Origin of the sequence: Phyllobacterium sp. SL163 (assembly GCF_049896885.1) — a bacterium.
In the GTDB taxonomy this organism is placed as follows: domain Bacteria; phylum Pseudomonadota; class Alphaproteobacteria; order Rhizobiales; family Rhizobiaceae; genus Phyllobacterium; species Phyllobacterium calauticae.
The window spans coordinates 57,063-106,170 of sequence record NZ_JAFCVE010000013.1 but is presented as its reverse complement, the minus strand read 5'-3'; the positions used below and the strand labels follow the sequence as shown (position 1 = coordinate 106,170).

Annotated in this window: 42 protein-coding genes; 31 read left to right on the top strand and 11 right to left on the bottom strand. The window is 58.4% G+C overall.

What is annotated here, in order from left to right; genetic code table 11:
• Positions 1-576: 576 nt before the first annotated feature.
• On the bottom strand, positions 577-2,358 hold the full coding sequence (locus ACP7B1_RS23770) for an ATP-dependent helicase (RefSeq protein WP_426137369.1): 1,782 nt from the start codon (positions 2,356-2,358) through the stop codon (positions 577-579).
• Complete coding sequence (locus ACP7B1_RS23765; protein ID WP_426137368.1) at positions 2,351-4,138, bottom strand: ATP-dependent nuclease; 1,788 nt, start codon at positions 4,136-4,138, stop codon at positions 2,351-2,353. Before ACP7B1_RS23765 ends, ACP7B1_RS23770 begins: the two co-directional genes overlap by 8 nt.
• A 103-nt stretch (positions 4,139-4,241) precedes the next feature.
• On the opposite strand from ACP7B1_RS23765, the gene ACP7B1_RS23760 reads away from it, so the two are divergent.
• The 3 genes from ACP7B1_RS23760 to ACP7B1_RS23750 are packed head-to-tail and all read left to right on the top strand — an operon-like array spanning position 4,242 to position 11,192.
• Positions 4,242-6,893: a PD-(D/E)XK nuclease family protein gene (locus ACP7B1_RS23760; protein ID WP_426137367.1), complete on the top strand. Its 2,652-nt coding sequence runs from the start codon at positions 4,242-4,244 to the stop codon at positions 6,891-6,893.
• Positions 6,890-10,303, top strand: a complete 3,414-nt coding sequence (locus ACP7B1_RS23755) for a UvrD-helicase domain-containing protein (RefSeq protein WP_426137366.1) — start codon at positions 6,890-6,892, stop codon at positions 10,301-10,303. Before ACP7B1_RS23760 ends, ACP7B1_RS23755 begins: the two co-directional genes overlap by 4 nt.
• Positions 10,293-11,192, top strand: a complete 900-nt coding sequence (locus tag ACP7B1_RS23750; RefSeq protein WP_426137365.1) for an abortive infection family protein — start codon at positions 10,293-10,295, stop codon at positions 11,190-11,192. Before ACP7B1_RS23755 ends, ACP7B1_RS23750 begins: the two co-directional genes overlap by 11 nt.
• Before the next feature lie 54 nt (positions 11,193-11,246).
• On the opposite strand, the gene ACP7B1_RS23745 is transcribed toward ACP7B1_RS23750, so the two are convergent.
• The 3 genes from ACP7B1_RS23745 to ACP7B1_RS23735 all read right to left on the bottom strand — a co-directional run bounded on the left by ACP7B1_RS23745 (position 11,247) and on the right by ACP7B1_RS23735 (position 14,050).
• Positions 11,247-12,152 carry a DUF4238 domain-containing protein gene (locus tag ACP7B1_RS23745; RefSeq protein WP_426137364.1) on the bottom strand — a complete coding sequence of 302 codons (906 nt, stop codon included), beginning with the start codon at positions 12,150-12,152 and terminating at the stop codon, positions 11,247-11,249.
• A gap of 8 nt (positions 12,153-12,160) precedes the next feature.
• Positions 12,161-12,802 (bottom strand): hypothetical protein, encoded by a 642-nt coding sequence (locus ACP7B1_RS23740; RefSeq protein WP_426137363.1) that lies wholly within the window; start codon positions 12,800-12,802, stop codon positions 12,161-12,163.
• Between the two features lie 96 nt (positions 12,803-12,898).
• Positions 12,899-14,050 carry an RHE_PE00001 family protein gene (locus tag ACP7B1_RS23735; RefSeq protein ID WP_426137375.1) on the bottom strand — a complete coding sequence of 384 codons (1,152 nt, stop codon included), beginning with the start codon at positions 14,048-14,050 and terminating at the stop codon, positions 12,899-12,901.
• Between the two features lie 275 nt (positions 14,051-14,325).
• On the opposite strand from ACP7B1_RS23735, the gene ACP7B1_RS23730 reads away from it, so the two are divergent.
• Positions 14,326-15,252: a recombinase family protein gene (locus ACP7B1_RS23730; RefSeq protein WP_426137362.1), complete on the top strand. Its 927-nt coding sequence runs from the start codon at positions 14,326-14,328 to the stop codon at positions 15,250-15,252.
• Positions 15,253-15,723: 471 nt separating this feature from the next.
• Here ACP7B1_RS23730 and repC read toward each other — a convergent pair whose 3' ends face one another.
• The 3 genes from repC to repA form a co-directional block, all read right to left on the bottom strand.
• Positions 15,724-16,968 carry a plasmid replication protein RepC gene (gene repC / locus ACP7B1_RS23725; RefSeq protein ID WP_426137361.1) on the bottom strand — a complete coding sequence of 415 codons (1,245 nt, stop codon included), beginning with the start codon at positions 16,966-16,968 and terminating at the stop codon, positions 15,724-15,726.
• A 156-nt stretch (positions 16,969-17,124) separates the two neighbouring features.
• Positions 17,125-18,120, bottom strand: a complete 996-nt coding sequence (repB, locus tag ACP7B1_RS23720; RefSeq protein ID WP_426137360.1) for a plasmid partitioning protein RepB — start codon at positions 18,118-18,120, stop codon at positions 17,125-17,127.
• 84 nt (positions 18,121-18,204) lie between these two features.
• Positions 18,205-19,395: a plasmid partitioning protein RepA gene (gene repA, locus ACP7B1_RS23715; protein ID WP_426137359.1), complete on the bottom strand. Its 1,191-nt coding sequence runs from the start codon at positions 19,393-19,395 to the stop codon at positions 18,205-18,207.
• A gap of 365 nt (positions 19,396-19,760) precedes the next feature.
• Here repA and traI point away from each other — a divergent pair, with 365 nt between their 5' ends.
• From traI to ACP7B1_RS23600, 23 genes are all read left to right on the top strand, one after another.
• Positions 19,761-20,399 (top strand): acyl-homoserine-lactone synthase TraI, encoded by a 639-nt coding sequence (gene traI / locus ACP7B1_RS23710; RefSeq protein WP_426137358.1) that lies wholly within the window; start codon positions 19,761-19,763, stop codon positions 20,397-20,399.
• Positions 20,396-21,367, top strand: coding sequence for a P-type conjugative transfer ATPase TrbB (trbB, locus tag ACP7B1_RS23705; RefSeq protein ID WP_426137357.1), 972 nt, complete (start codon positions 20,396-20,398; stop codon positions 21,365-21,367). The genes traI and trbB overlap by 4 nt, the downstream gene beginning before the upstream one ends.
• The gene (locus tag ACP7B1_RS23700; RefSeq protein WP_426137356.1) at positions 21,357-21,761 is read left to right on the top strand and encodes a TrbC/VirB2 family protein; all 405 of its coding nucleotides are present in this window, start codon (positions 21,357-21,359) and stop codon (positions 21,759-21,761) included. Before trbB ends, ACP7B1_RS23700 begins: the two co-directional genes overlap by 11 nt.
• Entirely contained in the window at positions 21,754-22,053 is a 300-nt protein-coding gene (locus ACP7B1_RS23695) for a conjugal transfer protein TrbD (RefSeq protein WP_426137355.1), read from the top strand. The genes ACP7B1_RS23700 and ACP7B1_RS23695 overlap by 8 nt, the downstream gene beginning before the upstream one ends.
• 10 nt (positions 22,054-22,063) lie before the next feature.
• Positions 22,064-24,532, top strand: a complete 2,469-nt coding sequence (locus ACP7B1_RS23690; protein ID WP_426137354.1) for a conjugal transfer protein TrbE — start codon at positions 22,064-22,066, stop codon at positions 24,530-24,532.
• Positions 24,533-24,572: 40 nt separating this feature from the next.
• On the top strand, positions 24,573-25,313 hold the full coding sequence (gene trbJ, locus ACP7B1_RS23685; RefSeq protein WP_426137374.1) for a P-type conjugative transfer protein TrbJ: 741 nt from the start codon (positions 24,573-24,575) through the stop codon (positions 25,311-25,313).
• Positions 25,310-25,531 carry an entry exclusion protein TrbK gene (gene trbK, locus ACP7B1_RS23680; RefSeq protein ID WP_426137353.1) on the top strand — a complete coding sequence of 74 codons (222 nt, stop codon included), beginning with the start codon at positions 25,310-25,312 and terminating at the stop codon, positions 25,529-25,531. Before trbJ ends, trbK begins: the two co-directional genes overlap by 4 nt.
• Positions 25,525-26,715, top strand: a complete 1,191-nt coding sequence (trbL, locus tag ACP7B1_RS23675) for a P-type conjugative transfer protein TrbL (RefSeq protein WP_426137352.1) — start codon at positions 25,525-25,527, stop codon at positions 26,713-26,715. Before trbK ends, trbL begins: the two co-directional genes overlap by 7 nt.
• A 14-nt stretch (positions 26,716-26,729) precedes the next feature.
• On the top strand, positions 26,730-27,392 hold the full coding sequence (locus tag ACP7B1_RS23670; protein ID WP_426137351.1) for a conjugal transfer protein TrbF: 663 nt from the start codon (positions 26,730-26,732) through the stop codon (positions 27,390-27,392).
• A 16-nt stretch (positions 27,393-27,408) separates the two neighbouring features.
• Positions 27,409-28,266 carry a P-type conjugative transfer protein TrbG gene (gene trbG / locus ACP7B1_RS23665; protein WP_426137350.1) on the top strand — a complete coding sequence of 286 codons (858 nt, stop codon included), beginning with the start codon at positions 27,409-27,411 and terminating at the stop codon, positions 28,264-28,266.
• On the top strand, positions 28,266-28,721 hold the full coding sequence (gene trbH, locus ACP7B1_RS23660; RefSeq protein WP_426137349.1) for a conjugal transfer protein TrbH: 456 nt from the start codon (positions 28,266-28,268) through the stop codon (positions 28,719-28,721). Before trbG ends, trbH begins: the two co-directional genes overlap by 1 nt.
• A 12-nt stretch (positions 28,722-28,733) precedes the next feature.
• Entirely contained in the window at positions 28,734-30,035 is a 1,302-nt protein-coding gene (trbI, locus tag ACP7B1_RS23655) for an IncP-type conjugal transfer protein TrbI (protein WP_426137348.1), read from the top strand.
• A gap of 960 nt (positions 30,036-30,995) precedes the next feature.
• A complete protein-coding gene (locus tag ACP7B1_RS23650) occupies positions 30,996-32,543 on the top strand; it encodes an aldehyde dehydrogenase family protein (protein WP_426137347.1) in 1,548 nt (515 codons plus the stop codon).
• A 52-nt stretch (positions 32,544-32,595) separates the two neighbouring features.
• Positions 32,596-33,915, top strand: a complete 1,320-nt coding sequence (locus ACP7B1_RS23645; RefSeq protein ID WP_426137346.1) for an aspartate aminotransferase family protein — start codon at positions 32,596-32,598, stop codon at positions 33,913-33,915.
• A 36-nt stretch (positions 33,916-33,951) separates the two neighbouring features.
• Entirely contained in the window at positions 33,952-35,100 is a 1,149-nt protein-coding gene (locus ACP7B1_RS23640) for an NAD(P)/FAD-dependent oxidoreductase (RefSeq protein ID WP_426137345.1), read from the top strand.
• A gap of 84 nt (positions 35,101-35,184) precedes the next feature.
• Entirely contained in the window at positions 35,185-35,946 is a 762-nt protein-coding gene (locus ACP7B1_RS23635) for an amino acid ABC transporter ATP-binding protein (protein WP_426137344.1), read from the top strand.
• Complete coding sequence (locus tag ACP7B1_RS23630) at positions 35,946-36,587, top strand: amino acid ABC transporter permease (RefSeq protein WP_426137343.1); 642 nt, start codon at positions 35,946-35,948, stop codon at positions 36,585-36,587. The genes ACP7B1_RS23635 and ACP7B1_RS23630 overlap by 1 nt, the downstream gene beginning before the upstream one ends.
• Entirely contained in the window at positions 36,584-37,243 is a 660-nt protein-coding gene (locus tag ACP7B1_RS23625; RefSeq protein ID WP_426137342.1) for an amino acid ABC transporter permease, read from the top strand. The genes ACP7B1_RS23630 and ACP7B1_RS23625 overlap by 4 nt, the downstream gene beginning before the upstream one ends.
• 50 nt (positions 37,244-37,293) lie before the next feature.
• Positions 37,294-38,109: a substrate-binding periplasmic protein gene (locus ACP7B1_RS23620; RefSeq protein ID WP_426137341.1), complete on the top strand. Its 816-nt coding sequence runs from the start codon at positions 37,294-37,296 to the stop codon at positions 38,107-38,109.
• Positions 38,110-38,173: 64 nt separating this feature from the next.
• On the top strand, positions 38,174-38,920 hold the full coding sequence (locus tag ACP7B1_RS23615; protein WP_426137340.1) for an electron transfer flavoprotein subunit beta/FixA family protein: 747 nt from the start codon (positions 38,174-38,176) through the stop codon (positions 38,918-38,920).
• Between the two features lie 23 nt (positions 38,921-38,943).
• Positions 38,944-39,876 (top strand): electron transfer flavoprotein subunit alpha/FixB family protein, encoded by a 933-nt coding sequence (locus tag ACP7B1_RS23610; RefSeq protein ID WP_426137339.1) that lies wholly within the window; start codon positions 38,944-38,946, stop codon positions 39,874-39,876.
• 195 nt (positions 39,877-40,071) lie between these two features.
• Positions 40,072-41,424, top strand: coding sequence for a Glu/Leu/Phe/Val family dehydrogenase (locus ACP7B1_RS23605; protein ID WP_426137373.1), 1,353 nt, complete (start codon positions 40,072-40,074; stop codon positions 41,422-41,424).
• Between the two features lie 31 nt (positions 41,425-41,455).
• Positions 41,456-43,117, top strand: a complete 1,662-nt coding sequence (locus ACP7B1_RS23600; protein WP_426137338.1) for an electron transfer flavoprotein-ubiquinone oxidoreductase — start codon at positions 41,456-41,458, stop codon at positions 43,115-43,117.
• A gap of 176 nt (positions 43,118-43,293) precedes the next feature.
• Here the strand turns inward: ACP7B1_RS23600 and ACP7B1_RS23595 are convergent, their stop codons facing one another.
• A complete protein-coding gene (locus tag ACP7B1_RS23595) occupies positions 43,294-44,091 on the bottom strand; it encodes an IclR family transcriptional regulator (RefSeq protein ID WP_426137337.1) in 798 nt (265 codons plus the stop codon).
• Between the two features lie 76 nt (positions 44,092-44,167).
• Positions 44,168-44,929, bottom strand: coding sequence for an IclR family transcriptional regulator domain-containing protein (locus tag ACP7B1_RS23590; protein ID WP_426137372.1), 762 nt, complete (start codon positions 44,927-44,929; stop codon positions 44,168-44,170).
• Between the two features lie 133 nt (positions 44,930-45,062).
• Between ACP7B1_RS23590 and ACP7B1_RS23585 the strand changes: the two genes are divergently transcribed.
• The 4 genes from ACP7B1_RS23585 to traR all read left to right on the top strand — a co-directional run bounded on the left by ACP7B1_RS23585 (position 45,063) and on the right by traR (position 48,780).
• Positions 45,063-45,794, top strand: coding sequence for a 3-oxoacid CoA-transferase subunit A (locus ACP7B1_RS23585; RefSeq protein WP_426137336.1), 732 nt, complete (start codon positions 45,063-45,065; stop codon positions 45,792-45,794).
• On the top strand, positions 45,791-46,480 hold the full coding sequence (locus ACP7B1_RS23580; protein ID WP_426137335.1) for a CoA transferase subunit B: 690 nt from the start codon (positions 45,791-45,793) through the stop codon (positions 46,478-46,480). Before ACP7B1_RS23585 ends, ACP7B1_RS23580 begins: the two co-directional genes overlap by 4 nt.
• A gap of 10 nt (positions 46,481-46,490) precedes the next feature.
• The gene (gene pcaF / locus ACP7B1_RS23575) at positions 46,491-47,696 is read left to right on the top strand and encodes a 3-oxoadipyl-CoA thiolase (protein WP_426137334.1); all 1,206 of its coding nucleotides are present in this window, start codon (positions 46,491-46,493) and stop codon (positions 47,694-47,696) included.
• A 379-nt stretch (positions 47,697-48,075) separates the two neighbouring features.
• Positions 48,076-48,780, top strand: a complete 705-nt coding sequence (gene traR / locus ACP7B1_RS23570; RefSeq protein WP_426137333.1) for an autoinducer-binding transcriptional regulator TraR — start codon at positions 48,076-48,078, stop codon at positions 48,778-48,780.
• A gap of 3 nt (positions 48,781-48,783) precedes the next feature.
• Here traR and ACP7B1_RS23565 read toward each other — a convergent pair whose 3' ends face one another.
• A complete protein-coding gene (locus ACP7B1_RS23565; RefSeq protein WP_426137332.1) occupies positions 48,784-49,092 on the bottom strand; it encodes a transcriptional repressor TraM in 309 nt (102 codons plus the stop codon).
• Positions 49,093-49,108: the final 16 nt, after the last annotated feature.

Here is a 49,108-nt window from a genome sequence, read left to right as displayed (position 1 = left end):
TCTGGAACGAAATTGACCGACCCCTCGAACGCTTCAGGCCAATCCGGGCTAACCGCTTCAATCCAAACAACTTCAAATTCCCTTAGCGTGTATTAATGTAGAAATGCCCACGGAGCCCCAGGATCTATAGCCGCGACGTCGAGCTAACTGATCCGAAGGATCGCAAGCTCGCCCAGGTCTTCCTGTTTCATGGCGAATGGAAAGTGGAGGGACCAATTGCGCTCATGGAAGGTGACCAGATTTCCGGCGTCGAGTTCGTCGCAAACCCGGTCGAGCCGACGCATCAGGGCTGGGAAGGGATCGGCATGGCGAGCCGATTTTCAGCACCTATTACGCCGAGCAGACAATCGACGGCGACCAGGTCATCCAGCTCGACGGGGAACCGGCGCCGGACTGGTTTGCCCCGCTTGCGAAGTGGGATTTCAAGAACAGCAGGCTGCCGTTGCTACTCGGCGTTATTCAACCTTCGCACGGAACGTAGGCGTGCGGGCTTTCGCGGTGCTTGGCGATAATGCCTTCCAGTCCAGGATTGTCAGAACCAAATTCATTTGGCGATTATGAATAATATGCGGCCTGCTACTGTTTCTGGCTCCTTTGGTACAGTTCGAGGACCCACGGGGAGAAGTGCTGCTCCTGAAAGACCAGGCTGAGGTGTTTTTTCGGCCGTGTCACGCCGACATAGAACAAGCGCCTTGCTTCTCGAAGCCCGGCCGGTGTGCGTTTATCCCGATCGCTCGGGAAATCTGTATTGTTGACCCCGTACATGATGACGGCATCGAACTCCCTGCCCTTGGCGCTATGCAGTGTACTGAGGTTAACGCGCCCTGCTCCTTCGATACGCCCCGCGAAGTGCGCCAGCGAAAGATCAAGATCGCACGTCGGATCCGTATTGGCGATCATTTCGTCGCAGACTTGCCATTCTTGTTCGGAATTTCGGGCAACGTCACTCCATGGCGTGATGAGCTCCCGCGATAACCGCTGCAGCCACGCATTCGTAGTCTCCGCGGTCTCGATTGAGGCATTGAGGAACGCCATGAGTTGTGCGGACAGATCTTGCTCTTCGCGCTCGCTGGCGTGACGCCCGAACACGAGCGTGATCGCCTGCGACAAAAGCCGCGCATAGGGGGGATCGGCATCTCGCCATCCGCCAGTTGCCCAGCGCGCGCACTCTTCGATGAAACGCGCAAAGCGCGAGCTTCGCTTGACGAGGGCGTTGGTGTCGGTTCGGACGAAAGGAATGTCGGCATCTTTTAGGGCGACTGCTACCTTGTTGCCGAGCTTCGCAGTTCGATAGAGGACAGCGATCTGCCCGGGCTCGAATCCTTGCTCGAGAAGCTTTGGGATGATCGTGTCGGCAATGACTTCCGCCTGCGAGTCAAGGCCATAGGGCGCCTCCCAGAAGCTCAGATCTCCCTCGGGCGCGCCATCGACGCCACGGTAGTCGCGTTCTTCGCCAAGTGCGCCCAAAGACGCGCGAATAATTTTGCCGCCGGAACGATAGTTGAACCGCAGTTTGATGGTCCGCACATCCGTGCGGCGCGTCAGGCTCGCGAGGAGTTCGGGATTGGCGCCGGCAAAGGCATAGATCGACTGGTCAGCATCGCCAACGGCGAAAAGCCGGGTTCCTCCCTCAAAGCACAAGAGCAGGACGAGTTCATGTAGTGCGTGACCGAGATCCTGATACTCGTCGACGAACAACACCGGAAAACGCGCGCGAAGTGCCTCACGGATCCAGACGTTTTCCTTGATCATGCGATAGGCCAGAAGCGGCATGTCATCGAAATCGAGCAGACCCTGTCGCCGCAGTTCCGCCTCATAGGTCTCGATGAAAGCGGCCAGTTCGGGATTGCGCCGAAGCCATTCAGGACGCGAACGATCGACGTCGCGCTTGCGCTTCTCGGATGCGAACTCCCAACGCTGGTGCGGATTGTCGGTGCCGTTGATGACGTTCCTGTACGCGACCTCCACCGCAGCTCTCGTTTCCAATCGCGTCGCAACCCTGAAGTTCGCAGGAAGGCCGATTGGCACACAGCGGGCATAGGGGCCGATCACTTGGCTCAGCGCAAAGCCGTGCACGGTGCCGATAAAGGCGCGATCTCCAGGAACAACGCCAAGGCGGGCGAGACGGGTTTCGAGTTCGATCGCACACTCGTTATTATAGGTGATGCAGGCGACCCCTCGCGGCTCGATGACGTCCTGCGCCAAAACGCGCGCCATGGCCGTGGTCAAGGTTTTGGTCTTCCCACTTCCGGGACCGGCCAGCACGATGCAATGTCTGGTTTCGGCGACAGCGGCCGACTGTTCCGGGTTCGCCTTAAGCTCGGCTAGGGCCTGAAGAAGCGCGCGCTCGCTAGACATGAGCGACCAATCCAACGACTGCGTTGATTGCACCTTCGATATAGGAAGGCGGCTTGAGGCCTACTGTCTTCTTCGACAGGCGCGCGCCGAGCCGGCCCTTGCCAATGCTTGCGATCATGGCAAGCAATTGTGCGGCATCGACGGCTGCACCGGCCCTCCAGGCGGAGATGCGTCCCGTTCGCACCGATCCAAAGTCCTGCTCGCTCAGGACATCGAGGAGCGGCTGCAGAAGACCGGGTGTATTAGCCACGGACACTTCGAAGGTCTGGTCGTTGAGAAAAACGCCGGATTTTGCTGCGTTCACGCTGAATGCGGCATGGTCCATCGGATCCCACGTTGCCAGTTGCGCAGGCGTCAGGAGTGGCTGGCCACGTACCGCAAGCATATCCTGCCAAAGATCGAGCGTCCGCTTCTTTCCCAGAGGAGGCTTCGTGCCATCGAGGGGATCCCAGTCGGTGATCACGCTGTAGGGAAGCTTCAATGCTTCAGCGAGCTTCACATAAGGGCGGAAGTTGACCCCGCCGACATTGCAGACCGTTATCCCAAGCTCATCCAGCGAATGACCGAGCGAGGAAGCGAAGATGGGCAGGAGTGCCTCCTCCGCGTCGCCTTCGATAAAAATGACGCCTTGGGCGAACAGCAGCTCGGCGCGTGTCGCATTGAGGTAGGTTTCAAGATCGTCGATCTCGTCCGAAGTTACCGGCAGGTTCGCCAGCGAGAATGCCTGGGTCGCCCCCGCCCGCTTCTTCAACTGGACGATTGAGCGCAACGGGGTGACTGCGGCCAAAGTGGGCGAATGGCTGGTGACGATCATCGCCTGCGAAGCATCGACATTGCCAAGCAGCTTCTTGAAGACGGACCGCTGAAGTTGCGGGTGAAGATGTGCCTCGGGCTCCTCAATGCAAAGGAGCGAGAAGTTTCGTTCGTTCTTCTTTCGGCGCCATGAGAATTCGGCGAGTTTCAAGGCCAACAACGCCACGTTGGCGGAGCCAAGACTGGCATCTCCAATCCCACGCTTCCCATTGTCGATGAACATAGCAATCGCTCTAAACACGCGCAGCGGGTCCGTCGGCGCGAATCTCAGTCGAGCATCAATGTCGTGCGTTTTTCCAGAAAGATGGACGATGCCCGCCCGCAACTCGTCTTCCAGTGCCTTGATCGTCGGAAAGGTTTCGAGCGTCTTGGTGGCCTTGTCGAGTTCTGCAGCCACCGCGTCGATGTCCGTGCGGCTGATCCCGGAAACGGCATCCTCGAGCAGAGGACGCAATGGCGAACTGCGCCAGTTCCCCAACTGCCCTTCGGCGTCGCGCAAAGCGTCAAGCAGTTCGATCGCGATGCGTCGGCGGACCCTGCTTGGGAGCGAACGGGTTTCATCGCCACCGCCGAAAACGAGAAACTCACAATCGGCGCTCGACTGTGGAGCGCCAGTGACCTCGACCTTCTTGCGAAAGACGTAGCTGAGTTGCGCGATCATCGGATCGTGAGACGCGCGGAAATCGGTTAGGACCGCGTTCAGGGCCATGTCCGTCGCGAAATCCGAGAGCTCCAAATGCACTTCAATAGGGGCACTGAAATCGGCCGGCCCACCATCCCAGAAGTCGGTCAGCTTCAGCTGTCGGGCCGAGTCAGGTAGGGTTGGATCGAGTATCAGCTGGATTGCGAACAGAAGATTGCTTTTTCCGACTCTATTCTGCCCGAGAAGCACGACATTGCCAGATAGCGGAATATCGATAGATTGAAAGTTCCTAAAATTTCTTATGCTCAACTTGCTTAACCGCATTGCGCCCCCCAGCACCTCAGGCCTTTATCAGCCCGATATTTCAATAGATCGAGAGTCCGGGCAATCATCGAGACTCGGTCGAACAATAGCGTAAAGTATCCAGATGATCACTCGCTCCACCCACGTCGTCGATGGTTTGCTAGCTTTGCGCAGTGCTCGCGCCGCAGCCGCCATGAGTGGTGCCATCGGCCGCGAAATCCTGACGCTTCCCCTTCTCGCCAGTCGTATTGTCGGGGGGTTTACGACGCCCGCGGGGACAGACGTGCTTTACCCGGCGATTCAAGCGGCACTCGCCGCTGGCGGGTTTCAGGATGTTGACGCCATTGCAGATTTGCCAGGCATGCCACGGGCGGTCCTTCAATCGCTCGATTCGGTCTGGCGGACGGACTTGGATTTGGCCTCGCTCGCGCAAGACGCAGCGCGATTCCATGACCTTGCCCTGATTGAGGCGCGAATCCGTAAGAGCTTACCGGCCACCCATCTGCTGCCGCGCGACCTGCGCGACGCGGCCGTCAAACGTGCCGATCACGCCGGCCACCTACTGGGGTCCGTCACGCTTGCGGGAATCGTCGAGGTTGATCCTGTTTGGCGTCCGCTCCTCATTGCGATCACCCCCGTTACCGACCTGTCCTGGGATTTGCCGGAGGGTGTTGAGCAGCCATGGTTTGGCGGCGCGATACGAAAAAGCGCGGCCCCTGGCCCCGCACAGATTTCCGCCGAAGCGAGCGCCGATCCGAAGTCAGAGGTCGTGGAGGCGCTGAGGTGGGCTCGGCGGCTGCTGTCGACGGGCGAGGTCAGGGCACAGGACATCGCAATCGCCGCGACGTCGACGCAAGACTGGGACGACCACTTTCTTGCCTATGCGAGAAGTGCGGCGCTGCCGGTCCATTTTTCGCATGGCGTTCCGGCACTGAGCACAGCGGACGGTCAGACCTGCGCTGCCCTCGCAGATGTCCTTGGCAACGGTCTCACCCAGGAACGCGTCTGGCGTCTAATCCGGCGCCTTCCGGCGCGGCCGTTTTCCAGCTCGATTCCCGAGGACTGGTTCGCTGGCATTCCGAGAGGGGCTGCTCTACGAACGCTCGATCAATGGGGCGAGGCGATGACCGCCGCCAGGCCACGGCGGGCTGCTGCCGAACTCGCCGAGCAAATTCTTCTGCCGATCCTCGAGCTCCTTGCCCGAGGACCAGATGCTGGGAGCGAAGCTGGCAGGCGGCTATTGGGCGGTGCCAGTCTGACGATGTGGGAAGAGGCGTTGCGAAGCGCTCCACCGCACGCAATTGCGCTGTCGCTGCAGTCTTTACGCGTCGCAGATCAACGCGAACCAGCCAACAGCGTTGTGTGGTGTCCGGCATCCCAGTTGGTGTCGTGTCCGCGACCGTTCACACGTCTGCTCGGCTTCACCAGCCGCTCCTGGCCACGTGCGGATCATGACGACCCGCTAATCCCGCATCATATGCTTGATCGCCGCAAGCTGCATCCGGTCAGCACCGCCGAGCGAGATCGCCTTCATTTCGAGATCATAAGAGCACAGACACGCGAGCAACTCGTCTTGTCGCGCGCCCAGAGGAACGCCCGAGGCGGCCAGCTTTCCCCAAGCGTTCTATGGCCCGGCGATTCGGTCGTTCACAAACGCGACCGCGTGCCAGAGCACGCCTTCAGTGCAGCCGACAGGCTGCTGGCGCGCGCACGCGACGCCGGGCAGCTCCCCCATGTGCGGCAGGCTCAGCTCTGTTGGCGGAGTTGGCAGTGGCGGGCGGATCTCACCGCACATGACGGGCTGTCGAATGCCAATCATCCCGCCATCGAGGCGGCACTGGCGCGGGTCCAGTCGACGACCTCGTTGCAGCGCCTGCTGCGCGATCCACTCGGATTTGTTTGGCGATATGCCTTGGGCTGGCGCTCTCCTCGACAAGAATCAGAACCCTTGCAACTTGACCCAACGTCGTTCGGCGAGCTCGTGCACGAGTTAATCAGTGATGCGATCGCAGCGCTCGAACCCGCGCCGGGCTTTGCGCGTGCAAGCGCCGAAGAAATCGAGGCAGCCATCGAAGGCGCTTCAGCTGCTGTCCTCACAGCATGGCCGTTGCAACGGTCCGTTCCGCCGTCGATCCTCTGGCACCATACCGTGAAGGAAGCAGCGCGCAGGACGGCCAGGGGCCTTGCTTCGGACGACCTGGTGCGCTCCGACACGCGAAGCTGGACCGAGGTGCCATTCGGCCAGGTCAATCCACTCGCGAAACAGGCGCCGTGGAACGCCACGCTCGTAGTCCCGATCGAGCCGACCGGCTTGGTCTTCGGCGGCCGGATCGATCGCCTGGATATTCGCGCGACCGGCGATGCCGCGCGGATTACAGACTATAAGAGCATCAAGCCGCCGCCAAAGACCCAACGCATCACGCTTGGACAAGGACGCGAGTTGCAGCGCGTGCTTTACGCGATTGCAGTGCGGGCGCTGCTGCCAGAGGTGAGAGCAGTGGTTGCACGTCTGATTTATCTGGCGGATGAGCCGACAACGTTCGAGCTCAAGGGCGACGATCTCGATGACGCGATCACTCATGCCACAGACTACCTCTCGGCTGCGATGGTAATTTTGCGCAGCGGACGGATCACACCCCGTTGGGAAAAAGACGCTTTCTATGATGACATGCGCCTTGCGCTTCCAGCGGACCGCGAGAGCTATCTTCGTCGGAAAGCCTCCGAATTTCGCGCGGCCAACCAGCAGCTCAACAAGCTCTGGGGGGCCTCAACATGACGCTCGTTGATCAGGACAATCGTTGCCGGGCGATGACAGACTTCGCTTCCATCCTGCTTGTGGAGGCGGCTGCGGGAACTGGAAAGACATCGCTTATGGCAGGGCGCGTCGCGATGATGCTTGCCGCGGGTCATCGACCGGGTGAGATCGCCGCAATCACCTTCACCGAACTGGCGGCAAGCCAACTTGCCTCGCGCATCAAAGAAACGGTAGACGTCCTGCTGGCGGGCGAAGTTCCGGCTTTCTTAAAGGCCGTCATCCCTCTGGGCCTCTCCGAACAACAGCGAAGCGCGCTTGCGATCGCATCGACGCAACTCGACGAGTTGACCGCGACGACCATCCACGGTTTCTGTCAGGCGATCATTCGCAGCCACGGCGTCCAGGCTGGCCTTGATCCCGGCGCTCGCATCGCGGATGCGACCATCGCCGACAATTTGTTTAGGGCAGAATTATCGGCATGGTTCACACGCCGGCTCTCGATTGACGCCTCAGAAGACGATCCGATCGTCGTCTTGGCAGAGCAAATCCCGTTGCAGGTGGTCGACCTCATCCGCGAACTTGCAGGCCTCCGGCGCAAGCATCCGGATGCTCAGCCGATTCCCCCTCCCCGAGACTTGCGGCCAGATATCGACTTCGTCCAGGCGGTGGATGACTTCGAACGATGGAGAGCAAATGTAGAAGGAGGGGCCTGGGCCCAGGAGATTGTACAGGAGCTCGGCAAGCTGGCAACGCGCTACCAAGGCTGTATCGCAGGCGATCCGCATTTCCGGTCCCTTTGGCAGCTTTGCGATCCAGGATCGGGGCGGTTATTTGGACGGAAGGGATTGCAGCTCAAGACATATGATGAGGCCGCCCGGGGCTTTGGCGCTCAAAAGAATGATGTTGGCAACGATACAGGGCGGGCGCTGTACGATGCGGTCAACAACGCCTGGAGCCAGCTCATTGGCTACATCGCGAGCACGCTCGTCTGTTCGCTATCCGGCTCGCTTGACCAACTCCTGGACAGCTACAGCGCCCGCAAGCGCGCCGCTGCAATCTTGGATTTCGACGATCTGATCGTCCACGTTCAGTCCCTGCTGCTCTCACACGAAGAGGTTCGGCAGGCGGTCGGGCGGCGCTATCAGTATATTCTGGTCGACGAATTTCAGGACACAGACCGCGTCCAAAGTGAGATCCTGTTCTTGATCGCTGCGACCGCCGAGCGCCCGACGCACTGGGAGGCCGCGCGGCTGCGTCCCGGAGCGCTTTTCCTTGTCGGCGATCCCAAGCAGGCGATATACGGCTTCCGCGGAGCCGATATAGAAGCCTACGAGCTTTGTAGCCGTCTGGTCCAGGGCCAGGATGGCGGAGTAGTCATCGAGGTGACGGCCAATTTCCGATCGCTTGGCCCGATCATCCATCACGTCAATGCATGCTTCGAGCCGGTCTTTGAGAAGCCTTCGCAGCCCCGATATGTCGCCCTTGCTCCAACACTATCCGATGCGTCCCAGCTACTGCCCTGCGTGGCACGTTCGACGATCGAGATCCCCACCGCCGAGCGCATCTACGCGGAGATGTTTCGGGAAGCCGAAGCGGAGAGGGTCGCGGATATCTGCGCGGCGTTGGTCGGAAACCTGCCCGTTCTGCGGGCCGGCAACAAGCGCACGCCTTTGAAGGCCGGTGACATCGCACTTCTATCACCCGGTCACACGGAGCTCTGGCGTTATGAACGGTCCCTCGAACAGAGAGGCCTCGCGGTCTCATCGCAAGCCGGCCAAACCTTGATGCGACGGCAGGAAACGCAGGATGTCCTGGCACTTGTGAGGGTGCTTGCAGATTCTTCGGATACGTTCGCCTTCGGCGCTTTTATGCGCGGTCCACTGGTTGGGTTGAGCGATCAGGAACTGCTCGACATTACGACTGCCCTCTCTGTCGATGGGACAGGTCAAACCTTCTTCACTGTGCGCACAGATCCAGACTTGGTACAGCATCCGCTGGCCCGGGAAATTCTCATGTTGCTGCAAAGCTTGCGGCGCAAAGCGCCAGTTGCCACTCCGAGCCAGATCCTTGCTGAAGCCATCGAGCGGCTGAACGCCCGCGTCATAATCGCGGCGCGCCATGGCAACCGGAACGCACGGGCTCTCGCCAACCTCGATGCACTCATCGAGAAAGCGCGCAGCTATGGCGTTTCCGGGCTACGCGCCTTCGTTCGGGATCTCCAATCTGACTGGGACCAAAAAGCGAGAGCACCGGAGGGTCGCATCGATCCGACCGAGCATGCGGTCGAGATTGTCACGATCCATAGCGCAAAAGGGCTTGAATGGCCGGTGGTCATTCCGATCAATTCAACGACAGAACTCTATCGGCCGGACCAGTTCGTTCACAGACAATCCGACAATAGCCTGCATTGGATGATCGGTGGTGTCGCGCCCCCGGAACTTGCTGCGGCTCGCGCGGCGGAGAGCCTTGAGGATGCCAATCAGCGCGAGCGAATTTGGTACGTGGCGTGTACGCGGGCTCGCAATCTCCTGATCCTTCCGCATATTCCCCAGGCGTCAAAGGATTCGTGGTTCAGTTCCGTCGACCTGCGTCAGCTTGAAGTCCCAGAGCTGGATCTTTCATCGTTCACACCACTGACCAACCGCGCGGGCGCCTCGCAACCGAATGAACAATCGGCCGAAATCTTTGCGACGGAACAGCGTTTCGTCGAAGATAGCTCGCCGCCTCTTGTGTGGCGCCGACCGAGCGAACATGACGGCGACCGTCTTGGCGATTCTCTTGACGGGGTAGTAACCTTGGACAGCCAGGGGGAGCGTCTCGAAATTGCGGGCGCCGGCGCCCTACGCGGCGTAATCCTACATAAGCTCATGGAGGAGCTCCTCACCGGCGAGCTCTCCGATGATCTGGCAACGAGTACCGCACGCGCTCGCCTCCTGCTCGAGCAGCTTACGCACGACACCGATGATGATCGAATGCGGCCCGATCCTAACGAAATGGCAGCAGCTGCGCTTCGCACGCTTTCCTTGCCTGCAATTGCTGATCTGCGGCCTCGTCTGGTGCCTGAGATACCGGTCTGGTCGGTTGACGGGCACATTCTTCTCGCCGGTCGCGCCGATGCCCTGGCTATCAGCGATCAAGGTATCGACACCGCAATCGACTGGAAATCGGACGTGAACCCAACGTCCGCCGTACGCAAGGCGCACGTTCAACAGCTACGCGACTACATTACGGCGACCCAGGCCAATGGGGGTGCCGTCGTTTACCTCACCAGCGGCGAAATTGTCTGGGTCGAAAATATAAACAGAGAGGTTCTGTCGCCGGAGCCGAGCCACGACCTCAGCCCTCGAATCGAGCAAAGAGCGGAAGCTTCCCAGCCACCAGAACCTCAGGATGGTCGAGATCATATGGTAAGATTCGACAATGCGAATTGATTTATCCGAGCAATCCATCGATGCCCTTGCTGAGATCATTTCTGGGGGATCAGCGAACGGGGCTGAGCCGTCCATCGGTATTTATCGACAGGCCTGGCGGCTTGAAGCTTGGTTCAAAAACTATGGCATCTCGTTCGGAATTGCAGGCGAGAGTCGGCTCCCGGCGACCAAGACCGCGATCCGGGAGGCCAGCTTTATAGACAACGAGGACTTGCTCCGGCGGATTATTGAGGGTGCCGCAGATCCTCGGGATTTTATCAACGACCCCGGTCGCCACGCTGCAGTCGTTGAGCATCTAAACAAGCACCTGTTCTTTGACGGTTTCAAACTTGACCCGACGGGAAGGACGATGCGCCTTATCGCAATAGCCGAGACTGCTGCAGTTACAGGCGAGCTATCCGCCATGGCCGCTGGCATCGACTTCGATACAGTAAGTCGTGATCTTGACCGCGCCTTGCGAGCGGCCGCCACAGATCCCGAGATCGCAGTGACGGCGGCTTGTGCTGTGGTCGAAAGCGTCTGTAGATCGATCCTCGTCGAACTGGACATCGAATTTCCTACGAAGCAGGATATCTCGGGACTCTATCGAGCAGTGCGCGATCCGCTAGGTCTCGACCCCACAAAAGAAGGCGTAGCCGCCGGGATAGTAAATGATGTTAAGGCCGTGCTTTCTGGCCTGGTAACGTCAGTCCAAGGCATAGGTTCTCTTCGCACCCATGTCGGGGGTGCTCATGGCAAAGAAAGGGGGTTTCGTCGCATCGATCCCCGCATTGCAAAGCTTGCAATACATTCGGCGTCCGCAATTGCACTATTCGTCATAGAGACATGGCAGCTGCGGTATCCCGGACGAAAACTTCCTCTGAGTGACGTGTCGGCCGGAACTAGATAGCTGAGCGCTAGCTCCCGGCGACAATGAGCAAGCCAGCCGAAAGTCTGCCGTTTGTCACCCTCTGGCTCTTCGTCTATGGCGTAGCAGATATTGAAAAAGGGTCGTTCGTGGCCGGCTGCCAAAATGCTGGTCTACAAATTCCATCTGCCGATCATCGGTGGCGAACACGAATTTCTTGGCCGCTCCAGCAACACACTTATTGATGTTGGTGACCCACTCTTCCGCTGGCTGCCTCTCGATACGTCCCTGAGTTTCCACATTGTTGACGGCGACGAACACTCGCTTTGGTCCGATGGGGAGAAATATGTACGTATCGGGCTCAGAGAAGTCGAACCATGTGATCAGCGGCCTATCACTTGCCAAAAACTCCGCATTCCCGTTGATCTCTCGCGTGAACCAACGCATGTTGTTGAGCAACTCGCCAATATTTTGATGGTCTATCAGCGTCCGAATAAGGGACGAAGCCCAGCTTGCGAAACTGTTGGGGCTGCGCGCAAGATACTCTTGGAATGTCTCCGGCCAGCCATCCTCCCGATTGGTTGAATAGACTTCCTCCAGATCCGGAATCGCCAACATCCACTCCTCGACCAAACCGCCCTTCAAGGTCTCAATGTCGTCAGGCATCCGCATCATTAGCGACATCAAAAACCGAGACCAGGCGCTGCGGAACTTCGGGTGACGGTTGATAGTGGCGTCGCCTGTCTCAATCATTTTAAGCGCCTGGCTCGCGAGGGAGTCCAAGGGCGACATGAAATCCGACTCGAGCACCTGAGCCTTGTCTGGCGGCGCTTCTGGATCTGAATACAACTCATCTTCTCCGCCAGACTGAGTAGGATAGACCCATTTTGCTACGATCTTATCCCTTGGTTTAGAGAAACGGCGGAGCCGTCGATCGTTTATCGCCCAACGAGACTGGTAGAACGACGGGAGATAATGGTGGTACTTCGGAATGTTCTGCATGTGTTGACCTAGATCACCAATTCCATAGGGATGCCGAATCCGACCGACATTGCCTGTCGGGCCATGCCAGAATCCTCCACCGCGAAGCCATGCTTTTTAAAGGTGGAGATCAGCGGATTGTTGGCCGATGTTAGGGTGATCTTCTCTGCGCCAATATCCTTAGCGATCATTTCCGCATTTGCGAGCATCCTGCCAAACAAACGTAAACTATTGTGTGATTGATCTTCGTGGCCTTCAAATTGTGCCCTCACACTTTCGGGGTTGAGGAGCTGCACATCTGCAATATGCAGCCGATTGGGAAAGAGATGTGCGATGAGCAATTGTATTTTTGGCTCAGCGGTGGGAGCAGTAGGAACAGTTGCATACTGATAGCTGATGTCGAAGACCATTTTGCGGTTCAGGGCTCGGCTGACATACTTCAGTAGGTTTGGCTCGCCGCGATCAACAAGGTCTCCCAAGCTGTTTGGCGCAATATTGAAATGACCGGAAATCATAGCGGCATGCCAAGCCGTCAGCCCCAACTCGAACATCGCCATGCCTTTTAGGCGAATGATTTGGGCAAGGTTCCTCATGCCAAGGGTAGTGAATTCCGCACTCGGGATTTTTTCCAAGATTTCAGCAATCGGAAAAACGCCATCAAGTTTGCTCATGCCGATTTCTCCGAGTTCATAATAATTAACATTCCGATTCGAGTAGTCAGATCTTTGCCACGAGATCCGCACGAGCTCGATTGCTCCTAAGCCGCATCATAGCACCCCCCACGCTCGAAACCTTCCCCTCCCCGTCATCTCGCGCAAACCCAGCTCCTCGACGATCCGCAGCGCCGCCCGCCGCGTGACGGCAAGCTCCTTCGCGATCATGCCGGCCGACACCAGCGGCCGCGAGATCACCAGCTCGATCAGCTCCGGCAGTTTTGACGATGTGCGTTTCCCAACCAGCTTTCGCTCCATCATTGTTCGCGCCAGCGCCAGGCGATCATGTTCCTTCAGGCCGAGCTCTGCGGCGGCGATGATGCCGCCGAGAATGGCCAGCAACCGGGTTTCGCGATCGCGATGCCGGCGGCGATCGACGGGGACGGCTTTCAGGCCGAGGTTGATCGCCGCGAGATGCGCGCCGGTGGTGATGCCGGCCTGGCGCAGGAGTGAGGCGGACAGCAGCCGGCCAAGCCAAGGCGCATGCTGCAGAACCGACATTTCATTCCAAGCATCGACGGCGACCACCGGCTGCAGCACTGCGGGTAGGTCTTGCGTCTGCCGCAACACGCAGCGCCACTCTTCAAGACGCTCGTCCTCGTCCCAGTCAAGATCATAGACCAGCGGATCCTTTTCCCGGGAACCGACGCGGTTCGGCGTCTTCGCTTCTGCGATCGCTGCTTCGGATCGGGCGAGTACCGCATCGATGGCGGCAAACTCGGCGTCGAGCAGGCTGCCACCACCATCGCCTTCCGGCCCCTCCCCTGCTCCAGTGTCGTCGACACCCGGCTCGGCGCCGTTCGTCGTGGCGCCATCGGCGTCTTGCACCGTAGTGGACACGCCGGCGACGAAGCCGTGCCCGCGGAGGCTGCGGAGGCCTTCGGGGCTGAGCGCCCAGCCAGATGACTGAGAGGCGATGCGCCGACGGGTGCGCAAAACATCGCGAGCGATTGTCAGCTCGTGGGTCGGCGTGCGAATATCCTTTGTGGCGTCATGTAGGACGAGGTCTTCGAGATGGACGAGCTCGCCGTCGATCCACAGCGAGGCGCAGGCGTCGGTAAAGTGCGACCGTTGGACAAAACCCTCGCCGACAGGCGAACGAGCGATGCGCTCGTCCAGGCGGGTCAACACTGAGCCCGCGTCCGAAATCGGCCGCAGCAAGCTTGAAATGGGTAATCTGGCGAGATCATAAGACATTGAAATTATGGTAAATGATTTGTCAAACGGACACCAGTGCATAGTTAGTGTCCGTCACTGCATGGTTCTGTGGGTTGAGGCTCTAACCATCGATAAGTACCCGTATCGCATTGAACAAGCGCCACGCTCAAAAAGCTTTCAGCGCAGTAAATCCCTTATTTTTCCGGCGCTTCAGTCTAAATCGATATCGAGAAAGCCGCTCTAGAGACGTTTACAAACGATCGTTTATCCGTACCTTCTGCATTTGGAAAAACGGCTTATCGCCGGTCTGAAAGGCGCTCCAAATGGCTCGTGACGCTCAAAACCGCTCTTCTCGTCAGCCTCAGGGCCGCCTGATCGGCTATGCGCGCGTTTCGACCGACGAGCAGGCAACGGAAGCCCAGGAGATCGAACTCCGCTCGGCGGGCTGCGACGACATCGTTCAGGAGCACGGTTCCGGCGCCTCGCGGGCACGCCCTGCGCTTTCAAAACTGCTTCGGGAAATCAGCGCTGGCGACACGCTTGTTGTCGTGCGGCTCGACCGCCTGGCACGGTCCGTCGGACATCTTCTCGAGGTGATCGAGGATCTGACTGCGCGGAAAGCGCATTTTCGCTCGCTGCACGATCCAATTGACACGACGACGCCGCAAGGGATGTTTTCGCTTCAGGTGCTCGGGGCCGTCGCGCAGCTCGAACGGGCGCTCATTTCCGAGCGAACCAAGGCAGGCATCAAGGCCGCGAAAGCGAAGGGGCGACTGCCCGGCAACCCTGGTATCCGGGAAAAGCGCCCGGATGCGCTAGCCAAGATGGTCGCGATGCAGAAAGCCGCTTATGGCTATCGCATCCAAGCTTCGGCTGACCAATGGCTTCCGACAGTTCGGCGTATGCGTCCGGATCACACCTGGGACGACATTGCCCGCTTATTGAACCAGCGGGGCCTTAGGTGGACGCCAGAGCGCCTTCGTCGTGCCGTCAAGTGGATGGTCACCGACCATATGGCCGACCCGGCGCTGCTTCGCAAGTCCCCTCCCCGCCCGCCTGAGGATCGCTTGATGACGCTGGTAGCCAGTATTCATTCGTCTAACCCAGCCTTAACGTTACGAGAAATCGCACTCCAGCTTGAAAGGTTGCACGAGCGTACCCCTCGCGGCAGCTTGAAATGGTCACCCTCCTCCGTCAAGAACCTTATCGACCGTGCCCTTAAATCGGGTTTGATCGCCAATACCAGATAACCTATCCGCACTTATCGCATTTCGGCCGCGGCAGATTCTTCAAAATCGTGTCCGTCACTTCAAGACGATCTCCAGTTTCAAACCATGTGGTTGGGCACTGTTGCATAGCTGGCCGCGCATCTGAACCTGAGCCCGCGCCGGATGCTGTTCCATCTTCGCTCTACTGGAACACTGCGCCATAGCACCATAAAGTTCGGCCGGCGTGAACAGCATTCCGGTATTTTCCGATCCTCCACTTACGTTCAATCGGTGGCTTTTCGCCACATGGCATCGAACTGCTTTAGGCTCAGCTGCTTTCCATTTGCCTTCCACATTGAAGACCCGACCGATGTATTCGACTTGAAAATCAATAACTCTCTGTATCGAAAGAAGAAATCACGAAAAAAAACGGCTGACAAGTTACTCCTGTTTCGATGTCGCATGCGTAACCGGATTTTCCAATACTCAGTCGTCGACCGCGAAGTGCCGGCATTAGGCCGTTCTTCGCTTTCCACTATCATTCGCCTTCATAAGAGCCATCAACATCGGCCCGAGCGAAAACTCCCCTCGCTGAGACCGCCTGGTCAGGTCCCGCAGATAACCGCCAGCAGAAGTTATGAAATTCGACCGTTCAAGAATGCAAGCGATCGCAACGGCAGCATTTTCCGGACCCATCGCACTGCAAGCCTCTTCATAGGCTGACGGGCTGACAGCCAGCATCGAACGCACGACGACGGCCGCTTTCATTAATTCTCGCCAGTGCTCAATGCGGCCACCAGGGCCGTAATCCGCTATCTGCGGGCAAGCGCGTAAAACCATTCCGAGCGGGAACGCTTTGATTGGTTGAGGCTTCGCCCCCGCCCTTTTCAACGACATACTTGTCGGCTGAATATCTTCCACCGCGCTTTCGCCCTGCTTTTTGTCAGAGCTAGGTTCAAGTTCATTGATGGATTCGGTATTTGAATTCTGTATGTGGCAGGCATTTTGACTGTCATTGCCATGCATATTTTCAGTTTTTAGCTGCATTTCCAGGATATTGAGAACCTCTTCGCGCAGTAGTTCCATTTCGTCGAGCGTGATCTCCACCTGCATCCGGTCAGGACGGCGCGGAAGGCGAGAAAGAATACCGACGTAGGCAGCTTCGACCTGCTCCCAGTTGCCTGTAGCTCCCTCTTCCACGGCAACCGAGATCAGCTTGCGCACATCACGACGGCAAATCGTGAGGGCTTCCTTCGCTCTACGGAAACGAGCGTGTTCGGCGGCGACGTCCTGCGCCATCAGTGATAGCTCCATGGCTCGGGCCAGCAGAGGTGTCAGGTCAAATCCGTAGGCCTGCTCGACCTCGCCCTCGCGGTTACGATGCGCATACCGTTTGCCGTTAGGGCTATCGCGCCGCAGAATAAGGCCTGCATCGACAAGTGCCGCGAGTTGTCGGCGCAGTGTCGTCTCGGTGATCCCGTGGGCCCGCACGGATAGCTGGGCGTTGGATGGGAAAACGACCAATCCCTGGCTGGGATCGAGCTCCGCATGAGGGTGAAAAGTCAGCAGAGCATCAAGGACTGCAAGTGCCCGGTCCTGGATTCCCAGGCGCTCCCGTGCCTGACACACGTCACGAAACACTTTCCACTTTTCGATACGCGTGCCCGCCTGCGGATTCTCGATCGCCATCTGGCTCCTGACCAGGGCGAGCGACATCGGCCGCCGCCCAAAGGGCGTCGTCACATGTCCCGTTTGCATTTTTCTTTCACCTTGCTTTAGGCAAAAGAAATCCGCTCACCAAATCGGCGCCAAGACTCTTGACTGTGATTCCGGGAAATGCGATTCTCGATCCTGCTAGAGATGACGAGAGAGGCTTCCACGGTTCGCCGTTCGGGGGCCTTTTTCTTTTGCGGTTCAGTCTCCGTTTGTTTCAGTTTTCGATCCTTTGTACTCTTCGTACAAACGACCCATGTGAGAAGACAGCCATTCGCTGAAAGGCTTGGCTTCAACATTCGTAAGCTCGATAGCAACTTTCTTTGCCTTTGGATTCATCACCACGTTCAGGGAACGATCGTCCGAGATCCAGTCCCGGATGGGGACATCTGCCTTCGGCTTCTTCGCGGCTGACTTCGACTTGTATCGCTTCAGGTAGTCGTGGAGCGCATCGAAACGTTCGCTTTCAGGAAGCTTCTGGAGTTCGCCGGATTTCGAATACTCCACGGCCACCTTTGACAGGGCAGGGGCAAGCACCAGTTGGCGAAGGCTCAGCCACCGGTCTCGCCCGATTTTCTTGGATGCGCCGAGTGCCGTGATAACTGATGCCGGCACCGCTTCGGCAACTGACAGCATCTTAGAGAGCATCGCCTCGTCTATCGCAAGTGACGACCGGACAATGTCCTTCGTCATTCCGGATGCAATCAAGTTCTGGGCGAAATAAGCGCGCTCTATGAACGACAGGTTCGAACGGGCCGCGTTTTCCTGCCCCTGCACAATTGCCGAAGTCGCGTCGTCGAGCTTTTTGACGATCGCTTTGACGGGAACTCCAAGCTCACGTGCGACCCTCAGGCGACGATGCCCGAACACGACCATGTATCGCTTGGCGTCTGTCGAACTCGGGCGGACTAGGATAGGTGTCGACTGTCCTGATTCCTTGATCGCCTGGAGCAACTCGTGGAATTCTTCTCCACCGTCAGACAGGCGGTCGGCTACGAAGGAACCGTCGATCAGTTGCGGATCAAGGTCCACGATCACCTCGCCTTCCATGAGCTTCTTGGTGCTCTCGGCCATGTCCTCAATGGAGCGGACAACCGTCTTTGCCGCTCCCGTCATACCGTAACCCGGTTTGGTCGGAGTTTGGTTCGCCGATATCGCCGCAATATCAAGCTTCGCAAACGGATTTTCACGAGACATGACTGCCCTCCGATCGTGCTGTCAAAGGCGACAAACCATTGAGTTGACTGCGCAAAATGATAAAAAAACCGGCTGACAAGTATCTCATTTTCGCCCCCAGACACCGTGGATGAGCTCAACGATCTCCGCGTTGGCCGCGTTCAGACTCTCTATGGCTCTATCGTAAGTCGCGCGGACAAACTCGCCCCGCTCGACCTCGTATAAAGTTTGCTTCTTGATCGACGCATCAGAAATCGCTGTCGACTTCAGCACGTGGTTTCTCAGCATTTGCTGTGCAAACATCGACTGCATGAACCCGACCATCTGAGCCTGCGGAATGTCTGTCGGTTCAAATCGCGTGATGAGGTATCGGAACCATTGAACGCGCATCTCGGCGCCGGCCTCGGCGACCGGCCCCATGATCCCGCCGAGCATCATCAGAAACTGGCTCATCGACATGATGTCCAGCATCTGAGGATGGATAGTGATGAGAATCCCGGTCGACGCCATCAGCGCGGTGATCGTCAGGTAGCCAAGCTGAGGCGGGCAATCGATAACGACCACATCATACTTGTCTTCAACCTGCTTCAGAGCGCTGGCTATCCGCATGTAGAACAGTCTGCCGTCTTCACCCTTCTTGGAGGAAATTGCGAGCGGCACGTCATATTCGTATTCCTGGAGAACCAGGTTTGCTGGCACGACGTCAAGTCCCGGAATGTTGGTCGGCTGGATGACGTCACTGATTGACTTTCGCTCGTCATCGAAGCGAAGAGCCTCATAGAGAGACGCCGTATCATCAAGCTCTGGCTGGATCCCGAATAGAGAAGTGAGTGATGCCTGGGGATCGAGGTCCACCGCGAGCACGCGGTGGCCGGTGAGGGCGAGATATTGAGCCAGATGCGCGGCCGTTGTGGTCTTGCCGCTACCGCCCTTGAAGTTGACGACCGACACGACCTGCATCGGCTCGCCCTCTCGGCGCTTGGGGACATAAAATCTCTTGTCGGATTTCTTGTTGGCCTCAAGATAATCACGAAGCTGCAGCATCTGATCGGCCGTATAGTAGCGGCGTCCCCCAATCGATTCGATCTCCGGACCTTTCCCGTCGGCATGAAGCTGCCTGAGATGGGTCTGGGTTACGCCGATGAGGTCAGCAACCTCCGCAAGCTGGAATTTGCGCAGCCCCTTGCGGGCGTCAGGCGGGTATTGCTGGCTGCGCAACATGTGCAACGCACTTGAGATTTTCGCCCCCTGCTGGGCGATCTCAATATCAAATCTGTTGGCCGACATATTGCTCATTTCGCGAACTATTTCCCGGAGGTCGTCACTTTCGAAAAAATGGCTGGAACGCCATCATTTGCGAAACTATCTCCCGATTCCCAGCGAGTCGCAAGACATTTAAGGTTAACAAGAAGTTAACGCTCTCTCTTCGAATTCTGCAGTCACTCCGATTCATTCATACAGATCCATGACTTAGACAAACTATCTGGCTCGCGATGCTTATCCGGAAACTGCAGCCAATGAGTTTGATCCACACTTCCCTCGATTCAATAGTTGGCACTAAACCCCGATTCGATGCCAACGCGTAGGTGCAGATCTGCATATAGCCACACGCGATTCGTGATGATTTCTGTGTGACCGGGTTCGATTCTCGGAGTTGAAGCATGCACATCACAGTCGTCTCGCCGGATCAGTATCAGCAGCAACAGGCCTTGCTCGTGCAGATGCATCGGCTTCGTGCCAAGGTCTTCGGATCGCGCATGGGTTGGGAAGTTTTCGTCGAAGGCGGGGAGGAGCGTGATTGCTATGACGCGCTCGGACCGTCGTACGTTCTGGCTGTCGATGGCAACCAAAGCGTAATGGGCTGCGCTCGTCTATTGCCCGCCATGGGTCCGACCATGCTCGCGGACACGTTTCCGCAGCTGCTCGTAGACGGCGCGCTAGCCGCCAATCCTGCGATGGTCGAAAGCTCGCGCTTTTGCGTCGACACCAGCTTGGAAGCGGGCAGGGGAGGGGGCCAGCTCCACCTTGCGACACTCACCATGTTCACAGGCATCGTTGAATGGTCGATAGCCAATGGCTACAGCGAGATCGTGACGGCGACCGATCTTCGTTTCGAACGCATCCTGAAGCGCGCCGGCTGGCCGATGACGCGCCTCGGTGAACCGACACCCATTGGCGACACGCAAGCAGTCGCCGGAAGCTTGCCTGCGGATCAGCCAAGCTTCGACCGACTGCGGCCAATTGGATACCGCTCCGACATCGTTCCGACGGCGAACGCCGCGACGCGGAGAGTGGCGTGACCCAGTTGCTCTCCCATTCCCGCCTCGTTCGCAAACTCCAGGACGCACTCGGCGATCGGCTGTGTGTCGCGCTCGACGATGCCAGCGTTGTCGAGATCATGTTGAACCCGGATGGCCGCTTGTTCATCGAACGGCTAGGCCACGGGATCGCACCCGCCGGTGAAATGACTTCGGCGGCCGCCGAAGTGGTCATCGGCAGCGTTGCCCACGCGCTTCAGTCAGAAGCCGATCACGAGCAGCCAATCATATCGGGCGAGCTGCCGATCGGCGGCCACCGTTTCGAGGGCCTGCTTCCGCCCGTCGTCTCTGCACCGACCTTCACCATTCGTCGCCGTGCCTCGCGCCTCATCCCGCTCGACGACTACGTCAAGGCCAAGGTGATGACCGAAGCGCAGGCTTCCGTGCTCAGGAGCGCCATCGCCAACCGTTTGAACATTGTTATCTCCGGCGGCACAGGCTCGGGCAAGACCACGCTCGCCAACGCTGTCATCGCCGAGATCGTCGCGACGGCGCCCGAAGACCGCATGGTGATCCTCGAGGACACGGCCGAGATCCAGTGCATCGCAGAAAACGCTGTGTCGCTTCACACCAGCGACAGCGTCGACATGGCGAGGCTTCTGAAAAGCACGATGCGCCTGCGACCCGACCGCATCATCGTCGGAGAAGTCCGCGATGGCGCCGCTCTCACTCTCCTGAAGGCCTGGAACACTGGTCACCCGGGCGGGGTGACGACGGTGCATTCGAACACGGCCATGTCTGCCTTGCGCCGCCTCGAGCAATTGACGGCGGAAGCAAGCCAGCAGCCGATGCACGAGGTGATCGGCGAGGCCGTCGATCTCGTCGTCTCGATCGAGCGGGCCGGTCGCGGCCGGCGTGTGCGCGACGTCATTAACGTCGAGGGATTCAAAGCCGGAGCCTATCAGACCGAACATTATGCCCAGATCGATGAGGATAGCCATGCAGCGTAAGCATCATCACGTACTTACCAGCGCCATCGCCTTTACCGCGGCCATCGTTATGACGGCGCCGGCGCTCGCATCGTCGGGCGGTGGCGGACTGCCGTGGGAGTCGCCGCTTCAGCAGATCCAGCAGTCGATTACGGGCCCGGTGGCCGGCTTCATCGCGCTAGCGGCTGTGGCGATCGCAGGCGGCATGCTGATCTTCGGCGGTGAACTCAACGATTTCGCGCGACGGCTTTGCTACATCGCACTGGTTGGCGGCGTTCTGCTCGGCGCGACCCAGATCGTCGGCCTGTTCGGCGCGACCGGCGCCACGATCGGGAGCATCGAACCAGCGGGCCGCACTCATTTCATCGCACAATCTGACTTCTCTTCGAGGGCAGGGGAGGGGGCTCATGGCTGACCGCGGCTCCAACCTCGCTCGTTCCCGGATCCATCGCGCCCTCTCACGCCCCAATCTATTGATGGGGGCCGACCGGGAGCTGGTGCTCCTGAGCGGCCTTGCTGCCATCATTCTGATCTTCGTCGTACTCACCTGGTATGCGGCGATCTTCGGCCTGGCGCTCTGGCTCGTCGCCATCGCTGCCCTTCGGATGATGGCAAAATCCGATCCGCTGATGCGGCGCGTCTATCTGCGGCATGTCTCTTACAAGTCCGCGTACCGGGCGACCTCGACGCCCTGGCGGCGTTATTGAGGGCGACGATATGGTAGCCTTGAAGCAATTCCGGCAGTCCGGTCCCTCGTTTGCCGATCTCGTTCCCTATGCCGGCCTGGTCGACAACGGCATCATGCTCCTGAAAGACGGGAGCCTGATGGCCGGTTGGTACTTTGCCGGTCCGGACAGCGAGAGTTCGACCGACGCGGAGCGCAACGAGGTCAGTCGTCAGATCAACGCGATCCTATCACGCCTTGGCTCCGGCTGGATGATCCAGGTCGAGGCGGCTCGCGTGCCGACGACCGACTATGCGACAGAAGAGGATTGCCATTTTCCGGACCCGGTCACACGCGCCATCGATACCGAGCGGCGGGCGCATTTCGAGCGGGAGAGAGGGCATTTCGAAAGCCGGCATGCCCTGATCTTGACTTGGCGTCCGCCGGAGCCGCGGCGCTCTGGCCTGACCCGCTATGTTTATGCCGATGCGGGCAGTCGATCAGCAACCTACGCAGAGAGCGCACTCGATAGCTTTCGAACGTCGATCCGCGAAGTCGAACAGTATCTCGCAAACGTCGTGACGATCCGGCGGATGGTGACCGAGGAGACGGAGGAGCGCGGCGGCTTTCGCGTCGCGCGCTACGACGAACTCTTCCAGTTCATCCGCTTCTGCGTCACCGGCGAGAACCATCCCGTGCGCCTGCCGGAAATTCCCATGTATCTCGACTGGCTGGTTACAGCTGAACTGCAGCACGGGCTGACGCCCACCATCGAGAACCGCTTCCTCGGTGTCGTGGCGATCGATGGTCTCCCGGCCGAAAGCTGGCCGGGCATCCTCAATTCTCTCGATCTCATGCCGCTCACCTACCGCTGGTCGAGCCGCTTTGTCTTTCTCGATGAACAGGAAGCACGGGTGCGGCTGGAGCGCACAAGAAAGAAATGGCAGCAGAAAGTCCGGCCCTTTTTCGATCAGTTATTTCAGACGCAAAGCCGCTCGCTTGATAAGGATGCCATGATGATGGTGGCGGAATCCGAGGACGCTATCGCGGAAGCCGCCTCACAACTCGTGTCCTATGGCTATTACACGCCGGTCATCGTCCTCTTCGACGACGAGCAGCTGCGTCTCCAGGAAAAGTGCGAGGCGATCCGCCGGTTGATCCAGGCGGAAGGCTTTGGCGCGCGGATCGAAACCTTGAATGCGACGGATGCCTTTCTCGGCAGTCTGCCGGGTGTCTCCTACGCAAACATCCGCGAACCACTCATCAACACCCGCAATCTTGCCGACCTTGTACCGCTGAACTCGGTGTGGTCGGGGAGCCCGGTGGCGCCGTGCCCGTTTTATCCGGCCGGCTCGCCGCCGCTGATGCAGGTCGCCAGCGGCTCGACACCGTTCCGATTGAACCTGCATGTCGATGACGTCGGCCATACGCTGATCTTTGGGCCGACGGGCTCGGGCAAGTCGACGCTGCTGGCGCTGATCGCCGCGCAGTTCCGCCGCTATGAAGACGCTCAACTCGTCGCCTTCGACAAGGGTCGGTCAATGCTGCCACTAACGCTTGCTGTCGGTGGCGATCACTACGAGATCGGCGGCGATGGAAACGGAGAAGGCGAGGGGAGCTCACCGCGACTCGCCTTCTGCCCGCTTTCGGAACTGTCGACCGATGGCGATCGGGCCTGGGCCACCGAGTGGCTGGAGACACTTGTCGCGCTGCAGGGCGTCACTGTAACGCCGGATCATCGCAACGCGATTTCAAAGCAGATTGCGCTCATGGCGCAGTCGCGCGGGCGGTCACTGTCGGATTTCGTGAGCGGCGTGCAGATGCGAGAGATCAAGGATGCGCTCCATCATTACACCGTCGATGGGCCGATGGGCCAACTTCTCGATGCCGAGGAGGACGGGCTGACGCTCGGCGCCTTCCAGTGCTTCGAGGTCGAAGAGCTCATGAACATGGGCGAGCGCAATCTCGTGCCGGTTCTTACCTATTTGTTTCGCCGAGTCGAAAAACGGCTCACCGGTGCGCCGAGCCTCATAATACTCGACGAGGCGTGGCTGATGCTCGGCCATCCGCTGTTCCGAGACAAGATCCGCGAATGGCTGAAGGTGCTGCGCAAGGCCAATTGCGCCGTCGTGCTCGCGACCCAGTCAATTTCGGACGCGGAGCGCTCGGGCATCATCGATGTGCTGAAAGAAAGCTGCCCGACGAAGATCTGCCTGCCGAACGGGGCGGCACGCGAACCGGGCACCCGCGAGTTCTACGAGCGCATCGGCTTCAACGAGCGACAGATCGAGATCGTCGCGACCGCATTGCCGAAGCGCGAATATTACGTCGCCTCGCCAGACGGACGACGCCTGTTTGACATGGCGCTGGGTCCTGTCGCGCTCTCCTTCGTCGGTGCTTCCGGCAAGGAAGATCTGAAACGCATCAGGACGCTCGTCTCCGAACACGGCAACGATTGGCCGCCTCACTGGCTGCAACAAAGAGGGATTGCTCATGCGGATAGTCTTCTTCAGAACCTGTGAATTACGGTGCGCGGTCGCTGCGCTTGCAATTGTGGCGTCGATTGCGCTGCCTGCCACCAGCATGGCCGGCGGCGTCACAGGCGAGGCCACCGAGTTCACGCAGCTCGCCAACAACGCCGAGCTCATTTCGCTTGTCGGCAAGTCGGCCGAGCAGGTGAACAATCAGATTACCCAAATCAATCAGCTCGCCGAGCAGATCCAGAACCAGCTCAAGATCTACGACAACATGCTGCAGAACACCGCGCAACTGCCGGATCATATCTGGGGCCAGGTGGAAGGCGATCTCAAAAAGTTGCAGACCATTGTCGGCCAGGGGCAGGGCATCGCCTTTTCGATGGGCAATATCGATGACCAGCTGAAGCAGCGGTTCCAGAGCTATGCTGACATGCAGGCAAACCTGCCAACGCAGTCGAACTTCTCAACCACCTATCAGTCGTGGTCCGATACCAATCGCGACACGATCGCCGGCACGCTGAAGGCGGCCAACCTGACAGCCGACCAATTCTCGAGTGAGGAGTCGACGATGTCTTCCCTGCGGGGAATGTCGGAAAGCGCCGACGGCCAGATGAAGGCACTTCAGGTCGGTCATCAGATCGCGGCCCAGGAAGTCGCCCAGATGCAGAAGCTGCGCGGGCTGGTCTCGCAGCAGATGACGATGATGGGCACCTGGTATCAGTCGGAGCAGGCGCAAAAGGATCTGGCGCAGGCCAGACGGGAGAAGTTTTTCAATGCGCCAGAGCACGATATCCGTAGTGGCCAGACCATGGAGCCACGCTGGTGAGCGCGCGGCTGATCATGGTCCTTGCACTTGCGGGGCTCATCGGCTTTGGCGCCGGTGCGAGCTGGATGAAGTGGCAGACATCCTCGGTTCAGACAACTGGCGACAATGTCATCCAGCCGTCTTCCGACGAAGTGCAGCGCGAGTATCGAAAGGAATTCTTCGGCGGTGATGCGGATCGCGACGTCCGGGGCGGTCAGGAGCTGAAGCCGAGATGGTGATCGTCCGCCCGTCCCGCAAGCTGGAGCTTGCTTTCATCGCCGTCGGCATTCTGCTCTTGGCCGGCGCGCCAGCGCTCGCACAGCAAGGACAGGTGCTGACCACGCTGGAAAACTCGGTCGCTGCAGCTGTCAAAGGCTGGGAAACGAGGATCATCGAAGCGGCTCGATCCATGTTCTGGATTCTGGCGGGGATAGAAATCGGCATTGCCGCCGTGTGGCTCGCCATCAACGCGGCATCGCTCGATACCTGGTTTGCCGAACTCGTGCGCCGGATCATGTTTATTGGCCTCTTCGCCTTCATCCTCGATCGTGGTCCGGCTCTTGGCAAGGCGATCGTCGACAGCCTCTACCAGATCGGAGCGGGTGGCGGATCCGCGTCGCCCGCCAACATCTTCGACGCCGGCATCCGCGTTGCGTCGAAGATGTCCGAACAAGCGAAGTTCGGGCTGTGGGAGGATAACGCGCTGGCGATCGCCGCGGTGTTCGCCATGGTCGTCGTCGTCGTCGCATTCAGTCTCGTTGCGGCGATCTTCGTCGCGGTCATGGTGGAGATGTATGTCGGCCTGCTTGCCGGCATGATCATGCTCGGGCTTGGCGGCTCGTCCTACACCAAAGACTTTGCCGTCCGATATCTCGTCTACGCCTTCTCCGTTGGCATGAAGCTGATGGCATTGGTGATGATCTCCAAGATCGGATCCGACATTCTGCTCGGATTGGCCGAAACGTCGTCGACGAATTCCGACCAGTTTATCAATACGCTGGCAATCGCCGGGATCTCGGTCGTGGTCTTCGTCATCGCCATGTATGTGCCGCCGATCATCCAGGGCGTGGTGCAAGGGGCGTCCGTTTCCGGCGGCATGGAGGCCATCCGGCATGGTGGGCAGGCCGCCTCGTTTGCAGCAGGTGGTGTAGCTCTCGCCGCTGGTGCTGCTGGTGCCGGATTTGCCGCAGGACAGGCCGCACGGTCCGCCGGATCGTCAATGGCGGGTGCCGCCCTTCGCGGCATGGGTTCCGGCGTCTGGTCTGCGGGAAGTGCTGCAGGATCGGCGGCGAAGGAAAAGGCGATCGGCTCGCCGGGCGCCTATGCTGGATCGCTGCTCGGGCTCGCCAATGCCAAGCTCGACGGAAACCGCAGCAGTTCCAGCCGGCACGCTCCGCCCCCCGAACGCAATGACAAATCTTGAACAAGGACGGGTAGATGGCTGCCAATCGCGCCCCCGATAACCCCTATCTCGCCGCTCGACAGGAATGGAGCGAACGCTATGGCTCCTATGTGAAGGCGGCGTCTGCCTGGCGCATCGTCGGCATCACCGGCATGCTGATGGCAGTCGTCGGTTTTTCCTACGCGCTCTATCAGTCGACGCAGGTCAAGCTCGTTCCGTATATTGTCGAGGTCGACAAGCTTGGGACCGCGGCGACGGCCGGCTTCCCGCAGCAGATCGAATACGCGGATCCTCGTGTCGTGCGCGCGACCCTTGGTGGCTTCGTGTCAAACTTCCGCTCGGTCACACCAGATGCGGTGGTGCAGAAGCAGTATATCGACCGGACATACGCTCTTCTCAGGACATCCGATCCGGCGACCGAGAAGGTCAACGCCTGGTATCGATCCAGTTCGCCTTTCGAGAAGGCAAAATATTCCACAATCGCCATCGAGGTCAACAATATCGTGGCGCTGTCCAACCAGTCCTACCAGATCGACTGGACCGAGTTCGAGCGCGACCGCAAGGGCAAGGAAACCGCGCTTCGCCGCTTCCGTGGCATCGCCACCGTCACATTGACCCCGCCTCAGGACGAGGGCGTCATCCGACTTAACCCGATCGGTCTTTATCTCAAAGACTTCGATTGGACCGCACAGCTTTGAAAGGCATGGCCACCTCATGATCAAGAATTTCTGGATTGGCCACGCGCGCTTGGCCTTGAGCCTGGCTCTGCCCCTGACGTCCTGCCTGATCGATGTCTCGGGTTTCGTTTCGACGGCTCAGGCCCAGCAGGTTTCCGCCAACGAGCGCAAGGGCATCGACATCTCCGGCAAATGGCGCGGTACGCGTGGCCTTGTGACCAAGGGTGACGACGGCAAGATCATCTTCCTCTATGGCGAAGTACAGCCCTCCGTGGTCTGCTCGCCGCTGCAGGTCTGCGACATCGAATTGCAGCCAGGCGAGGTGGTGCGCGACGTGCTGGTCGGTGACACCGTGCGCTGGAAGGTCGAACCTGCAACCTCGGGGGCCGCCGGCGGGCAGGCGATCCATCTGATCGTCAAGCCGTCCGAACCTGGCCTGGTGACCTCCATGGTCGTGACGACGTCGCGGCGCACCTATCACATCCAGCTCAAATCCCATCCGACCCAGTATATGGCGCGCGTCGGCTTCGAATATCCGGAAGACGTCTCGGCCAAGCTCGCCGATATTAACGCTCGACTGGAAGCGAGCACAATTCCCGGCGCGAACGTGCCGGCCGAACAGCTGAGCTTTTCCTACTCGGTTTCCGGGCGCGCCGGCTGGCGGCCGACACGCGTCTATAGCGACGGGGAGAAGACATACATCCAGTTCCCGCGCCGGATCTCCGGCCAGGATGCACCGGTCCTATTCGTTGTCTCCGGCGGCCAGAACCGGATCGTCAATTATCGCATGAAGAACGACATGATGATCGTCGACTACAACGTCGACAAGGCCGTCTTGGTCTCCGGCGTCGGTTGGAAACAGGAGAAGGTGACGATCAGGCGGGGAGGGCGGTAATGCGGACCTCTCAGATATTGACGTCTCGCTGGCTCGTCGTCGCCGGTCTCATCGTCATGCTTCTGTCCGGATGCCAGACCGTTGGAAGCAACGGTCTTGTGGTTAGCGATGCCCCGCCTGAACTATCCTTGCCGGCGGCGAGTGCGATCGCTGGCGATATGGTCAGCCGGCTCGCTGAAGAAATCGGGCAAGGTAAGGCGACCGTGGCGCTGAAGCCTGACGGTTCTCCCTTCGGCCAAGCGCTCGAGGCGGCGCTGAAGGGCTGGGGCTATGCTGTTGTCACCGACCAGATGCCTGATCAGAAGATCATTCCGCTTGCCTATGTGATCGTGCCGTTTGAGGGTCAGGTGCTTGCCCGCCTGTCGACGGCGAACGTTGAGCTCGGGCGCGCATACACCGTCACGGCAAACGGGGCGACGCCGGCAAGCGCTTTGTCGCTCCTGAAGCGCGGGTGAGGGGAAGGGATTATGGTACAATCGCTGAAACTTGGCGGCGCTACCAACGAGGAAGCGCAATCCGGCATGCGGCGGATCAACCGCCTGCCAATCATTATCGTCATCGTTCTCCTGGTGGCGTTCCTCGGCATTATCTTCTACGGCCTGACCTCCCGCGGAATGTTCTTTAGTACAGACGCAGGGCTGGAGACCAATCCGGGTACGCCGGCTTCCACCTTTGCCGATCAGATCAAGCGGGGTGTGACTGACGGCATTATCGGTGATCCCGAGAGCCAGGTGACCTACCAGCCAACACCGGTCGAGAAAAAGAAAGAGCGGGTCACAAACCCGTTTCCGACACAGCAGACGACCGTCGAGGAGCAAAAACCAGAGCTGGAACCGGAGGCCGTGTGGCGGGCGCGGCTTCATCGCGAGAACCAGGAGCAATATCTGCGCGAGCAGCAGCGCCAGCGCATGGCGCGGCTGCAGGCAAATGATGCAGCCTATGATGCACCGCTGTTGATCGATCGCAGCAAACTGGAAGCGACTGCGAAGAGCAACGATCAAAGCTCGGCCGACACGGACACTGCATCGTCGACACGTGCATCCATGCCGGACCTCTATGCCGCCGCCCTGAAAAACGGTCTGCTCGGTCAGAATGTCGATCAGAATGGACAGACGTCGAAGGAGGATTTCTTCAACAGTGATTTGAAGGAGCTTGGCTATCTGCCGAACCGGGTCGTGCCACAGCAGTCGCACTTCGAGCTAAAGCGTGGATCGGTCATTCCGGCCACGCTTATCACCGGGATTAATTCGGACCTACCTGGCCGCATCACCGCGCAGGTCAGCCAAAGCGTCTACGACAGCGCCACCGGGCACCGCCTGCTCATTCCCCAAGGCGCCAAGCTGTTCGGACGCTACGACAGCAAGGTGTCGTTCGGCCAGAGCCGCGTCCTCGTCGTCTGGACCGACTTAATATTCCCAAATGGTTCGACGCTGCAGATTGGCGGCATGGCCGGCACAGATGCACAAGGCTATGGTGGGTTTAACGATAAGGTCAACAATCACTACTTACGGACATTCGGCTCGGCGGCGCTGATCGCGTTGATCGGGACGGGGATCGACGCTTCAATGCCGGAGAGCTCGACACTCGCTACCCAGGAGACCGCCTCTGATGCGGCACGGCGGAATTTCGCGGAAAGCTTCGGCCGGGTAGCGGAGCAGACCATCAGCAAGAACCTCAATGTCCAGCCGACACTCGAGATCAGGCCGGGCTACAAGTTCAATGTGCTGGTCGATCAGGACATTGTTTTTCCATCAAGAATTCAGAATTAACGAAGCTCTCCCGATGTCAGGCTCCTGGGAATGCTGTGCTATTATCAGAGACCCATCCTGCATATGCCTACGGTCAACCGCGGAGAGTTGGAACAACTTGAAAGTTAGGAGAAAAGCCTCGCGTTGCTCGGGGGTGATCCGGCGTCAGGCCGTGCGCCATATCGGTTTTTAGTGAGCTTAAGGCACGATTAGGACGGGCTTACGATCTGTTCCAGCCACCTGATGCACAGCGAGGTCGTCTGACACCTTCGCATTGGGGCGGGCGGAAACCTGCCGAGTGCGCACGCTCAGATTGTCGCTTGTGGTCTAACAAGCTCTCTCCCACTGGCTCGGTATTATTGACACGAGTTTGGATCGACTTCGCATGATCTTGCAGGTGAGTAAACATTCTGGCGCTACAAAACGTCTTTCATGCATGCCCATGCTGCCAACACCATTAGGGCAGCGACTGACATTTTCTCGATCCGCGTAAGTCTTTGAGATTTACGAGATTTATATCCCAACGCCCTATCCACGTCTTCGATGATGCGGTTCGAAAAAAGCATAGATTTTTCCTCGTGCGGGCTTGGGCCATTGCTTCAATGCTTCACTACTGAGCGTGGGCGGAGCCTGAAATCGCACGGACCTCGTGTTCCATGCACCCATTACCATGCCCCGTTTATTGGCATTAGGGCCGATATTCGGACCTAATGTTTATTCTTGTCAAGATTTTTTCCATGGGCTTTACGAACATGCCCCTTGGATGTGCCCTCGCGTTCATTCGCTGCCCCTAGTTGCCGTACCGACTATGCGCAACGCGCCGTTTAGGATCTTCCGCCTCATCGGCTCATCGGTTGGCCTCAAATCGTTCCTTCAGGCGGGTTGGCGGCGTTTGAGAAATCTTGGGACCGCCGCTTGACACGAAATTGACGATTATAGTACCGATAAACGGTAATTATATCGAAAAGCGGAACTAAGCCAATGGTAGATCAGCTCCCCCGTATTACGTACTCGAACCTAGGCGTCGACTTGACACCCGTTCACGAGTTTATCTCGGAGAACATCCCCGACTTCGAGGCGACGATCCTCGGCAAAGCTTGGGCAACTGAGTTCGCGACCGGAAATACGGTCGATACGATTAGCCCAATCGATCCTACTCTGGTGATTGGAACCTTCCCTGTTTCCACGTCGAAGGACGTCGACGCAGCTGTCAGCGCGGCGCGAGCGGGCGCAAAGACTTGGAACTATGTTTCCTTCGAAGAACGATTGGCGTTCGCGCAGCGTTGGAAGGAAGTGTTGACTGAGAATAAGTACAAGCTCGGCTTGGCTGCGCTCTATGAGGTAGGAAAGACACGCGTGGAGGCGCTCGGCGAGGCCGAGGAGGTCGTCGATATGGTCGACTACTATTCCTCTGAACTCAAGAACAACAATGGCTATCAGCGTCCGATGAACGAACTGGTGGCCAACGAAACCGCTGTGAGCGTTCTTCGACCTTATGGGGTCTTTGCGGTCATCGCTCCTTTCAACTTTCCGGTTGCCCTGTCTGTCGGCCCTATCATTGCGGCTTTGCTGGGTGGCAATGCAATTGTATTCAAGCCTTCGCCTGAATGCCAGCTGACCGGGCTGCTGATCGCCGAGTCTATCGCGAAGGCAGGTTTGCCGAAGGGTGTGTTCAATATTGTCCTAGGCGGCGGCGAAGTCGGAGAAGCCTTGATCACCAATAAGGGGATCGATGGTGTAGCATTCACCGGCTCGCACAAGACCGGAATGAGCATCTTCCGTCACATGGCGCTTGGTCCATGGATGAAGCCGGTTTTGGCAGAAATGGGCGGTAAGAATCCAGCTTACGTTACTCGGAATGCTGATGTTGAGCGTGCGGCTCAAGGCGTCGTTCGTTCCGCGTTCGGACTGCAGGGACAGAAGTGTTCAGCGTGCTCGGTGGTCTACGTCGACAATTCCGTGAAGGCGGAATTTATCGATCGTGCGAAAGAATTCGCCGCCAAGCTTACCGTAGGCGACCCTCGCGACCAAAACACTTACGTCGGGCCGCTCTATAATGGTGGGACCGTAGATCGTTTTACAAAGGCCGTGTCCAAGGCAAAAGCCGAAGGTGAAGTACATTTCGGCGGGTCGAAGATTGACGGAATGCCCAGCAACTATTTCTTGCCAGCAATCGTTGAGCTGGACAGCCCGAGCGACCTCACCCGTGATGAACTGTTTATGCCGTTCGTTGTTATTCGGGGCGTCGATAACCTGGCGGATGCCATCTCTGAAGGTAACGCCGTGGCATACGGTCTCTCGGCGGGGATATTCACCCGAGACGACGCCGAGCTTCAGTATTTCCTCGATCACGCAGAAGCCGGCGTTCTCTACGCGAACCGGGCAAGTGGCGCCACAACTGGCGCATGGCCAGGTGCGCAGCCCTTCTGCGGCTGGAAAGGCACCGGTGTGAGCGGGAAGGGTGGCCTAGGCTCCTGGTATGTCCCGCAGTTCATGCGCGAGCAGAGCCGCACCATCATGACGAAGTAGGCGCGCTCTTTAGAAAGCGCCCACCGATCCCCGTTCAAGCTTAGGAACTAGAATGTCCACGTATCCTTCGGACCACAGCGCGTCACAAAAGCTTTTCGAAAGAGCTCGGAAAGTGATGCCGGGCGGTAACACTCGCACGACCGTCTTTATCGATCCATTCCCGATTTATGCAGCACGCGGCGAAGGCTGCAAAGTTTGGGACGTTGATGGCAACAGCTACTACGATTGCATTAACAATTTCACCGCCATGATCCATGGATATGCGCAGCCGGCGGCGGTGTCTGCTGTGACCGCCCAGCTTCCGAGTGGAACGGCATTTGGGGCTCCGACCCTGAGCGAAATTGAACTCGCTGAGCTTCTCGTTGCCCGCCTCCCTGGCAACAATCAAATTCGCTTTGCGAATTCCGGCACTGAAGCCGTCATGATGGCGATCAAAGCGGCGAGAGCTTTCACAAATCGACCAAAAATCGTGAAAATCGAAGGCGCCTACCACGGTTCCTACGACTTTGCCGAAGTGAGCTTGGACAGTGCGCCCGGAAATTGGGGGAATGTCCCGGCCTCGACGCCTTATGCAAAAGGTACGCCACAGGGCGTGCTAAGCGATGTTCTCGTCGTGCCGTTCAATGACATTGACGTGCTTGGCGCGATTTTCAAAAGCCACGGCAGCGAAATCGCAGCGGTTTTGATCGACCCCATGCCGAATCGGGCAGGTCTTATCCCCGCCCGCAAAGACTATCTTGAGGCACTCGTGAAAACCGCCCACGCTTCGAACGCGCTGGTCATTTTCGACGAAGTGATTTCGTTCCGGCTGGGCCATTCAGGTGCACAGGGACTATGGGGCATCCAGCCGGACCTCACCTCGCTCGGAAAGATTATCGGAGGTGGTTTCCCGGTTGGCGCCATAGCAGGCCGGCCTGAGATTATGGCGGTTTTTGACCCAACCCGCGGCAAGCCTGCGCTGCCCCACGGAGGCACGTTCACTGCTAACCCGGTCACGATGCGAGCAGGCATAGCTGCGATGGAAGCATTGACGCCGGAGGCATTTGCACACCTCGATCGTATCGGCTCGGTTATTCGAGAAGGCACCAATACCGCATTCGCTAAGCACAAGCTCGACGGCCAAAGCGTAGGCTTGGGCTCCCTCTTCAAGATCCATTTCACCAGCAAGCCCATCACTGACTATCGATCGATTTATCCGACTGCGGATGAACGCAAAAAGCTCGACGCCTTACACAAGGGCCTGCTCAACCGTGGAGTGCTATCGGCGAGCTACGGGCTATTCGCGCTCTCCACGCCGATGTCCGAAGCAGATGCCGCGACCATCCTGGCTGCAATTGACGACACCCTGGGCGATATCGCGAAACGCGCTTGAACCATGCGCCTAAGGCCGCAATTAAAGTAGGAAAAAATGCAAAAATCTCCTCATGTAGTGGTAATCGGCGCCGGCACGTTAGGCATGTGCACCGCCATCAACCTTTGTCAACAGGGCGCCCATGTGACCGTCATAGACGCTGGCGCGGTCGCATCAGGTTCAAGTGGCCGATCGGTCGGTGTTGTCGGGACGCAGATGACGGATCCCTTCGATGTCCTGCTGCGCTCCCACTCCCTTCGCCAGTTCAGGGAATGGGAAGCCGAGGGCCTGGATTTTCATCACATTGGCTATCTCAGGCTGGCAAGGACTGAAGAGCAAATGAAGCTTTTCGCCAAGTCCGTCGAATATCAGCGGGAAATGGGTTTCAAAGCTTCGGTTTATGACAGCAAGGATTTGCAAAAACTGGTCCCGCACCTCGACTCGACTGGGCTCGCGGGTGGCATTTTCGGACCCGATGACGGGTTTATCGATCCTCATCAGCTATGCACTATCCTCGCAGGAAAAGTCAAAAAGCATGGAAGCACTGTCCGGCAGTTCTGCAAGGTCGAGAGCGTGCGAAAGAACCAGGATGGTTACGAGGTCCAGACCTCGTCTGGAGTGGTTCAATGCGATGTCATCGTAAATGCCGCAGGCGCCTGGGCGCCGAAAGTCGCGGAGTTGCTCGAACAGCAACTACACCTGAGACCGGAGCGGCATGAGGCTGTGACAATCCTGCTGGATGAGCCGCTCGATTACACCATGCCGATGGTTATGGATCTCGTAAACGGCGAGGGCACCGGCCTGAACTTTCGTTACGAAAAGCCAACCGAACTCATCGCAGAGATCCACAAGGTCGCATCAAAAGAGCCAGAAAATCCGGATCTCTATAACGACCAATGCGAAGATGAGTCGAAAGTCGCTCTCGCTGAACTTCTTATGGAACGCGTTCCTGGGCTCCCGGGTGCACGGCTCGGACGAGGTTGGGCTGGCCTGTATCCTGAGACACGCGATCACCGACCGTTCGTTGGTCCGATCGACGAAAATGCGCCTCGCTTGGTAACCGCTGCGGGAGCTGGCGGCTATGGTATCCAACTCGCGCCTGTAATCGGACAAATTGCAGCAGATTGGGCACTGCACGGCGCTCCCATATCAGCTCCGGGAACAGAGCGCCTTCGGCCGACGAAGGACCGAAACATCCCGGCATGAACGAAAACTCAAAAGATAGAAAACAGGGGATCGGTTCGAGATTGCGGGCCAGCTTCAAAACCCGCGATGGGAACCAGAAAGACAATGGCAAAAGATAACCGCATAGTTCGTCTACAGGACATCAACGTCAAATACGGCAACTATCATGCCGTCAAAAATGTCAGCCTGGAAATTGAGCGCGGCGAAGTTGTAGCGATAGTCGGCCCTAGCGGGGCTGGCAAGAGCACACTTCTGCGCACTGTCAACATGCTGGAGCATCCTTCGTCGGGCGTGCTCCAAGTTGGACAGTTCAACTTCTCGCTCGATCATAGCTTAACGTCCGCCGACCTGCTGAAGCTTCGACGCTCGACGGGGATGGTTTTCCAATCATTCAACCTATTCCCGCACATGACCGTTGAGAAAAATATTACACTGCCGCAAATGCGTGTGCTCGGGCGCTCGTTCTCGGATGCGCAAGCGAGAACCATGTCTCTTCTTGAGCGTGTTCAACTGGCGGATAAAGCAAAAAGCTACCCGTCTCGGCTTTCTGGTGGTCAGCAGCAGCGTATCGCAATCGCCAGAGCTTTGGCGCTTGATCCGAAAGTGATGCTCTTTGACGAGCCCACCTCTGCACTCGATCCAGAACTCGGTCTCGAAGTTCTCGAGGTCATGCGCGAGCTCGCACGCGAGGGCATGACAATGATCGTAGTCACTCACGAGATTGGGTTCGCGGCCGAGGTCGCAAATCGAGTCATTGTGATGGCTGACGGCGAAATCATTGAGCAGGGCACGCCTGATGAAGTCATCAAACGACCCTCGTCCGCGAGAACACAAAAGTTTTTCCGCGCCATTTTGGATCGTCACTGATGTTGGATGTGCTTCTCTCACTTTTAAAGGGCATCCCCGCTACGCTGATGGTGACCGTCGGGGCGTTTGTCCTCGGCGCGATTATTGCGGTACCTCTCGTTTTAATGCGGCGATCGCGGAGCTTTCCTCTTCGGCTCATAGCGAGGGTCTACATTGACGTCTTCCGTGGCATTCCGCCCGTGGTCTGGCTCTTCATCATCTTTTTCGGGATTGGAAGCGGCTTTCTGAGGTTCACGTCGCTTCAAGCGGCGATACTCGGTCTCGGCTTGGTTTCGTCTGCATATCTCGCTGAGATTTACCGCGGCGGCTTCTTGGCTCTTCCTCTGGGACAAAGCGAGGCGGCGATTGCCATGGGGATGACACGCACGGACGTTCTGCGGTTCATCCTCGGTCCGCAGGTCTTTCGCGTTTGTCTTCCGCCGATGGCGACATTTCTCGTCAGCCTTCTCAAAGACGGAACTGTCGCATCCACGATCGGCGTCCGTGATGTGATGATGCTGGTTTCCCAGGAAGCGCAAAAAGCGGGCGGAGGGTTCACCCCGTTTCTATTTGCTGCACTCTTATACATCCTGCTTTCGATACCTGTCGCCTACTATTCGCGCGCGATCGACGAAGCGCTGCGTCGGAGGATCGCACGATGAATGAATTCTTCGCGAACTGGCTCGAATGGTCACCACAGCTGTTCAAGGGCCTCTTGGTCAGTCTTCAACTTGCAGGGCTCGCCATTGCGTTCGGCTTACCGCTCGGCCTCGTCCTAGCGCTCGCGTCTTCGACCAAAAACCGGGCGTTCAAATATCCGGCCATCGTTCTTGTTGAGATCGGTCGCGGTGCTCCAGCTCTCGTTGTTCTTCAGATGGTGTACTACGGTTTGCCATCGGCCGGACTGAGCGTAAGTGCTTTCGCTTCGGGCTCTATTGCGCTGGCTTTGACCACTGCGGCCTATACGTCCGAAATATTGAGAGCCGGGCTCAACGCTGTGCCATGTCGAGAAATCGAGGCCGGTTGGGCGCTCGGTCTCACCCAGTTCGATACCATGCGATTTGTGGTGATACCTCAAGGCGTCCTCTTCGCCGTGCCTGCCTTGATGGGTTTTGCTGTCCTCATATTTCAAGCTACAGCGCTGACTTTCACGATCGCAATACCAGAGTTGCTCGCCCGAGCCTATCGAATTGGCGCGGCCACCTACCTGTATCTCGATGTCCTCGTCCTCGCGGGATTGTTTTATCTCGCCATTACAATTCCGTTCGGTTGGCTGGTTTCCTGGACCGAACGGCGCCTCGGCAGCCATCTCGGCTGACGTAACAACGCGTTAGGCAGAACCTGGCGCTCTTCCAGAAGGAGAACGAAATGAAGAACTTGATCAAGGCAACTGTAGCTGCACTTTGCGTGTCCACGATCGGTGCATACGGAGCGGCAGCGCAGTCTTGCACGCCGGAGCACAAATTTGAGACTATCAACAAAGGGAAGCTGACGGTCGCGCTCACGAACACCCCGCCGTACTCGCTTGAGGACAACGGCGCGATTTCTGGTATCGACGGCGATCTCGTCAAGGAATTCGCCAAAAAGAATTGCCTGGACATCACTTATGAGATTTTCACTTACCCAGCCGCCGTGTCAGCTGTCCAGTCCGAACGCGCGGACATCGCGCTGGGCGGGTTCTACCGCACTGCCGCACGCGAAAAGGTCGTGACGTTGTCGAACCCGGTTTATCTTGATCAGCTGGCCGTAGCGTCTATCGAAGGTTACGACACCCTGGATCAGCTCAAAGGTAAGAAGGTTGGCACTGTTGAGGGCTACGCTTGGGTCACCCAGATGGAAAATGAGCTGGAAGGTTCGACAACCTATCCGTCCTCGCTAAACCTGGCGCAGGATATCCAATCCAAGCGTATCGACGCCGGTCTCGAAGGCTATGGCGCAGCTGTTGTGCTAAACAAGAATTCAAACGTCAAAGTCCGGCTTCTCAAGGCCGATCCGCGCATCAAGGCGACAACTGATGCCTCGCAAACGGCTTTCCTGCTTTCGAAGTCGAACGAGGCCTTTATCAATGCAGTGAACGCGACGATCGAAGCCGACCGTTCCTCTGGAAAACTTCAGGAAATACTGAAGAAGTATGACCTTGATCCGTCTGCAGCGACCGTAGGCGAGGCAAAGGTAATTAAGTAACATCTACTGGAAGAGAAGGGCTCGGTTTTGCCGAGCCCTAATCCTCCATCGCGGAAGGCTTGTCATGAAAATTCTCGTCCCAGTGAAGCGGGTGGTTGACTACAACGTGAAGATCCGCGTCAAGCCGGATGGCACGGGTGTCGAGCTCGCCAACGTCAAGATGTCGATGAACCCGTTCGATGAAATCTCGGTAGAAGAAGCGCTTCGCCTGAAGGAAGCCGGCAAGGCGGAGGAAGTGGTCGTGGTCTCGATCGGTCCGGCCAAGACCGAGGAAACGCTGCGCACCGCGCTCGCCATGGGCGCCGACCGCGCCGTCCTCGTCGAAACCGACGACGCCGTCGAGCCGCTCGCCGTTGCCAAGATCCTGAAGGGCGTCGCCGACGCTGAAAAGCCCGGCCTTATCATCGTCGGCAAGCAGGCGATCGATGACGATAGTAACCAGACCGGCCAGATGCTGGCAGCGCTGATGGGGTCCGCGCAGGCGACCTTCGCCTCGAAGATCGAACTCGGCGACGTCAAGGCAACCGTGACCCGCGAAGTCGATGGCGGCCTGCAGACGATCGACGTCAAGCTCCCGGCTGTCGTCACCACCGACCTTCGCCTCAACGAGCCGCGCTATGCGTCACTGCCGAACATCATGAAGGCGAAGAAGAAGCCGCTCGACAAGAAGAGCCCGGCTGATTTCGGCGTCTCCACAGAGCCGCGCCTCAAGGTGCTGAAGACCGAAGAGCCGTCCGGCCGCAAGTCTGGCGTCAAGGTCAAGTCGGTCGCCGAGCTTGTCGAAAAGCTCAAGACCGCTGGCGTCCTCTAAGGTTCGAGAAAGCATTAACGACCATGACCATTCTTCTTCTGGCTGACCACGACAACGCAACCCTTTACGACCAGACCGGCAAGGCGCTGACGGCCGCTTCCAAAATCGGCGGCGACGTTCATGTGCTGGTCGCCGGCAAGGGCGCCAAGGCTGCTGCCGATGCGGCTGCAAAGCTTGCAGGCGTTTCTAAGGTTCTGCTCGCCGAAAGCGACGAGCTCGCCAACAATCTGGCCGAGCCGCTCTCCGACCTGATCGTTTCGCTGGCAGGCAGCTACGACACGATCATCGCGGCAGCGACCTCGACCGGCAAGAACGTGTTGCCGCGCGTTGCCGCTCTGCTGGATGTCGCGCAGATTTCTGAAATCATCGAAGTCGTCTCCGCCGAGACCTTCAAGCGCCCAATCTATGCCGGCAACGCCATCCAGACCGTTCAAGCGACCGACGCCAAAAAGGTCATCACGGTGCGTACCGCGTCATTTTCCCAGGCCTCCCAAGGCCCAACTGCTATCGTCGAGGCAATCTCGGCGGCAGCATCTTCTTCGAGCCTCGCGACCTACATCTCGGACGCGCTTTCGACCTCCGACCGTCCGGAACTGACCTCCGCCAAGATCATCATCTCCGGCGGCCGTGCGCTAGGCTCTGCCGAGAAGTTCCAGGAAGTCATTCTACCGGTCGCCGACAAGCTCGGTGCAGCGGTCGGTGCCTCGCGCGCCGCCGTCGATGCAGGCTACGCTCCGAACGACTGGCAGGTCGGACAGACCGGCAAGGTCGTCGCTCCGCAGCTCTACATCGCCTGCGGCATTTCGGGTGCGATCCAGCATCTCGCCGGCATGAAGGATTCGAAGGTCATCGTTGCCATCAACAAGGACGAGGAGGCGCCGATCTTCCAGGTCGCGGATTACGGTCTCGTCGGCGATCTTTTTGAGGTTCTGCCAGAGCTAGAGAAATCTCTCTGAGGCGGTTCAAGCACAATTAGAACCCCAAAGGTCGCTACGCGACTGGGCAAACACACATCCACTGACAACAACATTGCCGCCAGCAGCGCTGCGCGATCATTGAGTCGGAGTACCGAAATGGTTCAATCGCCCTCACAGAATGCCGTCTCGAGCGCCCGATTTCTCGACAGTGTCGAAGCTTATATCGACCGAGCGATGGAGCATCTCGATCTCTCCGAGGGATTGGCCGAGCGCATCAAGGCCTGCAATTCTACCTACACCGTGAGGTTTGGTGTCAGACTGCGCGGCCGAATGTACAGTTTCACTGGCTGGCGCTCTGTTCACAGCGAGCATGTCGAACCCGCTAAGGGCGGGATAAGATATTCGATGTTGTCGGACCAGGAAGAGGTTGAGGCGCTGGCCGCACTCATGAGCCTCAAATGCGCAGTTGTTGACGTCCCCTTTGGAGGTTCGAAAGGCGCGTTAAAGATTGATCCTACTGAATGGGAGCCTCATGAGCTCGAGCGGATCACGCGTCGCTTCACCCAAGAGCTTGCGAAAAGGAACCTGATCTGCCCGGGTCGCAACGTGCCGGCGCCTGATATGGGCACCGGCGAGCGGGAAATGGCGTGGATGGCAGACGAGTACAAGCGCACAGGACCGTCAGACGTTGTGAACGCGAACGCCTGTGTAACTGGCAAACCGTTAGCACGCGGGGGTATCGCTGGGCGAACGGAAGCTACCGGGCGCGGTGTGCAATATGCAATTCAGAGCTACCTTCGTGATCCCTTGGAAAGCGGCATTGATGGCAGACGATCGCTGGCTGAGATGACGGCTGTCGTCCAAGGGTTCGGTAATGTCGGGTATCATGCTGCTAAGTTTCTGCAGGAAAACGATGGCGTGAAAGTCACCGGTATAGTCGAGCGGGACGGATACATTTTTAACGCTGACGGGTTGCCGATTGAAAGTGTCAAACGGTACCAACTCGCGCACGGTACGATCTTAGGTTTCCCAGGTTCTATCAGCGTCGAAGACGCCTACAAAGGTTTGGAACTAGAGTGCGATATCCTGATCCCTGCCGCGATGGAAAATGCCATTACCGCAGAGAATGCTGGTAGGATCGGAGCGCGGCTTATTGTCGAGGGCGCGAACGGGCCTGTAAGCGCAGAGGCGGAGGAGATCCTTACCGATCGAGGTATCCCGGTGCTACCGGATCTCTTCGTGAATGCGGGTGGCGTTGTTGTCAGTTACTTCGAGTGGGTCAAAAACATCACCCACATTCCGTTCGGTCTTATGGAACGTCGCCGACGCGAGCGTCGGAACATGCAAATCACCCATGCGCTTGAGGCAATGACTGAGAGGTCGTTTCCTACCGATATTCGAGACGAGTTCCTCGAAGGAGGCGCCGAGATTGATCTCGTTCGATCGGGTTTGGAGGACGTGATGCGTAGCGCCTACGAGAACATCGCTACAGTCAAGCGCGCAGGCAAAATGAAGACCATGCGTACCGCCGCTTATGTCATAGCGATCCGAAAGATCGCTGATGCATATCAGGCGATCGGGATCTGATTGTGATTACGCCCAGCGAGAATTGACCAGAATGTCGGAGGCCTTGCTCTTGGAACGCGAAAGCATGGAGTTCGACGTGGTGATCGTCGGCGGCGGACCTGCGGGCCTGTCGGCAGCCATTCGGCTGAAGCAGGTCAATCCTGAGCTTTCGGTCGTCGTGCTGGAGAAGGGTGCCGAAGTCGGCGCGCATACCCTGTCGGGCGCCGTCGTCGATCCGGTCGGCATCGATGCGCTGTTGCCGGGCTGGCGCGAGGATGAAAGCCATCCCTTCAAGACGAAGGTCAAGGACGATAACTTCCTGGTGCTCGGTCCTGCAGGCTCCATCCGTCTGCCGAATGCGCTGATGCCGCCGCTGATGAACAATCACGGCAATTACATTGTTTCGCTCGGCAACGTCTGTCGCTGGCTGGCGGGCCACGCAGAAGCGCTCGGCGTCGAGATCTATCCGGGCTTTGCCGCCACCGAAGTCCTCTACAATGACGAGGGCGCGGTCATCGGCGTCGCCACCGGCGATATGGGCATCGAGAAGAACGGCGAGCCCGGCCCGAACTTTACCCGCGGCATGGCGCTGCTCGGCAAATACGTGCTGATCGGCGAGGGCGTGCGCGGCTCGGTCGCCAAGCAGCTCATTGCCAAGTTCGATCTGCAGAAGGATCGCGAGCCGCAGAAATTCGGCATCGGCATCAAGGAACTCTGGCAGGTCAAGCCTGAAAACCACAAGCAGGGTCTGGTGCAGCATTCCTTCGGCTGGCCGCTCGGCATGGCGGCGGGCGGCGGCTCGTTCCTCTATCACCTCGAAGACAACATGGTCGCCGTCGGCTTCGTCGTGCACCTGAACTACAAGAACCCCTATCTCTATCCCTTCGAGGAGTTCCAGCGCTTCAAGACGCATCCGGCGATCCGCGCCACCTTCGAGGGCGGCAAGAGGCTCTCCTACGGCGCCCGCGCCATCACCGAGGGCGGCTACCAGTCGGTACCGAAGCTGACCTTCCCGGGCGGTGCGCTGATCGGCTGCTCGGCCGGTTTCGTCAACGTTCCCCGCATCAAGGGCAGCCACAACGCCGTGCTGTCAGGCATGCTCGCCGCCGAGAAGATCGCCGACGCGATCGCTGCCGGCCGCGCCAATGACGAGGTCGCCGAGATCGAGAACGAATGGCGCAAGACCGCGATCGGCAAGGACCTGAAGAAGGTCCGCAACGTCAAGCCGCTCTGGTCGAAGTTCGGCACGCTCGTCGGCATCGGCCTCGGCGGTCTCGACATGTGGACCAATACGCTGTTCGGCTTCTCCTTCTTCGGCACGCTAGGCCACGGCAAGACCGACGCTGCATCCCTAGAACCGGCCTCGCAGCACAAGAAGATCGAATACCCGAAGCCCGACGGCGTCCTCACTTTCGACCGTCTCTCCTCGGTGTTCCTGTCGAACACCAATCACGAGGAAGACCAGCCGGTTCATCTCAAGGTCAAGGACATGGCGCTGCAGAAGTCGTCCGAGCACGGCATCTATGCCGGTCCCTCGACCCGCTACTGTCCGGCCGGCGTCTATGAATGGGTGGCTAAGGACGGTAAGGATACCTACGTCATCAACGCCCAGAACTGCGTCCACTGCAAGACCTGCGATATCAAGGATCCCAACCAGAACATCAACTGGGTGCCGCCACAGGGCGGCGAGGGGCCGGTCTATCCGAATATGTGACAAATTACGGTGTTCAGCGCCGTTTCGATTGATCCACGCGTGATTGGCAAATCGGAGGCAAGGCGCTTGAATCGCTGGGCTTCACCTTTTCACGCATGATCTGATGGCTTTCTCAAAACCCATGCGGCCGCCTCCCGTGGAACGGCCCACCGCAAGGGCGTTGATTCCGATTAGAGCTAACCCTCTAATGCTGCTTCTTCCATAGGTGCGCCCCGCATCTGCAGCAGCTTAGCAAGCTTGCGAGATGTGGCTTCGATCGCAGTGCAATGAGTGTCGAAATCTTTGTCGATTATCATCCCATAGGGGCCCGTCACACCCACCGCGTTTATCACTTCGGTGCGCCCTGTCCGAATAGGGAATGCAATTGAACCCAGGCCTGAAACGTGCTCGGCCAGATCCAACGCGAACCCGCGAATGCGGATCTTGTCCAACTCTTCCAACAAGCTTTGCGCAGTCGTCTTTGTATTATCGGTGTAGCTCTGCAGCTCCTGCTCGAGCATGCGTTTCTGAACGTCTTTTGATTGAAAAGCGAGAATCGCCTTCGCCGACGCCGTCGCATTGATTGGTAGAAGCATGCCGGGCATAACATAAGTCCTGACGGGTGTGTCAGGCGCGACGCACGTAACGGAGCGAACTTCTTTCCCATCGAAGCGCGAAATAAATGCCGATTGCCCAGTCTGCTCTGCGAGAATTTGCAGAGGACGTTGCGCTAGGAGCGCCAACCAGTTCGTATCGGGCGAAGCCTGGATGAGCCGAAAAATTCGCTCGCCCAAGCGGAAGCTTCGGTTTCGGGAGTTTTGCGAATTCACCATCCCACTGCTGATTAGGACGTTTAGAAGACGATTTACGGTCGTCTTTGGAAGGTCCAGCGCCGTCTCGAGCTCAACAGCTGTCAAGCCATCCGGAAACGGGGCAATCGTTTCGAGGATAGTCATGTACCGTTCGAGGGGGCTGTCTTTGCTGATATCGTTCATGTGCACGCTTTTTTGTGTTTATGGTGCGAATTATCAACGATCCTGGGACGTTGGTGAATCGTCTTGTTGCACCGCATCAAATTAATATTTTTCTAAGCTCATTTTGCACCCTCAACAACGGTGGGACATATCTTTTTATCACGTCATTCATCGTTTCCGCGGACGCAGCCAAGCCCACATTGATGGCAGCGAGGACTTTATTGTGCGCGGAGATCACCGGCACCGCCACAGAACGCAAGCCGAGCTCAACTTCTTGATCGCTGGTTCCGTAACCACGCTCTCTCGTCGCCCTGAGTTCCTTCAGCAGGTCATCAACGGCAACAAGCGTGTTCGGCGTCCGAGCAATAAGCTCCGTTTTCTGAAGGACCGCTCGCGCCTGAGCTTCAGGGAGGGTAGAAAGCAGCACTTTTCCCATTGAGGTACAATAGCATGGCAAGCGTGAGCCGGGCATGAGCGTAATTGACATAACCTTCCTATGAGCCGCTCGGGCAACATACACGATCTCCTCCTCGTCCAGGATCGAGACGGAGGTGCTTTGCCCTATCTCCTCCGACAGCATGTCGAGGATCGGTTGCACAATGCGCGGAAGCGGCATCGTTGCGAGGCAGCCAGTGCCGAGCCGGAGAATGCGCGGCGTCACGGTAAAATACTTGCCGTCATAGGCGGCATAGCCAAGCTCGGAAAGTGTCAAAAGGCAGCGTCGCGTCGTCGCCCGGTCTAGCCCGGTTATCTCGGCGGCCTCCGAAATCGACAGACGGGGATGCTCGGCGGTGAAGGCTTCTATGACCTTCAAGCCTTTGGCAAGGCCGCCCATCACATCCCGCTCTCTGACTTCCATGGGATCTCTCATTTTGTGCGATAATCGTACAAAAATAATATACCGCACAAATTCATTGTCGTCCATCTTTCTTTGTCTTATTTGGAAATACAGATGACCTTATAACAGGAGGCGTCTTTCGGAGGCAGTTCTAATGCAGAAGACAATCGATAGTTTGGGGGAAGCGGTCGCGGATATCGGCGACGGTGCAACGGTAATGATCGGCGGCTTTGGAGGCTCTGGCGCGCCGATCGAACTCATTCATGCGCTGATCGACAAGAAGCCGAAGAACCTCACCGTTATCAACAACAACGCCGGCAACGGCCGCATCGGCATTGCGGCGATGATCGACGCCGGGATGGTCCGGAAAATGATCTGCTCCTTCCCGAAGTCGAGCGATCCGCGTGCGTTCACCGACAGATATCTCGCAGGACAGATCGAGCTGGAACTGGTGCCGCAGGGCACGCTGGCCGAGCGCATCCGCGCTGGCGGCGCGGGCATTCCCGCCTTCTACACGCCGACCGCCTTCGGTACCGAGCTGGCAGAAGGCAAGGCGATCGCCGAATTCGACGGCAGGCATTATGTGCAGGAACGCTGGCTGAAGGCGGACTTCGCGATCGTCAAGGCGCATCTCGGCGATACCTACGGAAACCTGACCTACAACAAGGCCGGCCGCAACTTCAATCCGCTGATGTGCATGGCCGCGGCCAAGGCCATCGTGCAGGTTTCGAAGATCGTGCAGGCGGGTGAGATCGATCCGGAACACGTCGTGACGCCGGGCCTCTTTGTCGACCACGTCGTCGAGGTTTCCAATCCCCAGCAGGAAGAAGAGCTCATCCGAGCAGGCGTGGTCTATGCGCCGGCGTATGAGGGAGTCCAGGCATGACCGTGAACACCCGCGAAGACATCAAGCTCTCCAACGCCCAAATCGCCTGGCGCGCCGCGCAGGACATCATCGACGGCGCCTATGTGAACCTCGGCATCGGCTTTCCGGAAATGGTCGCCCGTTACCAGCCGCCGGGCCGGCAGGCGATTTTCCATACGGAAAACGGCATCCTCAATTTCGGCGAGGCGCCGGCTGCCGGCGAAGAAGACTGGGACCTCATCAATGCGGGCAAGAAGGCCGTGACATTGCTGCCGGGCGCCGCGTTCTTCCATCATGCCGACAGTTTCGCCATGGTCCGCGGCGGCCATCTGGACGTCGCGATCCTCGGCGCGTTACAGGTCGCCGAAAGCGGTGACCTGGCCAACTGGCGCGTCGGTTCGAAGGGCGTGCCGGCCGTCGGCGGCGCCATGGACCTCGTGCATGGCGCCAAACAGGTGTCCGTCATCACCGAACATGTCACCAAGAACGGCGAGCCGAAACTTGTCGAGAAGTGCACCTTCCCGCTGACAGGCGTCGCCTGCATCACCCGCGTTTATACCAGCCACGCGGTGGTCGATATCAAGGATGGACATTTCGTCCTGCGCGAAAAGCTCCCGGGCATGACCATCGAGGAACTGCAGGCCATGACCGGCGCCAAGCTCCATATCGTCGGACCAGTCGGCGATCTCGTCGTGCCGGCACTCTGAGGAAGACATCATGACCGAAGCATTCATCTGCGACTATATCCGCACCCCGATCGGCCGTTTCGGCGGTTCGCTCTCCTCCGTTCGCGCCGATGACCTTGGCGCGATCCCGCTAAAGGCGCTGATGGTCCGCAACGCCTCTGTCGATTGGGAAGCCGTCGCCGACGTGATCTACGGCTGCGCCAACCAGGCCGGCGAAGACAACCGCAACGTTGCCCGCATGTCCGCCCTTCTGGCTGGCTTGCCGGTTTCCGTCACCGGCACGACGATGAACCGCCTTTGTGGTTCGGGCATGGATGCCGTCATCAACGCCGCCCGCGCCATCAAGGCCGGCGAGGCCGAACTGATGATCGCCGGCGGTGTGGAAAGCATGAGCCGCGCGCCCTTCGTGATGCCGAAGGCCGAAACGGCCTTTTCCCGCAATGCCGAATTCTACGATACCACGATCGGCTGGCGCTTCGTCAACCCGCTGATGAAGAAGCAGTACGGCGTCGATTCCATGCCGGAGACCGGCGACAACGTGGCGATCGGCTACAAGGTTTCGCGCGAGGATCAGGACGCCTTCGCTGTCCGCTCTCAGGCCAAGGCCGCGGCCGCCCAGGAAAACGGCAGGCTCGACAAGGAGATCACGCCGGTCACCGTGCCGCAGCGCAAGGGCGATCCGATCGTCGTCGGCAAGGACGAGCATCCGCGTGCGACCTCGATCGAGGCGCTGGCCAAACTGAAGCCGGTCAACAAGATCGAAGGCGGCACCGTGACCGCCGGCAACGCCTCCGGCGTCAACGACGGCGCTGCCGCGCTGATCATCGCCTCCGAAGCGGCCGCGAAAAAATATGGGCTGACTCCGATCGCCCGCTTCATGGGCGGTGCTGCCGCAGGCGTTCCGCCGCGGGTCATGGGCATCGGCCCCGCTCCGGCTTCCAGGAAACTGATTGCACTGCTCAGCCTGACCGTCGACCAGTTCGACGTCATCGAACTCAACGAGGCATTCGCCTCGCAGGGGCTTGCCACGCTGCGCGAACTCGGCGTCGCCGATGACGACGCCCGCGTGAACCCGAATGGTGGCGCGATCGCCCTCGGCCATCCGCTCGGCATGTCCGGTGCGCGTATTGCCGGCACGGCCGCGCTCGAACTGTCGCTGCGCCAGGGAAAGTATGCGCTTGCCACGATGTGCATCGGCGTCGGTCAGGGTATCGCAGTGGCGCTCGAGCGCGTTTGAAGCCGTTCATCTAGCTACTATCGTTTAAGTACCGATGAGTCTCACTGGATAAAAGGCGACCGCGACACAGAGCGTATTATGCATCGCATCATTTCCATGGCCTGAGGATTGCCAGGAGGCGTAGATACTCTTGCATTGTTATGACATTAGCCGCCAGGAAACAGAAGCAGCCATCGAGAAATATTCGGTGGCTGCTGTTGTCGTCGTATCATTCGCAGAAGCATCAAAGCAGGAGGAATCCTATCACGACAATGCTGCCTACCTCGCGCTCGGCCAGCTTCCATACAACATTTCACAGCTCCTCATAGGTCACTGTCCATCTTCCTCCAGGAAGAGAATGATGCCGCCCAAAGACAGCTTAAACTTGAGGAGATTGCGAATGCAGCATTGGCTGGACAAACTCACCGATCTTTCTGCCCTTCCTGGCGACGAGCATCTTGTAAAGCAAGGGTTGGAGGCAGTTATCGCGACAAGCGACTTTAGCGGCTACGCCTATCTAAACGTCCAGCCAACCCACTCGAGTGCTTTGTCCAACTACCATCCCGAATGGCAGGGCGAATATTTTAGGCGCCGCTTCAACAAGCTCGACCCTGTCGTCAAACGCGCGCAGACACTAAGGCAGGCTTTCACCTGGAGCGCCGACTGGGACAGACCCCGCTTAACTGAAGACGAACGGTCCTTCTTCTCGTTGGCAACAGATTTCGGGATACGGTCGGGAATTACGATCCCGGTCGGAATTGCCCATGGTGCTCTTGCACTGTTCACGCTGGCTTCCTCAAAGCCGAAAGTCGACCCTGAGCGGGACATCGATCCTGTAGCGGCGGCCGCCGCGGTCGCGCAGCTCCACTCGCGTATCCAGTTCACCGATCCGACGCCGACCGCGGAAGAGCAACTCCGGCTCGATCCTAAGGGCGCGACCTATCTGAGCTGGATCGCGGACGGCAAAACGATGGAAGAGGTCGCGGACCTCGAGGGCGTCAAATACAACAGCGTGCGCGTCAAAATCGAACATGCTCGCAAGCAGTTCAATGTTCATACCATCGCGCACCTGACAGCAACGGCGATCCGAAAAAAGCTGATTTGACGATCAGTTCACACAGACCTTTGGGATATAGCCCAAGATCGAGAGAAGGGTATTCAACGCGCTCATCTGCGCGTGCATTTCGATGCTGGCTTCGATAAATTCGAGATGCTGGGGACCGCCGGTCGCCCGGCCGTTCTGATAGTCTTCCGGAAGTGCCTGGTATAGTGCGTCGGCCTTCTCGACCAGCTGCCTGTGTTTTCGGATCGCATCGACCGTCAGCGTTTCAAGATCGGCTGCGGGGAGTCCTTGCGTCAACCCGAAGACCGGTCGAAGTTCAAGCTTTTCCATCAGTGCCGTATCTTCCGGATCCATTGCAGTTTCCAACTTC

Coding starts and splice junctions, on each gene's coding strand:
- ACP7B1_RS23770 (WP_426137369.1), bottom strand. CDS start 2,358: ATGTCTAGCGAGCGCGCGCTTCTTCAGGCCCTAGCCGAGCTTAAGGCG.
- ACP7B1_RS23765 (WP_426137368.1), bottom strand. CDS start 4,138: ATGCGGTTAAGCAAGTTGAGCATAAGAAATTTTAGGAACTTTCAATCT.
- ACP7B1_RS23760 (WP_426137367.1), top strand. CDS start 4,242: ATGATCACTCGCTCCACCCACGTCGTCGATGGTTTGCTAGCTTTGCGC.
- ACP7B1_RS23755 (WP_426137366.1), top strand. CDS start 6,890: ATGACGCTCGTTGATCAGGACAATCGTTGCCGGGCGATGACAGACTTC.
- ACP7B1_RS23750 (WP_426137365.1), top strand. CDS start 10,293: ATGCGAATTGATTTATCCGAGCAATCCATCGATGCCCTTGCTGAGATC.
- ACP7B1_RS23745 (WP_426137364.1), bottom strand. CDS start 12,152: ATGCAGAACATTCCGAAGTACCACCATTATCTCCCGTCGTTCTACCAG.
- ACP7B1_RS23740 (WP_426137363.1), bottom strand. CDS start 12,802: ATGAGCAAACTTGATGGCGTTTTTCCGATTGCTGAAATCTTGGAAAAA.
- ACP7B1_RS23730 (WP_426137362.1), top strand. CDS start 14,326: ATGGCTCGTGACGCTCAAAACCGCTCTTCTCGTCAGCCTCAGGGCCGC.
- repC (WP_426137361.1), bottom strand. CDS start 16,968: ATGCAAACGGGACATGTGACGACGCCCTTTGGGCGGCGGCCGATGTCG.
- repB (WP_426137360.1), bottom strand. CDS start 18,120: ATGTCTCGTGAAAATCCGTTTGCGAAGCTTGATATTGCGGCGATATCG.
- repA (WP_426137359.1), bottom strand. CDS start 19,395: ATGAGCAATATGTCGGCCAACAGATTTGATATTGAGATCGCCCAGCAG.
- traI (WP_426137358.1), top strand. CDS start 19,761: ATGCACATCACAGTCGTCTCGCCGGATCAGTATCAGCAGCAACAGGCC.
- ACP7B1_RS23700 (WP_426137356.1), top strand. CDS start 21,357: ATGCAGCGTAAGCATCATCACGTACTTACCAGCGCCATCGCCTTTACC.
- ACP7B1_RS23695 (WP_426137355.1), top strand. CDS start 21,754: ATGGCTGACCGCGGCTCCAACCTCGCTCGTTCCCGGATCCATCGCGCC.
- ACP7B1_RS23690 (WP_426137354.1), top strand. CDS start 22,064: ATGGTAGCCTTGAAGCAATTCCGGCAGTCCGGTCCCTCGTTTGCCGAT.
- trbL (WP_426137352.1), top strand. CDS start 25,525: ATGGTGATCGTCCGCCCGTCCCGCAAGCTGGAGCTTGCTTTCATCGCC.
- ACP7B1_RS23670 (WP_426137351.1), top strand. CDS start 26,730: ATGGCTGCCAATCGCGCCCCCGATAACCCCTATCTCGCCGCTCGACAG.
- trbG (WP_426137350.1), top strand. CDS start 27,409: ATGATCAAGAATTTCTGGATTGGCCACGCGCGCTTGGCCTTGAGCCTG.
- trbH (WP_426137349.1), top strand. CDS start 28,266: ATGCGGACCTCTCAGATATTGACGTCTCGCTGGCTCGTCGTCGCCGGT.
- trbI (WP_426137348.1), top strand. CDS start 28,734: ATGGTACAATCGCTGAAACTTGGCGGCGCTACCAACGAGGAAGCGCAA.
- ACP7B1_RS23650 (WP_426137347.1), top strand. CDS start 30,996: ATGGTAGATCAGCTCCCCCGTATTACGTACTCGAACCTAGGCGTCGAC.
- ACP7B1_RS23645 (WP_426137346.1), top strand. CDS start 32,596: ATGTCCACGTATCCTTCGGACCACAGCGCGTCACAAAAGCTTTTCGAA.
- ACP7B1_RS23640 (WP_426137345.1), top strand. CDS start 33,952: ATGCAAAAATCTCCTCATGTAGTGGTAATCGGCGCCGGCACGTTAGGC.
- ACP7B1_RS23635 (WP_426137344.1), top strand. CDS start 35,185: ATGGCAAAAGATAACCGCATAGTTCGTCTACAGGACATCAACGTCAAA.
- ACP7B1_RS23630 (WP_426137343.1), top strand. CDS start 35,946: ATGTTGGATGTGCTTCTCTCACTTTTAAAGGGCATCCCCGCTACGCTG.
- ACP7B1_RS23625 (WP_426137342.1), top strand. CDS start 36,584: ATGAATGAATTCTTCGCGAACTGGCTCGAATGGTCACCACAGCTGTTC.
- ACP7B1_RS23620 (WP_426137341.1), top strand. CDS start 37,294: ATGAAGAACTTGATCAAGGCAACTGTAGCTGCACTTTGCGTGTCCACG.
- ACP7B1_RS23615 (WP_426137340.1), top strand. CDS start 38,174: ATGAAAATTCTCGTCCCAGTGAAGCGGGTGGTTGACTACAACGTGAAG.
- ACP7B1_RS23610 (WP_426137339.1), top strand. CDS start 38,944: ATGACCATTCTTCTTCTGGCTGACCACGACAACGCAACCCTTTACGAC.
- ACP7B1_RS23605 (WP_426137373.1), top strand. CDS start 40,072: ATGGAGCATCTCGATCTCTCCGAGGGATTGGCCGAGCGCATCAAGGCC.
- ACP7B1_RS23600 (WP_426137338.1), top strand. CDS start 41,456: ATGTCGGAGGCCTTGCTCTTGGAACGCGAAAGCATGGAGTTCGACGTG.
- ACP7B1_RS23595 (WP_426137337.1), bottom strand. CDS start 44,091: ATGAACGATATCAGCAAAGACAGCCCCCTCGAACGGTACATGACTATC.
- ACP7B1_RS23590 (WP_426137372.1), bottom strand. CDS start 44,929: ATGGAAGTCAGAGAGCGGGATGTGATGGGCGGCCTTGCCAAAGGCTTG.
- ACP7B1_RS23585 (WP_426137336.1), top strand. CDS start 45,063: ATGCAGAAGACAATCGATAGTTTGGGGGAAGCGGTCGCGGATATCGGC.
- ACP7B1_RS23580 (WP_426137335.1), top strand. CDS start 45,791: ATGACCGTGAACACCCGCGAAGACATCAAGCTCTCCAACGCCCAAATC.
- pcaF (WP_426137334.1), top strand. CDS start 46,491: ATGACCGAAGCATTCATCTGCGACTATATCCGCACCCCGATCGGCCGT.
- traR (WP_426137333.1), top strand. CDS start 48,076: ATGCAGCATTGGCTGGACAAACTCACCGATCTTTCTGCCCTTCCTGGC.
- ACP7B1_RS23565 (WP_426137332.1), bottom strand. CDS start 49,092: ATGGATCCGGAAGATACGGCACTGATGGAAAAGCTTGAACTTCGACCG.